Origin of the sequence: Deinococcus planocerae (genome assembly GCF_002869765.1) — a bacterium.
GTDB lineage: Bacteria > Deinococcota > Deinococci > Deinococcales > Deinococcaceae > Deinococcus > Deinococcus planocerae.
Map to the genome: position 1 here is coordinate 1 of NZ_PNOR01000001.1, position 56,545 is coordinate 56,545.

The 56,545-nt window shown below is 68.5% G+C and carries 53 protein-coding genes and 2 pseudogenes; 36 read left to right on the forward strand and 19 right to left on the reverse strand.

Annotation, left to right across the window (positions count from 1 at the left end; genetic code table 11):
* Nucleotides 1-196 precede the first annotated feature (196 nt).
* From A7B18_RS00005 to A7B18_RS00070, 14 genes are all read left to right on the forward strand, one after another.
* Nucleotides 197-1,381 carry a VLRF1 family aeRF1-type release factor gene (locus A7B18_RS00005; protein WP_102124624.1) on the forward strand — a complete coding sequence of 395 codons (1,185 nt, stop codon included), beginning with the start codon at nt 197-199 and terminating at the stop codon, nt 1,379-1,381.
* Between the two features lie 10 nt (nt 1,382-1,391).
* Nucleotides 1,392-1,808: a universal stress protein gene (locus A7B18_RS00010; RefSeq protein ID WP_102124625.1), complete on the forward strand. Its 417-nt coding sequence runs from the start codon at nt 1,392-1,394 to the stop codon at nt 1,806-1,808.
* A gap of 446 nt (nt 1,809-2,254) precedes the next feature.
* Nucleotides 2,255-2,644 carry a response regulator gene (locus tag A7B18_RS21685; RefSeq protein ID WP_180969927.1) on the forward strand — a complete coding sequence of 130 codons (390 nt, stop codon included), beginning with the start codon at nt 2,255-2,257 and terminating at the stop codon, nt 2,642-2,644.
* Nucleotides 2,645-2,696: 52 nt separating this feature from the next.
* On the forward strand, nt 2,697-5,387 hold the full coding sequence (locus tag A7B18_RS00020; protein WP_102124627.1) for a cation-translocating P-type ATPase: 2,691 nt from the start codon (nt 2,697-2,699) through the stop codon (nt 5,385-5,387).
* On the forward strand, nt 5,384-6,754 hold the full coding sequence (locus tag A7B18_RS00025; protein WP_102124628.1) for a ferredoxin reductase family protein: 1,371 nt from the start codon (nt 5,384-5,386) through the stop codon (nt 6,752-6,754). The genes A7B18_RS00020 and A7B18_RS00025 overlap by 4 nt, the downstream gene beginning before the upstream one ends.
* A 109-nt stretch (nt 6,755-6,863) precedes the next feature.
* A complete protein-coding gene (locus A7B18_RS00030) occupies nt 6,864-7,739 on the forward strand; it encodes a universal stress protein (RefSeq protein WP_102124629.1) in 876 nt (291 codons plus the stop codon).
* A 113-nt stretch (nt 7,740-7,852) separates the two neighbouring features.
* Nucleotides 7,853-9,487 carry an L-lactate permease gene (locus A7B18_RS00035; RefSeq protein WP_102124630.1) on the forward strand — a complete coding sequence of 545 codons (1,635 nt, stop codon included), beginning with the start codon at nt 7,853-7,855 and terminating at the stop codon, nt 9,485-9,487.
* Nucleotides 9,484-9,681 carry a hypothetical protein gene (locus tag A7B18_RS00040; protein WP_102124631.1) on the forward strand — a complete coding sequence of 66 codons (198 nt, stop codon included), beginning with the start codon at nt 9,484-9,486 and terminating at the stop codon, nt 9,679-9,681. The genes A7B18_RS00035 and A7B18_RS00040 overlap by 4 nt, the downstream gene beginning before the upstream one ends.
* A complete protein-coding gene (gene ggt / locus A7B18_RS00045) occupies nt 9,678-11,327 on the forward strand; it encodes a gamma-glutamyltransferase (protein ID WP_102124632.1) in 1,650 nt (549 codons plus the stop codon). Before A7B18_RS00040 ends, ggt begins: the two co-directional genes overlap by 4 nt.
* Nucleotides 11,328-11,338: 11 nt before the next feature.
* A complete protein-coding gene (locus tag A7B18_RS00050) occupies nt 11,339-12,160 on the forward strand; it encodes a cysteine hydrolase family protein (protein ID WP_102124633.1) in 822 nt (273 codons plus the stop codon).
* Nucleotides 12,157-13,077 (forward strand): universal stress protein, encoded by a 921-nt coding sequence (locus A7B18_RS00055; RefSeq protein WP_102124634.1) that lies wholly within the window; start codon nt 12,157-12,159, stop codon nt 13,075-13,077. Before A7B18_RS00050 ends, A7B18_RS00055 begins: the two co-directional genes overlap by 4 nt.
* Before the next feature lie 176 nt (nt 13,078-13,253).
* Nucleotides 13,254-14,144, forward strand: a complete 891-nt coding sequence (locus A7B18_RS00060) for a universal stress protein (RefSeq protein ID WP_102124635.1) — start codon at nt 13,254-13,256, stop codon at nt 14,142-14,144.
* The gene (locus A7B18_RS00065) at nt 14,141-14,962 is read left to right on the forward strand and encodes an alpha/beta fold hydrolase (protein WP_146009388.1); all 822 of its coding nucleotides are present in this window, start codon (nt 14,141-14,143) and stop codon (nt 14,960-14,962) included. The genes A7B18_RS00060 and A7B18_RS00065 overlap by 4 nt, the downstream gene beginning before the upstream one ends.
* Nucleotides 14,963-15,184: 222 nt before the next feature.
* Entirely contained in the window at nt 15,185-16,969 is a 1,785-nt protein-coding gene (locus A7B18_RS00070) for a glycoside hydrolase family 15 protein (protein WP_102124637.1), read from the forward strand.
* Nucleotides 16,970-17,007: 38 nt separating this feature from the next.
* Here A7B18_RS00070 and mgtE read toward each other — a convergent pair whose 3' ends face one another.
* A complete protein-coding gene (gene mgtE, locus A7B18_RS00075) occupies nt 17,008-18,351 on the reverse strand; it encodes a magnesium transporter (RefSeq protein ID WP_102124638.1) in 1,344 nt (447 codons plus the stop codon).
* A 110-nt stretch (nt 18,352-18,461) separates the two neighbouring features.
* Between mgtE and A7B18_RS00080 the strand changes: the two genes are divergently transcribed.
* Together A7B18_RS00080 and A7B18_RS00085 are read left to right on the forward strand one after the other, a co-directional pair.
* Entirely contained in the window at nt 18,462-19,013 is a 552-nt protein-coding gene (locus A7B18_RS00080) for a phosphatase domain-containing protein (RefSeq protein ID WP_180969928.1), read from the forward strand.
* Between the two features lie 154 nt (nt 19,014-19,167).
* Nucleotides 19,168-20,265 (forward strand): AOC03_06830 family ribosome hibernation factor, encoded by a 1,098-nt coding sequence (locus tag A7B18_RS00085; RefSeq protein WP_102124640.1) that lies wholly within the window; start codon nt 19,168-19,170, stop codon nt 20,263-20,265.
* Here A7B18_RS00085 and A7B18_RS00090 read toward each other — a convergent pair.
* From A7B18_RS00090 to A7B18_RS00110, 7 genes are all read right to left on the reverse strand, one after another.
* Nucleotides 20,259-21,410 (reverse strand): AI-2E family transporter, encoded by a 1,152-nt coding sequence (locus A7B18_RS00090; RefSeq protein WP_180969929.1) that lies wholly within the window; start codon nt 21,408-21,410, stop codon nt 20,259-20,261. The genes A7B18_RS00085 and A7B18_RS00090 overlap by 7 nt on opposite strands.
* A complete protein-coding gene (locus A7B18_RS21125) occupies nt 21,403-21,711 on the reverse strand; it encodes a hypothetical protein (RefSeq protein WP_146009389.1) in 309 nt (102 codons plus the stop codon). The genes A7B18_RS00090 and A7B18_RS21125 overlap by 8 nt, the downstream gene beginning before the upstream one ends.
* Nucleotides 21,648-22,361, reverse strand: a complete 714-nt coding sequence (locus A7B18_RS23005) for a DUF2254 family protein (protein ID WP_102124642.1) — start codon at nt 22,359-22,361, stop codon at nt 21,648-21,650. The genes A7B18_RS21125 and A7B18_RS23005 overlap by 64 nt, the downstream gene beginning before the upstream one ends.
* Nucleotides 22,291-22,491, reverse strand: a complete 201-nt coding sequence (locus A7B18_RS23010; protein WP_146009390.1) for a DUF2254 family protein — start codon at nt 22,489-22,491, stop codon at nt 22,291-22,293. The genes A7B18_RS23005 and A7B18_RS23010 overlap by 71 nt, the downstream gene beginning before the upstream one ends.
* A gap of 208 nt (nt 22,492-22,699) precedes the next feature.
* On the reverse strand, nt 22,700-24,220 hold the full coding sequence (locus A7B18_RS00100; protein ID WP_180969931.1) for a glycoside hydrolase family 68 protein: 1,521 nt from the start codon (nt 24,218-24,220) through the stop codon (nt 22,700-22,702).
* A gap of 295 nt (nt 24,221-24,515) precedes the next feature.
* A complete protein-coding gene (locus A7B18_RS00105) occupies nt 24,516-25,019 on the reverse strand; it encodes a Na+/H+ antiporter subunit E (protein ID WP_102124644.1) in 504 nt (167 codons plus the stop codon).
* Nucleotides 25,020-25,463: 444 nt separating this feature from the next.
* Nucleotides 25,464-25,919 (reverse strand): nucleotidyl transferase AbiEii/AbiGii toxin family protein, encoded by a 456-nt coding sequence (locus tag A7B18_RS00110; protein ID WP_102124645.1) that lies wholly within the window; start codon nt 25,917-25,919, stop codon nt 25,464-25,466.
* A gap of 96 nt (nt 25,920-26,015) precedes the next feature.
* On the opposite strand from A7B18_RS00110, the gene A7B18_RS00115 reads away from it, so the two are divergent.
* From A7B18_RS00115 to A7B18_RS00130, 4 genes are all read left to right on the forward strand, one after another.
* Nucleotides 26,016-26,549, forward strand: coding sequence for a M48 family metallopeptidase (locus A7B18_RS00115; RefSeq protein WP_245872666.1), 534 nt, complete (start codon nt 26,016-26,018; stop codon nt 26,547-26,549).
* Nucleotides 26,550-27,092: 543 nt separating this feature from the next.
* Nucleotides 27,093-27,905 (forward strand): response regulator transcription factor, encoded by an 813-nt coding sequence (locus A7B18_RS22325; protein WP_102124647.1) that lies wholly within the window; start codon nt 27,093-27,095, stop codon nt 27,903-27,905.
* Nucleotides 27,906-28,371: 466 nt separating this feature from the next.
* On the forward strand, nt 28,372-29,076 hold the full coding sequence (locus tag A7B18_RS22330; RefSeq protein ID WP_281260130.1) for a sensor histidine kinase: 705 nt from the start codon (nt 28,372-28,374) through the stop codon (nt 29,074-29,076).
* Between the two features lie 1,009 nt (nt 29,077-30,085).
* The gene (locus A7B18_RS00130; RefSeq protein WP_102124649.1) at nt 30,086-30,538 is read left to right on the forward strand and encodes a hypothetical protein; all 453 of its coding nucleotides are present in this window, start codon (nt 30,086-30,088) and stop codon (nt 30,536-30,538) included.
* A gap of 118 nt (nt 30,539-30,656) precedes the next feature.
* On the opposite strand, the gene A7B18_RS21135 is transcribed toward A7B18_RS00130, so the two are convergent.
* Together A7B18_RS21135 and A7B18_RS23015 are read right to left on the reverse strand one after the other, a co-directional pair.
* Nucleotides 30,657-31,343: a hypothetical protein gene (locus A7B18_RS21135; protein WP_146009391.1), complete on the reverse strand. Its 687-nt coding sequence runs from the start codon at nt 31,341-31,343 to the stop codon at nt 30,657-30,659.
* An 81-nt stretch (nt 31,344-31,424) separates the two neighbouring features.
* Entirely contained in the window at nt 31,425-31,970 is a 546-nt protein-coding gene (locus A7B18_RS23015) for a transposase family protein (protein ID WP_425430312.1), read from the reverse strand.
* A gap of 680 nt (nt 31,971-32,650) precedes the next feature.
* On the opposite strand from A7B18_RS23015, the gene A7B18_RS21690 reads away from it, so the two are divergent.
* From A7B18_RS21690 to A7B18_RS00175, 11 genes are all read left to right on the forward strand, one after another.
* Nucleotides 32,651-32,824 (forward strand): hypothetical protein, encoded by a 174-nt coding sequence (locus A7B18_RS21690; protein ID WP_180969932.1) that lies wholly within the window; start codon nt 32,651-32,653, stop codon nt 32,822-32,824.
* Between the two features lie 61 nt (nt 32,825-32,885).
* Nucleotides 32,886-33,035: a hypothetical protein gene (locus tag A7B18_RS21695; protein ID WP_180969933.1), complete on the forward strand. Its 150-nt coding sequence runs from the start codon at nt 32,886-32,888 to the stop codon at nt 33,033-33,035.
* Nucleotides 33,036-33,122: 87 nt separating this feature from the next.
* Nucleotides 33,123-34,253 (forward strand): zinc metalloprotease, encoded by a 1,131-nt coding sequence (locus A7B18_RS00135; RefSeq protein WP_102124650.1) that lies wholly within the window; start codon nt 33,123-33,125, stop codon nt 34,251-34,253.
* Complete coding sequence (locus tag A7B18_RS00140; RefSeq protein ID WP_102124651.1) at nt 34,250-35,185, forward strand: HesA/MoeB/ThiF family protein; 936 nt, start codon at nt 34,250-34,252, stop codon at nt 35,183-35,185. The genes A7B18_RS00135 and A7B18_RS00140 overlap by 4 nt, the downstream gene beginning before the upstream one ends.
* Before the next feature lie 12 nt (nt 35,186-35,197).
* Nucleotides 35,198-35,569: a hypothetical protein gene (locus A7B18_RS00145; protein WP_146009392.1), complete on the forward strand. Its 372-nt coding sequence runs from the start codon at nt 35,198-35,200 to the stop codon at nt 35,567-35,569.
* Nucleotides 35,566-36,129: a hypothetical protein gene (locus A7B18_RS00150; RefSeq protein ID WP_102124653.1), complete on the forward strand. Its 564-nt coding sequence runs from the start codon at nt 35,566-35,568 to the stop codon at nt 36,127-36,129. The genes A7B18_RS00145 and A7B18_RS00150 overlap by 4 nt, the downstream gene beginning before the upstream one ends.
* Complete coding sequence (locus tag A7B18_RS00155) at nt 36,126-37,412, forward strand: efflux RND transporter periplasmic adaptor subunit (protein WP_102124654.1); 1,287 nt, start codon at nt 36,126-36,128, stop codon at nt 37,410-37,412. Before A7B18_RS00150 ends, A7B18_RS00155 begins: the two co-directional genes overlap by 4 nt.
* Complete coding sequence (locus A7B18_RS00160) at nt 37,402-38,172, forward strand: ABC transporter ATP-binding protein (protein WP_219722059.1); 771 nt, start codon at nt 37,402-37,404, stop codon at nt 38,170-38,172. Before A7B18_RS00155 ends, A7B18_RS00160 begins: the two co-directional genes overlap by 11 nt.
* Nucleotides 38,169-39,392, forward strand: a complete 1,224-nt coding sequence (locus A7B18_RS00165) for an ABC transporter permease (protein ID WP_102124656.1) — start codon at nt 38,169-38,171, stop codon at nt 39,390-39,392. Before A7B18_RS00160 ends, A7B18_RS00165 begins: the two co-directional genes overlap by 4 nt.
* Nucleotides 39,393-39,478: 86 nt before the next feature.
* Nucleotides 39,479-40,300, forward strand: a complete 822-nt coding sequence (locus tag A7B18_RS00170) for an ATP-binding cassette domain-containing protein (RefSeq protein WP_102124657.1) — start codon at nt 39,479-39,481, stop codon at nt 40,298-40,300.
* Nucleotides 40,301-40,313: 13 nt separating this feature from the next.
* Nucleotides 40,314-41,534 carry an ABC transporter permease subunit gene (locus A7B18_RS00175; protein WP_102124658.1) on the forward strand — a complete coding sequence of 407 codons (1,221 nt, stop codon included), beginning with the start codon at nt 40,314-40,316 and terminating at the stop codon, nt 41,532-41,534.
* Between the two features lie 464 nt (nt 41,535-41,998).
* Here A7B18_RS00175 and A7B18_RS00180 read toward each other — a convergent pair whose 3' ends face one another.
* The 3 genes from A7B18_RS00180 to A7B18_RS00185 all read right to left on the reverse strand — a co-directional run bounded on the left by A7B18_RS00180 (nt 41,999) and on the right by A7B18_RS00185 (nt 44,226).
* The gene (locus tag A7B18_RS00180; protein ID WP_102124659.1) at nt 41,999-43,108 is read right to left on the reverse strand and encodes an alpha/beta hydrolase family protein; all 1,110 of its coding nucleotides are present in this window, start codon (nt 43,106-43,108) and stop codon (nt 41,999-42,001) included.
* Nucleotides 43,109-43,360: 252 nt separating this feature from the next.
* On the reverse strand, nt 43,361-43,645 hold the full coding sequence (locus tag A7B18_RS21140; RefSeq protein WP_146009393.1) for a hypothetical protein: 285 nt from the start codon (nt 43,643-43,645) through the stop codon (nt 43,361-43,363).
* The gene (locus A7B18_RS00185; RefSeq protein WP_102124660.1) at nt 43,642-44,226 is read right to left on the reverse strand and encodes a ParA family protein; all 585 of its coding nucleotides are present in this window, start codon (nt 44,224-44,226) and stop codon (nt 43,642-43,644) included. Before A7B18_RS00185 ends, A7B18_RS21140 begins: the two co-directional genes overlap by 4 nt.
* 149 nt (nt 44,227-44,375) lie before the next feature.
* Here A7B18_RS00185 and A7B18_RS00190 point away from each other — a divergent pair, with 149 nt between their 5' ends.
* On the forward strand, nt 44,376-44,747 hold the full coding sequence (locus A7B18_RS00190) for an HNH endonuclease (RefSeq protein ID WP_102124661.1): 372 nt from the start codon (nt 44,376-44,378) through the stop codon (nt 44,745-44,747).
* Between the two features lie 127 nt (nt 44,748-44,874).
* Here the strand turns inward: A7B18_RS00190 and A7B18_RS21700 are convergent, their stop codons facing one another.
* On the reverse strand, nt 44,875-48,144 hold the full coding sequence (locus tag A7B18_RS21700) for a hypothetical protein (RefSeq protein ID WP_180969934.1): 3,270 nt from the start codon (nt 48,142-48,144) through the stop codon (nt 44,875-44,877).
* A gap of 165 nt (nt 48,145-48,309) precedes the next feature.
* Between A7B18_RS21700 and A7B18_RS00200 the strand changes: the two are divergent.
* Nucleotides 48,310-49,422: pseudogene (locus tag A7B18_RS00200) on the forward strand (IS630 family transposase).
* 112 nt (nt 49,423-49,534) lie between these two features.
* On the opposite strand, the gene A7B18_RS00205 reads toward A7B18_RS00200, so the two are convergent.
* The 3 genes from A7B18_RS00205 to A7B18_RS23020 all read right to left on the reverse strand — a co-directional run bounded on the left by A7B18_RS00205 (nt 49,535) and on the right by A7B18_RS23020 (nt 51,751).
* On the reverse strand, nt 49,535-50,443 hold the full coding sequence (locus A7B18_RS00205) for a nucleotidyl transferase AbiEii/AbiGii toxin family protein (protein WP_102124662.1): 909 nt from the start codon (nt 50,441-50,443) through the stop codon (nt 49,535-49,537).
* Nucleotides 50,427-51,068 (reverse strand): type IV toxin-antitoxin system AbiEi family antitoxin domain-containing protein, encoded by a 642-nt coding sequence (locus A7B18_RS00210; protein WP_102124663.1) that lies wholly within the window; start codon nt 51,066-51,068, stop codon nt 50,427-50,429. The genes A7B18_RS00205 and A7B18_RS00210 overlap by 17 nt, the downstream gene beginning before the upstream one ends.
* A 206-nt stretch (nt 51,069-51,274) precedes the next feature.
* Nucleotides 51,275-51,751 (reverse strand): tyrosine-type recombinase/integrase, encoded by a 477-nt coding sequence (locus A7B18_RS23020; RefSeq protein WP_102124799.1) that lies wholly within the window; start codon nt 51,749-51,751, stop codon nt 51,275-51,277.
* 20 nt (nt 51,752-51,771) lie between these two features.
* Here A7B18_RS23020 and A7B18_RS00220 point away from each other — a divergent pair, with 20 nt between their 5' ends.
* Nucleotides 51,772-52,422: a DUF2442 domain-containing protein gene (locus tag A7B18_RS00220; RefSeq protein WP_180969936.1), complete on the forward strand. Its 651-nt coding sequence runs from the start codon at nt 51,772-51,774 to the stop codon at nt 52,420-52,422.
* Between the two features lie 125 nt (nt 52,423-52,547).
* On the opposite strand, the gene A7B18_RS00225 is transcribed toward A7B18_RS00220, so the two are convergent.
* The gene (locus A7B18_RS00225; protein WP_219722060.1) at nt 52,548-53,219 is read right to left on the reverse strand and encodes a J domain-containing protein; all 672 of its coding nucleotides are present in this window, start codon (nt 53,217-53,219) and stop codon (nt 52,548-52,550) included.
* Entirely contained in the window at nt 53,216-53,515 is a 300-nt protein-coding gene (locus A7B18_RS21705) for a hypothetical protein (RefSeq protein WP_180969937.1), read from the reverse strand. Before A7B18_RS21705 ends, A7B18_RS00225 begins: the two co-directional genes overlap by 4 nt.
* A 102-nt stretch (nt 53,516-53,617) precedes the next feature.
* Between A7B18_RS21705 and A7B18_RS21710 the strand changes: the two are divergent.
* Both A7B18_RS21710 and A7B18_RS00235 read left to right on the forward strand, forming a co-directional pair.
* Nucleotides 53,618-54,076 (forward strand): annotated as a pseudogene (locus tag A7B18_RS21710) (DUF4143 domain-containing protein); the annotation flags it as partial.
* 1,130 nt (nt 54,077-55,206) lie between these two features.
* Nucleotides 55,207-56,538 carry a replication initiator protein A gene (locus A7B18_RS00235; protein ID WP_102124666.1) on the forward strand — a complete coding sequence of 444 codons (1,332 nt, stop codon included), beginning with the start codon at nt 55,207-55,209 and terminating at the stop codon, nt 56,536-56,538.
* Nucleotides 56,539-56,545: the final 7 nt, after the last annotated feature.

Genomic DNA, 56,545 nt, shown 5'->3' on the forward strand with positions numbered 1-56,545 from the left:
GCCCGCAACACCGGGCTGGGCTGGCTGCTCGCCTCGGGGTTGACCCTGCTGTTCTCGCTGCTCGGTGCCCGTGGCGCCGCCACCCACCGCGCCATCGCCGCCCTCCCCGTCGACAACAACCTCCGCTGACACCGACCTGGGCCGGAAACACGGCTCCGGCCAGGTCGCTCCCACACCCATTCACCAAGGAGAACCTATGATCACGGAACACGACCTCGCCCGCATCCGCGCCCTGCCCGGGGACCAGTCCGTCCTCATGGCGGTGGTTCACGTCCATCCCGCCGATCAGGACAACCACGGCGGCGCCCTCACCACCCGGGTCAAGAGTGCCCTGAGCGACCTCGGGGTGCCTCCCACCCTGGCCGGGCGGCTCCTCGACGACGTGGCCCGCGCCCGCGAGTCGCGCGGCAAGAGCGCCGTGTACGTCCTGGGCGAGGAGGTGGAGGAACGCTTCGACGTGCAGCTCGACCTGCCCGAGCGCTTCCACTTCGGGCGCCCCCTGCCGACCCTGGTCGAGAATGCCGCCCACGCCCTGCCCCGGGTCGGGGTCCTGGCCGTGGACCGCGACTGGGCGCGGCTGTTCGTCTTCGAGCAGGGCGAGCTGACCGAGCTGCGCCGCGAGCGCCATACAGAGCTGGACAACGTGGACCGCGACGACCTCACCGCGTCCACCTCCACGGTCCCCGGAGCCCAGGGGGCGGCCCGCGCCCAGGACGGCAGCGGGTTCAGCGCGCAGGGCACCGGCCCGCGCAGCGACAGCGGGGTCGAGTTCTTCCAGCGGCACCTCGACGCCCTGCAACAGCGGTTTTACAACCAGACGGCCCAGGACCTGTCCAAGGAACTGGGGGACCGCGACCTGGGGCATCTGATCCTCGTCGGGCCGGTGGCGCGTCTCGCGGAGTTCCGGGCCGAGATTCCGGCCACGGCCTCCTACGAGGTGATCGGGGAGACGAACGTGGAGGTCGGCACCGGCAGCGCCCCGGACCAGATGCTTCTCGACCGCCTGCCGCCGCTGGTCGAGGAGTTCGATCAGGCTCAGGAGACCCGGCTGATGGAGCAGCTTCAGGAGGGGGGTGTCATGGAGATGGAGCGGGTGCTGGAGATGGTGCAGCAGGGTCGGCTGTACCTGCTCGCCATCCCGGAGGACGGGTCGCAGCTTCACATCTACCGCAGCCACAACCCCGAGGTGCCGTACTTCACGGCCCGCAAGGACGTGACGGAAAGCCCGCTCGACGGTTCTCCGATGGAGCGCGTGACCCTGGAGGAAGTGCTTCCCCAGTTCCAGGCCCTCTCCGGGCTGGAGGTGCGGCGGGTCCCCGGCGAGCACGCGGAAAAGCTCGTCCGCGAGTACGGCGGCCTCGCCGGGCTGGCCCGGTACTGAGGAGGACCCCATGATCAAGTGTGTCCTCGTGCCCACCGACTTCTCCGACCGTGCCGGGCGCGCCGCCGCGTGGGCCCGCGAAACCTTTCCGGACGCCGAGGTGCGGCTCCTGCACGTCGTCGATCCCCTGACCCTGCACGCCCCGTCCGCCGTCGCGCCGGGTGGGGGGTACGCCCTGAGCGGAGATGGGCTGGACCTCCAGCGCGACTTCGAGGTCGAGGTGCGGGAACGCCTGAGGCGCCTCGGTGGCGGCGAACTCGTGGTGGGTCAGCCCGTGGACGAAATTCTGCGGTACGTGCAGGCAGGTCCCTTCGACCTGCTCGTCATTGGCGCCACCGGGCACGGCGACCCGGAGGGCTCGGGCCTGGGCGGGACCGCCGAACGCCTGACGCGGGAATCTCCGGTGCCGGTCGTCGTCGTGCACTGAGCCCGATTCGGCAGGGGGCGCGGTCCTCACCGGCGAAGCACCCTCCTGCCCGACCCATCAGCCGCGAGTCATTTCACTCGCGACGGCTGAAAAGACGGCGGACAGAGGATGCGCGCGTTGCGAACCGTTTGTCATTCTCCGACCGCTGACTGGAAGGAACGGCCATGCAAGATCTTTTTCCACCTCCGCACCTCACCGACGTGACAGGTCTGAGCGTGCAAGCTCTCCCCCCCCTCATTCGTGATCGGCGACCTTCCGGCAGACGCCGCCGAGGTGCGGCGCGGGCCACGCCGGGGGCGCCGGGCACGAGGGACACTGAATTCGGCTCCTTCCCCTGCGACCCGCTGGCCGTCACCGCGCATGACGGGCCACCTCTCCCTTCCGCCTCCCGGGGTGCCCGAACGGACGGTGTGGGGCCCAGTGGCCTCCACAAATCCATCCTGCTGGTGGACGACCAGCCTCTCGACGTGGAACTCGCCCTGCTGGCCCTCTCACAGCGGGACCTCGAGGAGTGTGTGGTCGTCGCGGAAGACGGTCTGGAGGCCATGAACTACCTGCGGCGGGCGGGATCGGCCTGGCCGCGCGTGGTCTTGCTCGACTTGAATATGCCGGGCCTGGGCGGCGACCGGGTGCTGGAGGAGATCCGGGGCAACCCGTCCTGGCAGGACATCCGGGTCGTCATCCTGACGACGAGCAGCGAGGAACGCGACCGGCGTGCGTGCGTGCGTGCGGACCGTTTCCTCGTCAAGCCGCTTACGCACCTGCTTTTCCTGGGGCTGGTGGACGAGCTGATCAATGACGGGCTGCTGCCGCGCCCGGGCGGGGCCTGCTCGTGACGGGCCCCGGCCCCCGGCGCCTCACGTGGGGTCCCCGGACATGACGCGGCCGATGAGCCCGGTCGCCCCCCGAAGCTCCCCCAGGCCCCCTCCCTGGCACGCGGCAGCATCGGAAGACGTGTTCGCGCGTCTGGAAACCGCCCCGGAGGGCCTGGGCGACGCCGAGGCCGCCCGGCGTCTGGAACGCTACGGGCGCAACGCCCTGCCCGCGCGCGAGCCGCCGAGCGTGTGGCGCATCCTGCTGCGCCAGCTTCTTAATCCCCTGATCTATATCCTGATCGCGGCGGCCCTGCTCGCGCTCGCCACCGGGGACCTCACCGACGCCGCGTTCGTCCTCATCGTGATCGGGATCAACGCGGGCCTGGGCACCTATCAGGAATACGGCGCCGAGCGCAACGCCGCCGCCCTGCAAAACCTCGTGCGGGTCCGGGCCCGCGTGCTGCGCGGCGGGCGCGAGCGCGACCTCGACGGCGAGGACCTCGTGCCGGGCGACGTGGTGCGACTGGAAAGCGGCGACCGGGTGCCCGCCGACCTGCGCCTCGTGGGGGTACGCGAACTCGCCGTGGACGAGGCGACCCTCACGGGCGAGTCCGAGGCGGTGCGCAAACACGCGGGGGCACTGGAACCCGACCTGCCCCTTGGGGACCGGCTCAACCTCGCCTTCGCGGGCACGGCGGTGCAGAGCGGGCGCGCAACCGGGGTCGTCGTGGAGACGGGGCTCCGGACCGAACTCGGGCGGATCGCCGAGCACGTCTCGGGCGGGGCAGAGACCAAGCCGCCCCTGCTGGTGCGGATCGACCGATTCGCCCACCAGATCAGCGTGGTCGTCCTCGCGGCGGCGGCGCTCCTGGTCGCCATCGCCGTCGCGCAGGGCACGCCCTTCGCGGAGGTGTTCTACCTCGCGGTGGCCCTCGCCGTGAGCGCGATTCCCGAGGGCCTCCCGGTGGCCCTGACGGTCGTGCTCTCGGTCGCCACGACGCGGATGCTGCGCCGCCAGGTCATCGTCCGGCGCCTCACCGCCGTCGAGAGCCTGGGCAGCAGCACCGTGATCGCCTCCGACAAGACGGGGACACTGACCGTCAACCGGCAGACCGCGCAGACGGTCGTGCTGCCCACGGGCGCCCGCTACACCACGCGCGGCGACGGCGACCTCGGCGCGGAAGACCCCCGGCTGCGGCGGGTGGCCCGCGCCTTCGTGCTTGCCAACGAGGGCCGCCTGGAGCAGGTGGACGGCGAGACCCAGCGCGGTGGGGACGCGGTGGACGTGGCCTTGCTGGAGCTGGGGCGCCACCTCGGCGTGCCCCCGGAGCTGCGCGGGCAAGTCGAGCCCCTGGGCGACATTCCCTACGAGTCCGAGCGCGGGTACGCGGCCACCTTCTACCAGGATGAGCAGGGCCGGGCGCGGGTGGCGGTCAAGGGTGGGGCGGGCCGGGTGCTGCCCTTTTGCGACCGGGCGCTGGGGCAGAAGGGGGAGGACAGGGCCGACGTGGACGCCCTCACCCGGCTGGAGGAGGGCCTGGCGGGCGAGGGCTACCGGGTGCTGGCGATGGCGGACGGGGAAATGCCGGACACGGACGGTCCCTTTGACGAGGCGCACCTTCCCCCACTGTGCCTGCTGGGCTTCGTGGGCCTCATCGACCCGCTGCGGCCCTCCTCGGTGGAGGCGGTTCGCACCGCACGACGGGCCGGGATGCGCGTGGCGATGGTGACTGGGGACCACCCCGCCACCGCCCTTGCCATCGCGCGGGAGGCGGGCATCGCGGACGAGGGGGAACGCCCGGTCACAGGCCGGGACCTGGCAACGCTTGGTGACGCAGAACTGCGGGAGGCCGTGGGGGGCACGAACGTCTTCGCCCGGGTCGAGCCGCTGCAAAAGCTGCGGATCGTGGAGGCCCTCGCCGCGAACGGGCAGTACGTGACCGTGACGGGGGACGGGGTGAACGACGCTCCGGCCCTCAAGCGCGCGCATGTCGGCGTGGCGATGGGGTCGGGCACCGACGTGGCGAAGGAGGCGTCGGACCTGATCGTCACCGACGACAACTTCGCCTCCATCGTGGCGGGGGTCGAGGAGGGGCGCACCGCCTACGCGAACGTCCGCAAGGTCGTGTACTTCCTGGTCTCCAGCGGCGTGGCCGAGGTGCTGCTGTTTCTCACGGCGGTGGCGCTGGGCTTTCCCATTCCGCTGACCGCCGTGCAGATCCTGTGGCTGAACATCGTCACGAACGGCTTCCAGCACATCGGTCTCTCGCTGGAGCCCGGCGAGCGCGGGCAGATGACGCGTCCCCCGCGCCGCCCGGGCGAGGGCATCTTCGACCGCCTGATGGTCTCGCAACTCCTGCTCTCGGGGATGGTGATGGCCGCGCTGGTGTTCGTCACCTTCACGCTGACGTTGCAGGCGGGCGCGAGCGAGTTCGCCGCGCGCAACGTGGCCCTCTTGCTGATGGTGCTGCTCCAGAACTTCCACGCCCTCAACGCCCGCTCGGAAACGGAAAGCACCTTCCGCCTGCCTTTCGCGCGCAGCCGGGTGCTGCTCCTCGCCATCGTGGGCGCGCAGCTCGTGCACCTCGCCGCCACCCAGATCCCTCTGATGCAGCGGGTGTTGGGCCTGGAGCCCGTGCCCTTTGCCCAGTGGCTGCCACTCCTGCTCCTCGCCGCCCTCGTCGTCGTGGCGATGGAGATTTTCAAGTGGTTCTGGCGGCGTGGTGAACGTGGCCGTGCCGCCCCCCAAGGAGACCCCGCATGAGTCAGAGTCAGTTGCCCCGCCGGGCCCAGCCTGCTCGCCAGGGCCCCCTCAGCCGCACCACCATCGGCGTGCTGTGGACGGTGCTGTACGCCCTGATCGCCCTGTCGCCGCTGCTCACCATCCTGATCGGGCCTGAGCCCGTGGGCCGCGACTTCTGGACCGAGTTCAGCGTGGCGCTGGGCTTTGTCGGGATGAGCGTGATGTGCCTGCAATTTCTGATCACCGCCCGCTTCCGGCGCATCACCGCGCCCTACGGCATCGACATGCTGCTTCAGTTCCACCGCCAGATTTCCTTCGTGGCCTTCGCCCTCGTGCTGGCCCACCCCCTGATCCTGTTCGTGACCCGGCCCGAGACGCTGGCCCTGCTCAATCCGGTGGAGGCGCCGTGGCGGGCTCGCTTCGCGGTGCTCTCGGTCCTCGCTCTGGTCGCCCTGGTCGTGACGAGCGTGTGGCGGGTCAACCTCAAGCTCGGGTACGAGACGTGGCGGATCGTGCACGGCCTGCTCTCGGTGCTGGTGATCGGGCTCGCGCTCGCGCACATGGTGGGGGTGGGCCACTACCTCGGCACCCCCTGGAAGGCGGCGCTGTGGACCGCGATGGGGGTGGGCGTGGCGCTGCTGGTGCTGTACGTGCGGGTGCTCAAGCCTTTCCTCCTGCGTACCCGCCCCTACCGGGTCAGCGGCGTGCGCGAGGAACGCGGCGACAGCTACACCCTCAGCCTGACCCCCGAGGGGCACCGCGGGCTGCGCTTCCGCCCCGGGCAGTTCGCCTGGATTCGGGTGGGAGAATCGCCCCTGAGCGTGCGCGAGAACCCCTTCTCCTTCTCCGGCTCCGCCGAGGAGCGCGGGGAGGTCCACTTCACCATCAAGGCCCTCGGGGACTTCACCCGCACGGTGAAGGATGTGCCGGTCGGCACCCGCGCCTACGTGGACGGGCCCTACGGGGTCTTCACGCCGGACTACCTGCACCGCGACCAGGGCTTCGTCCTCATCGCGGGCGGGGTGGGCATCACGCCCATGATCAGCATCCTGCGGACCCTGGCCGACCGGGGGGACGAGCGCCCGGTGTTGCTGCTCTACGCGAGCAAAGCCTGGGACGGGGTGACCTTCCGGGAGGAACTGGACAAACTCCAGTCCCGGCTGAACCTGCGGGTGGTGCACGTCCTGAACGAGGCGCCGGAGGGCTGGACCGGGGAGACGGGCTTCGTGAACCGGGACCTCCTCGAAAAGTATCTCCCCGACGACCGCCGCACCCGCGAGTACTTCCTGTGCGGGCCGCCGCCCATGATGGACGCCGTCACCGAAGTCCTCTCCGACCTCGGCGTGCCCCTGACCCACGTTCACGCCGAGCAGTTCAACCTCGTGTAGGGAGGTCCCATGCGTTACCTGAACATGATCCGCGCCGTGATCGCCATGACGGTCCTTTTTACCCTCGCGTCCGCGCTCTTCGGGCTGCTGCGCGCGGGGGTCCTGTGAGGTGAGCGTCTCGATCCGGCGCGTGCTCGTCATGATGGACTTCTCCCCGGCGGCGCGGCACGCGCACCGCTTCGTGCGGCGGCAGTTTCCGGAGGCGCAGCTCGACCTCCTCCACGTCGTGCCGGTCGGCGCGCTCGCGGAGGCGCCTCCCCGCCCCCCGGCCTACCTGGGCCGCCGCACCGTCACACAGGCAGCGCTCGAACACGAGCGGGTCCGGAAAGCCGCCGCTCACCTCGGGATCCTCGGCGGCGGCCTCCTCGCGGAGGGGAATCCAGCAGAGGTCGCCCTCACGTACGCAGAAAGCGGCACGTACGACCTTCTCGCCCTGGGCACGGCGGCCAGGGGTCGGCTCGGACGCCTGATGTTCGGCTCGGTCGCGGGGCGGGTCGTGCGCGACTCCCCGGTGCCGGTCCTGACCGCGCGCGGGAACGGCCTGCGCCTGCGACGGGTGAGGCGGGTGCTCGTTCCGACTGACTTCTCCCCGCACGCGGCGCGGGCCCTGGAGCTTGTCCGGACGGCGTGGCCGAGCGCCGATGTGCGGCTGCTGCACGCCGTGGACATCGCGTCCCCGGAAATGCTCGCGCCCGGGCCGTCTGCCGCCGCCGGCCTCGGCCCCCTGGGAGAGAGTGAACGGGCCTGGCGGGAGGAAGCGCAGGGCCGCCTCCGGGAACTCGGCGACGGCGAGGTCGTGACTGGGCCGCCCACGCCCTGCATCCTCACGGTGCTGGAGGCCGGGAGCTTCGATCTCGTCGCCCTGGGGACGGCGGGACGGCGCGGCGTGGAGGGCCTGCTTTTCGGTTCCGTCGCGCGCGGGGTGGTGCGCGAGTCGCCTGTCCCGGTGCTGACGGTGCGCGTGCCCGGGGGGGGTTCGGGGTGAAGGGGAGTCCGTCGCTTCCGCGGGCCTCGCCTGGCCCGGAGCCCGCACCCCCCTTCCCAGACGCGGGCGACCGGCCCGAGCCGCTGCTCTGCTGCCTCTGAAAGGAGTCTCCCGTGGACAACCCCCAACTTCCCGTTGACCTGTGGCGCTGGCTGCTCGCGCTCGTCCCTATCGCCGTGCTGCTGCTGCTCCTCGTCTTCGCCCGCTGGAAGGCCGCCGAGGCCGGACCGATCGGCATGTTCGTGGCGGCGCTGATCGCCCTGCTCGCCTTTCAGACGCCGCTCTCCACGCTCGCCGTCGCGGGCGGCAAGGGCGTGTGGGACGCCATCTTCATCCTGTATGTGATCTGGCCCGCCCTGCTGCTGTACCTGGTGTCCAAGCGGGCGGGCGCGTTCGACGCTCTGCGGCAGAGCATCTCGGCCTTTTCCAGAAACGAACTCTTCCTGGTGCTGGCCTTCGGCTGGATCTTCGCGTCCTTTCTCCAGGGCATCGCGGGCTTCGGGGCGCCCATCGCGGTCGTAGCACCCCTGCTCCTCGCGCTGGGCGTGAGGCCGGTGTACGCGGTCGCCATCCCCCTGATCGGGCACGCCTGGGCGAACATGTTCGGCACGCTGGGGGTGAGCTGGCTCGCCACGGGGCGGGTGGTGGACCTCCAGAACCCGGACGCCACCGCCTTCCAGACCGCCCTGCTGCTGTGGATTCCCAACCTGCTCGCGGGCTTCCTGATCGCCTGGCTGTACGGGAAGGGCCCCGCCGTGCGGCACGCCTGGCCGCTCGTCTTGATCGTGAGCCTGATTCAGGGCGGCGGGCAGCTCGCGCTGTCGCAGTGGAACCCGGTGCTGGCGAACTTCATCCCCGCCACGCTCGCCGTCGTGGCCCTGTACCCCCTGTCGCGCTGGAAACGCTACGCGGAGGAGCCCCAGGGAATCGAGGACCGCCCCGCCATGAGCGGCGACCGCGGAGGGCGGGAGGAGCGCGAGCCCCTGATGGGCCTGGGCATGGCCCTCGTGCCGTACATCGTGCTCACCGTCCTGACGGTCGTGGCGCTGGTGATCCCGGCGGTCGAGGCATTCCTGTCGCGGCTGGAGGTCGGCCTGCCCTTTCCGGAGGCAGGGACGGGCCTCGGCGTGACCAACGAGGCGCAGCGGCCCTACTCGCCCTTCGCGCCATTCACCCATCCCGGCACCTTCTTGCTGATCTCGTCCCTGGTCGCGTGGCTGGTCTACCGGGCGCGCGGCTACTACGCGGCGTGGGCGCGGCGCGAGCGGCAGCCGGGCTTCTGGGCGGAGATGCAGGACAACGCCGTGCCCGCCTCGCTGAGCGTCGTGACCTTCCTCGTGGCGAGCCAGATTCTGGCGCACTCCGGCCAGACGCAGGTGCTCGCGCTCGGCATCTCGGAGGTCGCCCCCGCCGCCGTGTACGCCGCGCTCGCGGCGGTAATCGGCATCCTCGGGGCCTTCATGACGTCGAGCAACACCGCCTCGAACATCCTGTTCGCCCCCCTGCACGACACGGTGGCCGCGTCGGAGCCCGGCCTCACCCAGTCCAGCGTGATCGCCGCGCAGAGCGTGGGGGGAGCCACCGGCAACGCCATCGCCCCGGCCAACATCGTGCTGGGTACGGGCACCACCGGCGCGAACGGCAAGGAGGGCGAGGTGCTGCGCAAGACGCTGCCCTTCACCGGCCTCGTCGCGCTGCTCGCGGGCGCCGCCGCCGTCTTCCTGCGCACCCAGGGGGGTGAGGAATGAACCGCACGACCATTCTGCTGCTCGCGCTGCTGCTCCTGCTGCTCGCGTACCCCGCCGCCAGCCTCGGCACTGAGGGCGGCACTCCCTGGCTGACCGGGGCGGCCCTCGCGCTGCTCGCCCTGGGTGGGGTGATTCCGCCGCTCCTGCGCTTCACCGCGCGGGACGACCAAGACGAACAGAAGGAGGACGCATGACTTCCCCGAACGGACCCCGCACCGGGCGCCCCCCCACCCTGGCGAACCGCGGCGTGGTCGCCACCTCCCACCACCTCGCCAGCGCCGCCGGGCTGCGCGCCCTGACGCGCGGCGGCAGCGCCGCGGACGCCGCCATCGCCGCGAACGCCGTGCTGTGCGTCGTCTACCCGCATATGGCGGGGCTCGGCGGGGACGGGTTCTGGCTGATCCACGACCCCCGGCGCGGCGGCGTGCAGGCCCTCAACGCCAGCGGCCCCGCCGCCCGGCTCGCCACCCGCGACTATTACCGCGAGCGCGGGCACCACGACCAGATTCCCGCGCGCGGCCCCCTCGCGGCCCTCACCGTGCCGGGCGCCGTGGACGGCTGGCGGCAGGTCCACGAACGGCACGGGCAGCTCGAATGGCGCGACCTGTTCGGGGACGCCATCCACCTCGCCCGGGAAGGCGCTCCCGTGGGGCGCTCCCTCGCCGACTGGCTGGTGCAGGACCGCGAGTTGCTGCGTGAGCACCGCCGGGCCGGAGAGATCTTCCTCCCGATCGGGCAACCCGCGCGCTCCGGCGAGCGTCTGGTGCAGCCGGACCTCGCCCGGAGCCTGGACCTCCTCGCGTCGGGCGGCGCGGAGGCGTTCTACCGGGGCGAACTCGCCGAGCGCCTCTGTGCCGGGCTGGAGGACTCCCCGCTGCGCCCGGGGGACCTCGCGCAGTTTCAGGCCGAGTGGGTCGAGCCCATCTCCACCACTTACCGGGGCAAGACGGTGTACCAGTTGCCCCCCAACACCCAGGGCTTCGCGGCCCTGCAACTGTTGAACCTGATCGAGGGCTACGACGTGCGGGCCTGGGGCGACGGGACTGCCGACTACTACCACTTCATGGCGGAGGCGGTCAAAGTTGCCTTCGCCGACCGCGACACGTGGCTCAGCGACCCGAACTTCGTGGACATCCCGCTGGAAAAGCTCCTGTCCAGGACCTACGCCGACGAGCGCCGGGCCCTGATCCGTCCCGACCGCGCCCTGGAGATGTCGCAGGTGGAAAGTGGGCACGCCTATCCGCACCCGGCGCCGCGCCGCTCGCCGGAGGGGGACACCTGTTACCTCTGCGCGGTGGACTCTTCGGGGCTGGCCGTCTCGCTGATCCAGTCGGTCTACCACGACTTCGGCAGCCTGGTGGTGGGGGAGGGCACCGGCATCCTGCTGCAAAACCGGGGCTCGTTCTTCTCGCTGGACGACCACCACCCCAACCGACTGGAGCCGGGCAAGCGGACCTTCCACACCCTGATTCCCGCGATGCTCTTTGACGGCGAGACCTTCGAGCTGGCCTTCGGGACGATGGGCGGGGAGGGGCAACCGCAGACGCAGGCGGCGATGCTCACCCGGATGCTCGACTTCGGGTACGACGTGCAGCAGGCCATCGAGGCGCCGAGGTGGCTGATGGGCCGCACCTGGGGCACCGCCAACCAGGACCTCTCCTTGGAGGGCCGCATCTCCGACGGGGTGGCGCGCGAACTCCTGCGGCGCGGGCAGCCGGTGAACGTCCTGACCGACTGGAACGACAACATGGGCCATGCCCAAGCGATCCGCCGCTCCCCGCACGGCTTTCTGGAGGGCGGCGCCGACCCGCGCGGCGACGGAGCCGCGCTGGGGTACTGAGGAGAGACGAGATGAGCAAGCAGAGATTCCGTGAAATCTACGCCCCGACCGAGGACGGCGGGGTGCAGTTCGCCGCCAGCGCCGACCGCTGGCACCTCTATGAGGACTACGTGCATCTGGCGCCGCACCACAGAGAAGGCGAGTTGCTGAGATTCGAGGCCAACCTGATGCCCTTCGTAGACAACCCCGACCGCCAGGCCCTGGTCATCATCGACATGCAGAACGACTTCTGCTCGCCGGGCGGCTGGACCGACGCCTCGGGGCTGGACTACCGGCGCTGCCGACAGGCCATTCCCGGCGTGATCCGCGCTCTGGAGGTCGCCCGGCAGCGCGAGATGTGGGTGATCTGGGTGTACTGGCACAACCGCCCGGACCTGCGCAATCTCGGCGCGCCCACCCTCTACTCCTTCAAGCACAGCCTGGAGCAGCGCGGCATCGGGCAGGAGCTGGAACGCGGCCCCGTGCTGACGGCGGACTCGTGGGGCGCGCGGATGGTAGACGAGCTGCTGCCCCTGATGCGCGAGGACGACATCCACGTCGAGAAAGTCCGCATGAACGGCTTTTTCGGCACGCATCTGGATCAGGTGCTGCGGACCCAGGGGATCGAGACGCTCTTCTTCGCGGGGGTCAACATCGACCAGTGCGTGACTTCCACGATGGAAGAGGCGTATTTCCGCGACTACAACGCGGTGCTGCTCGAAGACGCCTGCGCGACCTCCAGCCCCGACTACTGCTACGACGCGGTGGTCTTCAACGCGCGCAACTGCTGGGGCTTCTCGATGACGACCGAACAGCTCGCGGGCGCGCGGCCCTTCCGGGGAGGTGAAACTTGACCCGGGTCCTGGTGCTGATGGACTTCTCCGCCGCCGCGCTGGGCGCCTTGCGGGTGGCGCGGACCGCCTTTCCGGAGGCCGCGCCCACCGTGCTGCACGTGGTGCCCACGCTGCCGGTGGGCCGCCCGCCCGGGACACCTGCCGCGCCGGACCCGGACGCCGACCCCGAGTGGTACGTGCCGGAGGACGAACAGCTCGCGGCGCTGGGGGGCGGCGAGATTGCGGTGGGGCAGCCCGCCGGAGAGGCCCTGGGGCGGGCGTGGGCGCGCCAGTGCGATGTGATCGCGCTGGGCACTGCCGGGCGGCGCGGCCTCTCGCGGCTGCTGCTGGGGTCGGTCGCCGAACAGGTGATCCGCGAGTCGCCCGTGCCGGTGCTCAGCGTCCATTCCCCCGACGCGCAGGACCACCTGCCGCTGCCGGTGGCCTCGCGGCGGCGCTGGCTGCGGGCCCTGCACGACCTCGCGCAGGAGGAACCCCTGGCCGCCCCCCGCGTGCTGGTGTTGATGGACTTCTCGGATAGTGCCCGGCAGGCCCTCGATTTCGTGCGGACGCACCTGCCGGGGGCGCAGGTCGAGCTGCTGCACGTGGTCGATGCCGCCTCCCCCACGGTTCCTTTCGCGCTGACCGGTGCTCAGGACCCTCCGCTGCGCGGTGTGGACAGCGAGCTTTTGGCCGAGCGCAACGCCCTGTGGGAGCGCGAGGCCCGCGCCCGGCTGGCCGAGTTGGGCGGCGGCGAGGTGGTGCGCGGCGAGCCTGCCCGGACCGCGCTGGACCGGGCCGCGAGCGGCGAGTACGACCTGTTGGCTGTCGGCACCTCGGGCAAGGCGCCGATCTCGCGCCTGATGTTGGGCTCGGTGGCGCTTCGAATCGTCCGCGAGTCGCCCATCCCGGTGCTCACGGCCCGGTCCACCGGGTGAAGCGCCTCACCCCTCATTCTCCCTGGAGGACCCATGATCACCTCTCAAGACCTTGACCGTATCCAGAGGTGGCCCGCCGACGAACCCCCCCGGCTCGCAGGGACCGACGTCGACCGGGGCGCGACCCCCAGCCCCGGCGCGGTGGTCCTTTCCCGACTCCTCCCGGGGGGTGCGGCGTGACCCGGGTCCTCGTGCTGATGGACTTCTCCCCGGCGGCACTTGCCGCCTTGGGGGCCGCCCGCGACACATTCCCGGACGCCACACCGACCGTGCTGCATGTGGTGGCCCCGGACACGGACCCCCATCCCGGAGGGTACGCGCGGGAGCACGGGCAGCTCGGGGCGCTCGGCGGCGGCGTGGTCGCGGTGGGTCGGCCCGCCGAGGAGGCGCTGAGGCGCGCGGGAACGGGCGAGTACGACCTGATCGTGATGGGGACCGCCGGGCGGCGGGGGGTGGGACGGCTGCTGCTGGGGTCGGTCGCCGAGCGACTGCTCCGGGAGTCACCCGTGCCGGTGTTCAGCGTGCGTTCGCCGGAAGGCGCCGACCACCGGCCCCTGGGCGACGGGACGTGGCCGCACGCCGCGCGGGCGGTGCGGGAGGGGGAGCGCCCATCCCTGCGCCGCGTGCTCGTCCTGATGGACTTCTCCCCGAGCGCACACCGGGCCCTGAGCTTCGTCCGCGCCCACCTGCCCGGCACGGAGGTGAAGCTGCTGCACGTGGTCGAGCCGTCCGCACTCGACGCGCCCTTTCCGCTGCCGACCCTGAGTGACCCCCCCCTGCGCGGCGCGAGCGCCCGCCTGCTCGCCGAGCGCAACAGCGTGTGGGAGCGGGAGGCGCGGCGGCGCCTGGACGAACTGGGCGGCGGCGAGGTCGTGGGCGGCAACCCGGCCCAGGTCGCGTTGGACCGCGCGGCGGGGGGCGGGTACGATCTCGTGGCCGTCGGCACCGCCGGGCGCGGCGGGCTCTCGCGGCTGGTCGTCGGGTCGGTCGCGCTGCGGCTCGTGCGCGAGTCCCCGGTCCCGGTGCTGACGGCCCGGGACGTGACGCCCACCGGAGCGGTGCCGTGACCTGTCCGAGACGGCCCAGGGCGTTCGCGCGGCCCGGGAACGAAGGCGCCTGGGCCGCACGGAACCCCGCCCGGTCCGTGTGGACGGAGGTGGGCGGCATCCGCACTCACGCGCTCGTGATGGGCGCGGGGCCACCCCTCGTTCTGGTGCCCGGGCTGGCCTGCGCGCATTTCTATTTTCACGAACTCCAGACCCGTCTGGCCGGGCACTTCCAGGTGTGGGCCTACGACCCGCCCGGGCACGGGTACTCGCGGGCGCCTGCGGGCACCTTCCTGACGCTGGAGAGTCTCGCCGACCACCTCGCGGCGTGGTTGCGGGCGAACGGCCTCCGCGGTGTGCCCCTGCTCGGACACTCGCTCGGCGGGGACGTGCTGCTGCACCTCGCGGCACGCTGGCCTGGAGGCGCGGGCTGCCTGGTGCTGTGCGCGCCGGGTTCCCGGCCCGGAACTCCGGGCGCCCCCGGCCAACTCCTGCGGCTCGTGGCGGAGGGACGTCAGGTGCGCGCCCGCTTCCTCGTTCGCCTGGCGCGGTCGTACCTCCACGCGGGACCGCGCCGGGCGTGGGGCCTGTTGACCCATCTGCGCCAGGCCGACCCGCGCGAGGTGGCTCCCCGGGTGCGCGCGTCCGTCATGATTCTGGAGGGGACGGCAGATGACATCGTCCGCTCGCGGGCCCTGAGGGTGATGCAAGACCACCTGCCCCGCGCCCGCCTCGTGCGGGTGCCGGGGGCCACGCACGCCCTGATCGACGGGCAGGCGGGGAACGTCGCCCGTCTCGTCCGGGCGTTCGTCCGTCAGACCGCCGCTTCCCGGCGCTGAAGTCTTGGAGGTTGACATGTTCCCCACGCTGATCTGCTCGGCGCCGTCCCAGTTCGGCCCTCTCGCGGGGTGGCCGGTTCCCCCCCTCCCCGCGCTGTGGAGGGCCGGACGGAACCCGTCTGGTCCGGTCTCAACTCGGCGCCTTCATTTGAGAATGCCTTTTTTGCCCTCTGCTCGCTCCTCGCGCCGGACGTGGGCGCGCGTGGGCCCGGGACGCCGGGCATGACGGCGCTGCCCCTCGAACACTACGGCGTCATCGGCGACCTGCACACCGCCGCGCTGGTGGGTGCGGACGGCTCGCTGGACTGGCTGTGCTTTCCGCACTTCGACTCGCCCTCGGTCTTCGCGGCCATCCTCGGCCCGGGGGTGGGCGGGCACTTCCGGCTGCGCCCGGAAGCAGAGCTGCCCTCCCGGCAGATGTACCTGCCGGACAGCAACGTGCTGGTGACCCGCTTTCAGGGGGCAGGAGGCTGGGCGGAGGTCACCGACTTCATGCCGCTGCCGGGGCCGGGGCCGCACAGCCCGGCGGTCGTCCGGCGGGTGCGGGTGCTGGGCGGGGAGGTCGCGTGGCATGCCGAGTGCCGCCCGGCCTTCGACTACGCCCGCGCCGCGCACGAGGCCCTGCCGGAGGGGGAGGCCGTGGTCTTCCGCTCCCCCGCCCTGTCGCTGCGGCTGAGCGCGAGCGTGCCGCTAGGGGTGCAGGGCGGCGCGGCCTGCGCCCGCTTCACCCTGCGGGCGGGCGAGGAGGCGCACTTCGTGCTTCAGGATGCGGGAGCACCTGCCCTGAGCGACCTGGGGGAGCTGGAACGAGGGACGCTGCGCTTCTGGCGCGGCTGGCTCGCGCAGTGCACCTACCAGGGTCGCTGGCGCGAGACGGTCCACCGCTCGGCGCTGACCCTCAAGCTGCTGACCTTTCTGCCGACCGGGGCCATCGTGGCCGCGCCCACGACCTCGCTGCCCGAGTGGATCGGGGGTGGGCGCAACTGGGACTACCGCTACACCTGGCTGCGCGACGCGGCCTTCACGGTGTACGCCCTGATGCGGCTGGGCTTTCACGCCGAGGCGAACGCTTTTGTCACCTTTATCGAGGAGCGCTCGCGCGAGACGAGTCCGGACGGCAGCCTGCGGGTGATGTACCGCGTAGGCGGCGGCACCGACATCCCAGAAGAGGAGCTGGGGCACCTGCCGGGCTACCGGGACTCCCGGCCCGTGCGGGTAGGGAACGCGGCCTACACGCAGTTCCAGCTCGACGTGTACGGCGAACTGCTCGACGCGATCTACCTGCACAACAAGCACGGCGAGCCGGTCTCGCAGGACGTGTGGGTGACGGTCACCCGGATGCTCGACTGGCTGCTGGACCACTGGCAGGATGACGACGACGGCATCTGGGAGGTGCGCGGCGGGCAGCGGCCTTTCGTGCTGTCCAAGGTGATGTGCTGGGTGGCCTTTGACCGGGGACTCAGGATCGCCGCCCAGCGCGGCTTGCCTGCCCCGGTGGAACGCTGGCGGGCCGCGCGGGACGCGGTCTACCAGGAGGTGATGGAGCGGGGTCCCGTGGGGGAGGGCGGGGCCTTTGCCCAGTTCTACGGCGCGGACGAACTCGACGGGGCCAACCTGCTGCTCCCGCTGGTCAAGTTCGTGGGACCACGCGACCCCCGGATGCTCGCCACCCTGGACCGCACGCTGGAGAGCCTCGCGGTGGGGCCGCTGGTGTACCGCTACCGCCCCGAGCACGCCGCCAGCGACGGCGTGGGGGGCGAAGAGGGGGCCTTCTTGCCGTGCTCCTTCTGGCTGGCCGAGGGGCTGGCCCGCGCCGGACGGCTCGAGGAGGCCCGCACGCTGTTCGAGGGGGCACTGACCTTCGCCACGCCGCTGGGCCTGCTCTCCGAGGAGGTCGGTCCCGAGGGGCAGGCGCTGGGCAACTTCCCGCAGGCGCTCTCGCACCTCGCGCTGATCTCCGCCGCCGTCCACCTCGACCGGGCGCTGGGTGCGGGGACCCCGGGCTGATCCCGCGCGCCGGAGGGGAAGGGGGCGGGCGGGTGCCCTCAGCGCCCCAGCAGCCAGGTGGCGACGCCGAAATACACCAGCACCCCGCTGATGTCCGCCAGCGACGTGACCAGCGGGCCGCTCGCGGTGGCGGGGTCGAGCCTCAGCCGCTGGAGCAGGAAGGGGAGGCTCAGCCCGATCACGCTGCCCAGGATCACCACGGCGACCATCGTGAGGGCCGCGATCAGGGCGACCTCGGGGCCGCCGCGCCCCAGCCCCACCGCCCAGACGGCCAGGCCCATGGTGGCCCCCAGCAGCGCCGAGATGCCGACCTCGCGCAGCAGCAAGCGGCCCCAGTCCGCCGCCGTCACGTCCCCGGTCGCCAGGGCGCGCACCATCAGGGTGGAGGCCTGCGACCCCGCGTTGCCGCTCGACCCGATCAACAGCGGCAGAAAAAAGACCAGCGCCACCACCTCGGTGATCACGTCCTCGTAGCGGGCGATCACCGCGCCCGACAGCAGGTTCACGAACACCAGGACGACCAGCCAGCCGATGCGGCGGCGGTACAGGTCCAGGGGCCGGGTGGCCCCCACCCCGCCGGGCAGCGGCGTCACGGCCCCCGCAAGCTGGAAGTCCTCGGTGGTCTCGGCACGGGCCACGTCCAGCACGTCATCAAAGGTCACGGCGCCCAGCAGCACCCCGCCTGCGTCCACGACGGGCAGGGCCGGGAGGCCGTGGCGCTCCATCACCCGCACGGCCTCCTCGCGGTCGTCCCCCGCCCGCAGGGCCACGAAGCGCCCGTCCATGATCTCCGCGACCCGCGCCCCCGGCTGCGCGAGCACGAAGCGGGTGAGGCTCAGGGCGTCGAGCAGCTTCCAGGCCCCGTCCACGACGTAGAGGTCCCCCAGGGCCGCCTCCTCGACCCCTGGCCCGCGCTCACGGACGTGCGCCAGGGCCTGCGCCACCGTCCATTCGGGACGCACCGCCAGGTAATGCGGGGTCATCAGGCGGCCCACGCTCTGCGGCGGGTAGCCCAGCAGCTGCCGCGCCTCGGCGAGGTCCTCCGGGGACAGCAGGTTGAGCAGCCGCTGGGTGACCCGCCCCGGCAGCTCCTCGAAGAGGTGGGTGCGGTCGTCGGGTTCAAGGTCCGCGAGCAGCCGCCGCGTCTCCTCGGCGGTGAGGTCACGCACCAGGGCGTCGCGCCCCGGGGACGGCAGCGCCGCGAAGGTGTCGGCGGCGAATTCCGGCGGCAGCAGCCGGAACAGGACTGCCCGCTCGGCAGCGGAGGCGGCCAGCAGCAGGTCCGCCACCTCGGGGGGGGAGGAGCGCAGCAGCTCGGCGAGGACGGCCTCCGCCCCGCGTTCACGCAGCGCGCTCAGCAGGGGTCCCCGGAGGCTGGGCATCCCCGAGAGGCTACCCGAAAGCCTTTCGGGGCAGGGCGAGGCAGGTAGGCCAGCGGGCGTGGCCCCTCCTCTCCTGCTGGCCGCCGAACGCGCCGGGCTGGGCCTCAAACGTGCCGCGTCCCGCCTGCTCCAGCGGGGTCCCGGCGGGGCCGCTCGGCGGACACGGCGACCACAAGCTCGCCCGCATCGAGACGTTGCTGAGCACCTACCCGGAGCTGAACTTCCTGCTGATCGGCGACAGTGGCGAGGAGGACCCCGAGCTGTACGCCCGCGTGGTGCGTGACCACCCCGGGCGGGTGCTGGCCGTCTACATCCGCGACGTGGTGCATACGCCCGGGGTCGACGCCCGGGTGTGCGACCTGCGGCGGGACCTGGAGCGGGCCGGGGTGCCGCTGGTCCTGTCGCCGGACAGCACCAGGCTGGCAAAGACGCCCTGGCCGCCGGGTGGCTCTCGCCTGCGGGTTTCCGGGCCGTGCCCGGGCAGGGAGACCGCTGAGGCTCCCTCCCTACGTGCTCCTTGCGGCCTTCAGCCTCTCCTCATCCAGACAGGAGAACGCGGGCACCGGGGGGATGGCCTCGCCCGTGCCCGGCGCGCCGAACCTGAGCGGGGGGGGAGGTTCAGCGGCCTTCAGGGAGCGTTGGGGGTCGGGCGTTTTCCTTGACCCCCACCCGCCCAGGGGCTACGGTCGGAACGACAACCGCGGTGGCCCGGTCCCCATAGACCGATCTGGAGGAGCCTGTCTGACCTGGGCTCCTCCTTTTTCGTGCCGCCCCGTGACACTCCTTCGTTCCCGACCCACTGCCAGGAGGCCGACCATGCTCACTCTGAACACCGTCAAGCAGTTGCAGGCCATGACCTCACGCCCCAGCGTGACCCTCACGCTGCCGACCCACCGCACCTCGCCCGACAACCAAAAGGACCCCATCCGACTCAAGAACCTGATGACCGAAGCGGTGGGCCGCCTGGAGGGTGAATTCGGCAAGCGTGAGACGCAGGCTCTCGTGGCGCGGATGCAGGACCTGGCCGTGGGCATCGACCACGAGCACAACCTCGACGGGCTGGTCCTGTTTGCCAGCGAGGGCTACGCGGGCGTGTTCAAGGTGCCCTACCGCCTGCCCGAGCGAGTCGCCATCGACGACAACTTCCTGACCCGCGACCTGGTCTTCGCCATGAACCGCACCCCGCTGTACTGGGTACTGCTGCTGAGCGAGGACCCCACCCGCCTGTACCTGGGTCGCAAGACTGACCTCAGCGAGGTGCGCGCGTACGGCTTCCCGATAGTTCACACCGGCCCCGGCGGCAAGACTGCGCTTCAGACGGAGGAAGGGGCCAACAACCCCAGCCGCGAACGGGACCGGGCGCTGGCCGCCTTTATGCGCGATGTGGACGCCGGGCTGGGAGAGGTCGTGAAGGCCGCCCCCTTCCCGGTCGCCCTGGTGGGCGTGAGCCGCAATCTCGCGCCGCTGAACGAGGTCGGCAAGAACCTCGCGCAGGTCGTCGCGCAGGTCGAGGGTGGTCACACCTACCTGAGCGAGCACGAGCTGGGTCAACTCGTCTGGCCGCAGGTTCGTGAGGCGCTGCGTGAACGCCGCCGGAGCATCTTCGGGGACATTGAACGGGCGGTGGGCCAGAACCGCTTCGTGACTGGTCTCAACGAATGCTGGCAGGCCGCGCAGGACGGCCGGGTGGAGACGATGGTGGTCGAGGAGGACCTGCACCATCCTGCGGAGGTCAGCGCGGACGGCCGCTCGCTCACCCTGCTGGAGACGGGCGCGGAGCCGGGCGAGCGGGCCTACGCCGACGCCGTGGACCAGATGATCGAACTCGTGATGGCCCGGGGCGGCCGGGTGGTCTTCGTGGAAGACGGCGAACTCGCCGCGCACAGCGGACTGGTGATGCTCACCCGCTACTGAGGGTCGGCGGGTCGGGACCCAACCTCGGCCCTGGCGTCTCCCGGTGCCTCCCCATCGACCAGGGCCTGCACATCCTCCTCGGGCACGGGTGGGCGCCCCCGCAGGAAAAACGCCTCGTACACGGCCTTGATGACAATCAGGAACGGCACGGTCAGAAAGGCGCCCACCAGCCCGAACACGCTGCCAAAGAGCAGCACGCCGACCGTCACCGACAGCGGGTGCATCTTGGCCGCCCCGCCCAGCAGGAAGGGGGCCAGCACGTAGCTCTCGATCTGCTGCACGACCAGCGAGAACAGGGCCACGTACAGGGCCCTTTGCGGGTCGTCCACCAGCGTAAAGACGATGGGCGGGATGATCGCCACGACCGGCCCGATGTTGGGCACGAGTTCTCCAAGGGCCGCCAGTACCCCGAACAGCAGCCAGTTCTCCACGCCGAGCAGGTACAGGCCGCCCGCCATCACGGTGCCCATGATCAGCATGATGAGCAGGGTGGCGCGGCCCCAGGCACCCATCTGGGTGAGCATCTGGGCCGTGGCCTGGCGCGCGGGGGCGCGCTGGGAGGCAGGAAGGGCCCCCAGCAGTCCCCGCAGGAGCGGTACGGGGTTCGCCAGGACAAACAGCAGCATGATCAGGGTGACCACCCCAGTCACGACACCGCTCAGCAGCGTTCCGGTGAGGCTCAGCAGGGTGCCTGCCGCTCCCGAGACCCACCCGGCGGCCCGCTGCCCCAGGACGGCGAGGGTGTCCTCGCGGGTGATGAATTCCAGGTTGGGGTAGCGTTCGGTCCAGCGCTCCAGCCTTCGTTCGAGTTGCGTCAGGTCGGTGGGGAGCTCCTGAAACAAGGTGGCGGCCTGGGCCACCAGGGGGGGCACGGCCAGCCAGCCCAGCCCCCCCAGGCCCGCCAGGCCCAGCACCACCGTGAGCGCGGCGGCGGGGCCGCGTGGTACACCTCGGCGCTCGAAGAAGCGCACCGCCGGATTCAAGGCCGCTGCCAGCAGCACGGCGAGCGTAACGGCGAGCAGTGGGGCCAGGACCTGCCGGAAAAACGAGAGGACCAGCAGCAGGGCCAGGACCGTCAGGGCGGCGGGCAGCAAGTTGACCACCTGCACGCGGGGGCGTTGAGGCCGGGGGGGCGGTTCAGTCACGGCGCAGGGTCTCTCCGGCAGGTCGAATGGGGGGCGAGGGGGAAAACCTGTGGTCAATCGCGTGATCCGGGCCCCTGGGGCACAGCAGTGGCCGCCTGCCGACTCGGCGATGCACCATCACCGTGCCTGGCATCAGGGTGATGAAGGTGGTGGGCATCGCCGGGGCGCCGTTCCCCTGCCAACGCAGGGGCATCACCACGATGCCCACGGAGGCACCGACGGCGAGTTCGCGCAGGCTCACTTCCCCCACGAACAGCGCCCACACCGCTGCGAGCAGCACGTTGAATGCCAGGTCTTGCATCCGGAGTCCCCTCTTGTGAAGCCACGCGCCGCGCACCGGTCCAGGGCTGTGAGGGCAGGTCTCGGGAGGTCCCCGTACCGGTAGGTCCGGAACGTCATGCGGTCGCCTGCGGGGAGCACGGACCGGACCTGGCGTCGGTGGGCCACCCCCCGGGTGTTCGCTCCAGGAAACCGAGGACAACAGCCTCGCACTCCTGTGGCCGGTCCGGAGTCAGCATATGCCCCACTTGGGCAAGCACCATGAGCCTCTCCTGGGGCCACAGGCGCGCGAACCTCCAGCCCTGCCCGTGGGGCCCAGCGATTTCGCTGACTTCCAGCAGCATGATCGCCGGGTGCTCGGCCCCGTTCTGGCAGAGTGGCGTCGATGAGCCCGACGTCATCCGTGAGCTGGTGCACGGCGAACTCCACCTCCTGCCGGGCGGCGCGCTGGGGGCCGACGATGAGGGCGCGGCACGGGTCTCCCAGGACGCGAGGTGAGATCCTGGCTAGGGGCGCGCCGGGGAAGACGAAGTCGCCCGGGCGCACCGACAGGCGGGTGATGCCGTCGTGGCGCACGGTGAGGCTCGCCAAAGCCCCCGGGTCAAGGGCCGGCAGGTAGCCGCCCCGCCGCGCCCGGACGACCTCGTTCGCGCCGCCGGGTTGCTCTGGCAGGTCTGGATCGAGCGCTGCTCACAGCGACATGCACAATGAAGGTGCCCAGGGCGACCAATTGGCTCCGGTGCCGCATGAAGTGCTGGAGCAACCGGGGTCCTCGCTGGCTGCTCGTCAGCGAGAGGACCACGGCAGGCCACGCAGGGGGGCGTCGAGACTCACGCGCCCGTCCACGTTCACGACCTCCTCAGCCAGCGCGGCAGCGGCCAGGGTCCCCAACGTCGGGATGAACCAGGAGCGGTCACGAACGCTCTCCGGAGAGGACCAGACGTTGCCTCATTCGGCCTCCCGCCCAAACTGGGTACGCCCGCCGAGCTGCCATTCCTCACGCCTCCGGGTCAGCGCCCAGCCGACGAATCCTCGACGATCTGGCCATAGTCGAGCAGGCCCAAGAGGGTGCTCCGGTCGCCTTGCAGGTCGAGGCGGATGGTGCGCGCCAGCGTTCCGCCGAAGACCCGCAACTGCTCCTCCGGCGGCAGGGTGCCGACCACCCCGATGTCCTGGTCGCCGATCCCGGGCGAGTCGATGAAGCTCGTGACCAGCCCCGACTGCAACGTGTCGTAGGAGTACGCCTGGAACGGCTGGCTCGGCGGATTGTTCAGCACCAGGCCTCCCCCGTTGAGCGGCTGGTAGTCGCCGCGGATGCTGTTTCCCACGAAGCCGTACAGCCCCTCGGCGCCCCGCGCGCGCAGATCCCGAACGGGGGCGAACTTGCCGATGTGGCTGCTGAAAAACAGGTAATACCGCCCGTCCCGGAAGACGTAGTGGGGCCGCTCCAGCTCCTGGTTGACGCAGGTGGCGGTGAGCAGCGGGGCGAGCAGGGTCCACGAGTTCAGGTTCTCGCCGTCGGCGACGGCCAGCCCGACCGCGCCGTTGTACCAGGGCGCCTCCGGGGACAGCTCGCCCAGCCCCGCCCGGAAGCCGGGGTCGCCCAGGTCCTCCGGCCCGCAGCGCTGCTGCGACTGGGTGCCGCCCACGTTGGCGGTGAAGAGCATGTACAGCCGCCCGTCCCCGGGATCGCGAAACACCCAGGGGTCCCGGAAGCCGTAGAGCGGCCCCACGTCCGCCTGCGCGAGCGTCTGGTACCGGGTCCCGTCGGCCCGGACGACCACCCGGTGCTGCCACTCGCCGTCGAAGACCACCCGGCCATCCACCACCCGGGCGGTCGGGCCTGAGGCCGTGACGAGGCGCTGCTCGAACGACACCCCGCTCCCGGGGAACCCGCTGCCGCTCTGGGGCAGGAGCCGTCCCTCCCGCAGGGTGGCCGCGTCGAGGTCGGCGGCGTTCGCGCGGGCCGGGGTGGCTTCGAGCGCAGCCTGGGTCTCGCCCCGGTCTCCGGTGGCGGTGTAGAAGACGTAAACCTGGCCGTCCGCGGTCATCACCGCCGAGCCCGCCCAGTTGCGCGAGCCGATCACCGAGCCGCCCGGGAAGACCAGCCCGCCGGGCCGCCAGCTCTTGCCGTCGGTCGAGTACGAGTAGCGCAGCTCGGCGATGTCGTGACGCTTGCCGGGCAGCACCTCGTCGTCCACGCTCAGGTGGATCATCACGTAATACCCCTGGCCGTTCTCGTCCCAAACCTGCGCCAGAGAGTTGTCCGGGTTGCGGATCGGCCAGGAGTCCCAGACGTGCTGGTCCGGCAGGGTGGTGTTCGCCCCGCGCGGCCAGTTCTCGATGACCGGGATGGTCGTCTGCGGGCTCTTGTCGAGTGGAATCCGCAGCGCCTCCTGAAGGGTCCAGCGGTCGGTGTAGGTCCCGGTGGGACTGGTGTCCCCCGGCGGCGACGTGCCGGGCACCGCGCACCCGGTCAGAAGAAGGGCGAGGGTCACGAGGGGCGTCCGCAACAACGGCGTCTGGCTCATGGGTGCTCCTTCCGATTCCGCTCCCCATCGGCGCTCCTGTGCGGGGGCCGAATCTCCCCCAGGGTATGAGGGAAGTGTGACCGTCAGGACTCTCTTGGGCTGGGGCAGGATTACGGCTCGCCTCATCCGTTCGGCGGAAAGGTCCGGGGTGCGGGGAAAACGTCAAGGTGGGCGGCATGGGCCGCCCTGAACTCGGGATGGTCTGAAATTCGCAGGCCACAGCGGACGGAGGCGAGTTCCCTCAGGACAGATGATCTGGCTCCGTGCTGGCGAAACCCTGCCCTCGGGGGTTACCCTACGCTGACGCCCTGGTCAGGCGGTGTGTCGGCAGGTCGAGGACGCGCAGCAGGCGGTCTTCCACCGCTAGGATGGCCTCGTGGGCGGCCCCCACGTTCGGCGTGCCGATGGCGTGCGCGTAGAGGACGCGGCGGTCCGCGCTGAAGCCCATCGCCACGGTGCCCGGCATCAGGGTGATCACGGCGGTGAGCATCGTCAGGGGGCCGTCGCCCCGCACCCGCAGCGGCACCGCCACGATCATGGGGCGCAGCGGGGGACGGGGCCGCAGGGCGAAGAGGGCCACCTGCACGTTCGCCACGGTGAGTTCGCGCAGGAAAAACCCCAGGAAGCCGAGCCCGGCCCCGACCCGGCGCACGTAGCCCCCGGTGCCCAGCGCGCGGGGAAAGAGCGCCAGGAGGGCAAAGCCCAGCCCGGCGCCGACGACGAGTTCGCGCAGGCTCACCTCCCCCGCGAACAGGGCCCACACCACCGCCAGCAGCACGTTGAACGCCAGTCCCTTCATCTGCAAACCCTCTTCACGTGAGAAGCTGCGCACCCTTTCCCACTCGCCTTTCGCGCCACAAATTCCCTGGCACCGCGGACGTCTCCCCGTGGGAGCTCCTGAAGGAAGGCCGTGGAAGTCGGTAGGTCAGGGGACTTCCCCATCTGAGGCGCTGCCGAGGAAGTCGAGGAGGCCGGACTATCTGCAAGGCGGCCTGGGTCTAAACGTTTCATGGCTGGGCCTCCACGGCTGAAGCCGCCCTGCGGGAATGGAAAAGGAGGAGCCTGTCAGCAGACTCCTCCAGTTCGGCGTATGGCCGCCGGGGCCCGTCACATCGACGGGATTGTGAGGTCAGTGTACATGAGGAGGGGGCAGAGAGACGGCGTCATTGGCAACGAGGCCAGGTCTGCCGTTCAGGAGGGGTGCCCTGGGTGCCGGCCATCTCAAAAGCGTCTGAAATTTCGTTCACCCCGGTGAGGACGACGGATTCAACGGGAACGTCTTCCCCGAGGACAGCGCCCGTACCCCGGGACGGTCGTACACCTCTGGCGGCCCGAGCACCCATCCACTGTGGGAACGAGGACCAAGGCCGGCTGAAATCGAACTCCACGCCGCACCTCGCCGAGTCCGCATGACACCATGAACTTCCGGGCCCCCCAGGGTGCCGCGTTCCGGGGGTTGCACCACGAAGCGGAAGTGGTCGTCCAGGTCCGCCTCGGCGGCCTCCTGCAAGGTGTCGAGGAGTTCGGTGTCGCCAGAAGCGTGAAAGTCCAGGTCCTTGGTCGCCCGGGCCCGGCCGCCCAGGCGCAATTCGAGGGCGTACCCGCCCTTGAGCACCCAGGTGTCCCCCACCACGCTGAATAGGCGGGCCAGGAAGCGCTCGTAGGCGAGGCGGCGCTGGAGCCGGGCGAGGGTCTTCACCCATCCCGGCCTGCTCGCGCAGGCGGTCGCCCAGGGCCCGGCGGAAGTCGCGGGCGGTCTTGTACCTCACCGGGCCTCCAGGGCGGCCAGCAGCCGTTGCCGAGCGGCGGGGTCGAGGGCGGGGTCCCGGAGGCGCTCCTCGAGTTCGTCCGGGGCTTCATTGTCTTCAACGCGGGGGTGAAGAAGGCCGCCCGCTACCAGCAGTACTTCGCGGTGAAGGAGGCCGTGCGGGTGACGCGGGGGGAGCTGCTGGTGACGGTGCGGACGCCGGACCGGACGGCACGGGTCCTGAACGCCTGGCTGCGGGGGCGGGCACGGGCGGTCCTGGGCGAACGCCTGACCCGGTGTCTGGAGCAGGCGGCGCCCTTCGGCATCCGTCATGACGGGAGTTTCCAACTCCGCACCATGTGGACCCGCTGGGGAAGCTGCACCCGTGCCGGACGTCTGACCTTCAACCCCCTGCTGATTCAGGCGCCCGGGGACTGCATCGACTACGTCCTGCTGCACGAACTCTGCCACACCGCGGAATTCGGCCACTCGTCGGCGTATTACGCGCTGCTGGGCCGCATGCTTCCGGACTGGAAGTCTCGCCGTTCCCGCCTCAACCGCCTGGTGGAACTGGCGGGATAAGGAAAACCTCGGGTCGCCGCACGACACACGGCCAACGCATTTGCGGCGTGCGGACAGGCCGCTCCGGGCTCCGAGGCGGCCCGCTGGGTGGTGTTGGGGTTCTTCCCTCCTGGGGGTCGGGTGTCGTTCTTGAACCCGACAAGCAACCCATCACGGCCTTCCTGAGCAGGCACCCTCAGGTCGATCTCCTTCCGGCCTTCAAACCCCGAGTGCATCGTTTCAAGAAAGCTGTCTGCCGGATCTACCCCGCCTGCTGGAGCACGCGCGCGGAAGAAGGAGCAGCGGATGGCGTCTTCCGTGTTAAGGCTGCCTCGGGCCCGGCGCCCGTGAAGCAGGCGGGTGAAGGCCCGGAACACGGGCTCGAGGTCGGTGGTTTTACCGGTCATCTTTCCCCAGGCCAACCTGCCTTGGCCGAAGCCGTATGGTCTGGGGCTGCATCCCGAGGGCCAACCGGCCCCGTAAGCAATCCTTAGGAAAGGAGTAGCCACCTCTTCATTTCATAAAGGCTTAAACGGAGTTCATGAGGTCAACCAAGCATAAGTTGTGAGAATTCTGCTGTTGGAGGACGAGACCGACATTCGCCAGACGCTCGCCGCCAGCCTGCGGGAGGCACAGTTTGCGGTGGACGAGGTGGGGCGTGCCAGCGAGGCACGCAACATGGCGGAGATGTACCCCTACGAGGCGTTCGTGGTCGACGTGCGTCTGCCGGACGGGACCTCGGCGGGGTATGAGTTCGTGCGCTGGTTACGAGAGAACGCCATGCACGCACCGGTCCTCCTGCTCACCGCCCGGGACGCCGTCGAGGACCGGATCGCGGGGCTGGACGCCGGGGCGGACGACTACCTCGTGAAGCCCTTTCACGTGGGCGAGGTCCATGCCCGGCTGCGCGCCCTACTTCGCCGAGTTCGCGTGATTCCGACCAGCGCCTTTGTCCGCGGGGAATTGCGCGTGGACTGGACCACCCGAATCGTCTCGGTCGCGGGCTGTCCGGCCAACCTGACTGCCAAGGAGTACGGCATTCTGGAGCTGCTGGTCTCCCATCCCGGGCGCATCTTCACCCGGGAAGAGATCACCGACCGGGTATGGGACGAGAACTTCAGTGCCGCCACCAACATCGTGGACGTGTACGTCAAGAACCTGCGCAAGAAGCTCGGGGACTGGACCGTCGAAACCGTACGTGGCCTGGGCTACCGCTTCCCTCATGAGCCTGCGTGCTCGTCTGATTCTGCTGGCCACCCTGATGCTGGCGGCAGCGGTGGTGCTGGTGGTGACTCTGTCGGGAGTGGCCCTGACCCACCTGGGCCGCCTGGCCGTGCAAGACGAATTGGACCATCAGGCGGTCTTGCTGCTGAATGAGGCCAGCACGTCTATACGTCTGAATCCGGCCCTGGCACGTCTGCTCACGGTCGAGACGGGAGCGGCGGCCGGGCAGATCTATCAGGGCGACCGCCTGGTCTGGTCCGATGGTCCCTACGGAGACCGGGCACCCCAACCGCTCGATGCCCAGTTCTTTGCCGACCCACGGGCGGCGCGGACCTGCACCTGTGGGTCCTGGCATGTGGCGAGCCGCCGCGAGGGAGACTGGACCGTGCAGGTCGGCCGCCCGACGAAAGCACTCGACCTGACGGTGGGGCGGTACCTGGGCACGGCGAGCGGGATCGGCCTGCTGGTCGTGGTCACCTTCGGATTGCTACTGGCGGGCCTGACACGCCGGGCGATGTGGCCGCTGACGGCGCTCGCCGGGCGGATGCGGCACCTGGACACCTCCGCCCCCGTGCCCCACCAGCATGAGTTCGGAGAAGTAGGCGTGCTGGCCCGCGCCATGCACCACAGTCTGACGGAGTTGCGCACCGTGCGGGAACTGGAAGCCCGGTTTCTGGCCGACGCGTCGCACGAGTTGCGCACGCCCGTCACCGCCCTGATGACGGTGCTGGAACACGCCCTGGACCGCCCCCGCTCCCCGCAGGAGCAGCACGAGGCCCTGGAGCGCGCCCTGCGCAACGCGCGCCACCTGCGGCAGCTCACCACCGACCTGCTTACGCTCTCGCGTGCCCGCTTCGCTCCCACGCGCCTGGACCTCGACCTGCTGGTGCTGGCCAACGAGGTCGTCGACCGCCTGATGCCGCTCGCCGTCCAGAAGGACCTGCAAGTCGAGGTCGACGGCACCCCAGCCCCCCTTCAGGGAGACCCCGTGCTGGTGACGCGCCTGATCGAGAATCTGCTCAGCAATGCCGTCAAATTCACCGATGCCGGGGGGGTGCGCGTCTACGTGCACCCCGTGGGCGATGAGGTCGAGGTGACGGTCGAAGACGATGGCGTCGGCATCACCCCCGAACAGGTCACTCAGTTGCAAGAACCCTTCCAGCGTGGGGGAGATCAGCGGCGCGAGGGCTTCGGCCTGGGACTGGCGGTGGTGCGCAGCGTCGCCGAGGCGCACGGTGGCCGGGTCGAACTGGAACGCCGGACGGAGGGCGGGACACGCGCGACCGTGCGCCTCGCGCGCAGACCCCCCAACCTGTTCGGCTGATCGCACAAGCCTCACCGCGGCGTCAGGTCAGCGACAGGACCACCCTCCTCCCGATTCGGCGGTGGATTCAGCTCGGGGTCGTCTGGGAGGCTTACCAAGAAACTGCCGGATCGAACAGGTCAGAGACCGCTCGATCCGGCAACTGCGATAGTATGAAGCTTTGAATCTTGAGGTGGTTCAATTCGAGGTAATATTTAAAACGTGCTCTTGAAAAGAGATGGTTGGATTGGTTATGAACCAGTCATCCGGCCTTGTTCAGGAGGATGGGAAGCGGATCGTAGGGCCCGGGAATGGGATCACAGGCGTACCAGGTGTTCATCGGACAGACGATAGGCCCGGGAAAGGGGCGAAGGGGGGGGACCGTTGCCGCCGTGGCCGACTGTGTAATGAGCACACCTCCTGTCGCCAGTGCCGCCAGCGAGTACATAACTTTTTTGACAACGCTCTTTCTACTCATACCCATCAACTCCTTTCGCTTTCGCTTGGCACATTAGTAGACCGGCTGTATGAACCAGACGTGGAGTCAGATGGAATGAGGATGAAAGCAGAGAACCCGGCGTAGGACCACACGTTTCACTTTTCTTCCATGTTGGCGACCAATATTGAGCCGAGGACATGAGGCACGAAAGAGGTGAACCGTATGACCCCAGCCGCTTTCCTTCCGATTCTGACAACCTCACTCCGCCGGGCTGCCGAGCGGTGACCGACCAGAAGCCGGACCCTCCTGCCCGAACAACTGCGTCCGCGAGGACCCGGCCAGGGTTCCCAGCAGCCTCTGGACGACGTGGGCGTCCGGATCGGCGGGGTGAAGCCGGGGCGGTGGAGGGCCGTGGATGAGCGGGCAGCCGTCGTTGCCCTCCTTGGGGGAAACCGCGCTGCCGGGGCCGCCAAGTCCTTGTTTGCCCGCTTTCCGGGAGAACAGCACGTCCCAGACGGCAGCCACCCATAACGTGCTGGAAGTCAAACCTGGGGCCGCACCTCACCACGACTTGTCTCAAGGGAGAAGGAGATGACTTACACGCCCAACCGTCCCGCTCCACTCACCGTTCGCCGCGGCATAGTTCTGCTCGCCGCAACCGGACTCGTCTTGAATGTCCTGACGGCCCCACTCCCGTTTGAAGGCGCCTCGGCCGTCCTCGCGCTTCTGGGTGACCTGCTCCTGCTGACCGGCGGCCTCGCACTGCTGTTTCCACGGCTGTTGGGCTGGCCCAGCGTCCTGAGCAAACACATCGCGCGGCAGGACACCCGCTTCCTCAAGGCTCAAATTATCTCCTACCGAATTGTATCGGGGCTGATCATCACCGCGGCCTTCCTGCTCTGGAACTTCTCACACGACGATCTGCCGGCGTGGGTGGCCAACCCTCGCCTGAAGCTGATTGGGTTGATTGCGGCGTTGCTGCTGGGGCTGGGTCTGCCAAACGCGGTTGTGCTCTGGCAGCGTGATTCGGCCGCCCGGGCCTGACGATTCTGGCAACCTGACCCGGACGGGATCGACCTCTGTGGCAGGCGGTCTGGACGGAGCTACACAGATACTGGTGACGAAGTCGAATCTGCCTGCGGGGAGCGGCCAGGAACACGCTCTATTGCCCTGGTTGTCCCGCCGGAAGATGGCGATGTCCCAGTATCGAATCGTGTCGTAGCCCCTCATCGGCATCGCCGCCTGGGGTCGGGCGTGAGGCATCCCGTCGGCCCGTCACGCCATGCTGTCGGCGGAGGTCAGCGACATAGTACCGAACCACCGAGGCGCTGCCCGTGAAGCCCTGCGCGCACACCTCCTCCCAGAACCGCCCGGCATGGCGCTGGCCCGCGCCCGGCTGTTCGACCAGGTAGGTTGTTTCATAGACGGCGGTAGCTTGGCCTCGCGGGCGTCGTCCTCGTTCAAGGCAGCGGCCGAGCCGGGCATACTTCTTGACGGTGTTGCGGCTGAGATCGAGCGCGAGGGCGACGCTGCGGGAACTCCGGCCTTGGGCTCGCGGGGCGTGGATGCGGTCAAATGGGGCCTGTTTGTGAGCGCTGAAGTCAGGCCCAGCAGGCGTCGGGTTGATCGCGGGCGAATCGAGTGCTTCTGCACTTGACTCGCCCGCCTCTGGAAGTGGCTCGACGAAGACGGCCTTGAGGTCTTCGCTGTGTCCCGGCAGCCCCGGCAGCATGGCCTCACCCGGGTGCTTCAACAGATGCCAGCGGTCCGCCACCCGCATGGCTTCAGGCGCACCTTGCCAGATGCCGTCGGCGTCCATCCCCGCACGATCCCGGGTCACGATCTGCACGCCCGGGTCGGCGTACAACCAGGCGGCCACCGTCCTCGGCTTCCGGTCGGGCAGCGGGTCGACACCCGCCCCAACTCCTGGTCAACGGGGATGGTGCCGTAGGTCTGCCCCTGGCGGTACGCCCGGTCGTCGGTGCCCAGCACCCGCACCGACGCGCCCGGATGTGGAGACCCACGACGAACGAGTGTCAGCAGCGCCTCGCGACCGACCACCAGCGAGCGCCAGTTCTATGCCACGCAGAGCCTCGGCCAGGCGGGAGGTTCGACGGGCAGAGGGCACGGCCAGGGTCTCGAAACGCTCGGCGAAGATGCGTTGCCAGGGACAGGGGCAACGACGAACGCACAGCCGCCACACGACGCGCCACCCACCCCACGGGAGGTCAGCGAGAGTCCGGGTGGAGGTGCTGCGTGTCCTACCTGCGGGCGTGTCACACTGCGGGCAGTGCGGAGTGGGCGTGGTGTTGTGCACCTTGACGACGATCAGGCCGCTTTCTCGTCGGCGACGATGTGCTCGAGGTGCAACCCGTCGAGGGTGAGCAGGGCGCGTGGGGCGAGGTCCATCCTTTCTCTTCGGCACCAGGCAGAGGGTCGCACCGAGATGGCGCCAGAACCATCTCTTCGGCGCCATCGACCGCAGTCAAGGTTTTGCGCGAACGCCGGCTCAGACGACGTTCATGGCCTGAACGGCTGTTTCCGGGCAGATGTGGTGAGAACGCGGGAAGGGTGGTGGTCCGGCTACCAGTCGGACACCGCTCGGCAGCCCGGCGCAGTGACAGAACTCAGAAGTTGCACCTGAACAACGGAGAGGGACGACATCCTGCCGCGCGACTCCTGGAATCTCCTTTAACCCGGGTCGCCGAGTGGCCGACATGGACGGGGGCTCGAAACACGGCCTCCCGGCACGACCTTTCCTGGGACTTCAAGGGGTCGGCCAGAGACTGAACCCGGCTCCCCTCTGAAACTCTCCACGCGTGCCGCCGGCATTTTTCAGCTCTGGGTAGCCCTTTTCCCCACGAGGCGAGGTGCACTTCCTGAGCAGAACCCACCGGTCGTAGGTTTTCATCTTGTTTCCATCTGGGGAGACTAATTTTTATTCAGAAGTCAAAAGCAGTTAGAAGCTAGACCGTCTTACAGTGTACCACACTGGTTGACGCCAGTGAACTAGAAGATGGGCTTCCTCCTCGCCCTTATTACGAGGGGAATAGTCAGACATTTAACATCTGATGACGCAGCCCGTTTTCGGCGTTCTCTTGCAAGAGGGTTTGCCTTTTTAACATGTTATGCAATGACTTTCAAGGAGGTGAAATTATGATTGCAACCCTGACGGATATGAGGGAAGTGGAGCCCATCGCGATGGTTGATCAGAACGAACTCGAGTTCGATCAACTGCAGGAAATCAACGTGGCTTCTGTGGAAGCTCAGGCCGGCGTGGCCGCCTTCGTCGTCGGCTTCGCAGTGGCGGTGCTCGTCTGCACCTCCTGATCTGGAGAAGTGCCCTGTCAGCACGGCGCCCACACCGTTGGAACGCCCAAAGGAGGACCTCATGGTGACGCCCCTCAACAACCCGCAGGAATACGATCTCGAACTGGTCGAACTCGAGCCCATCGAGACACCCGACGGCTGGGACATCGCGGAACACGTCATCCTTGGTGCCGCCGCCGGCATCGGGCTGGCGATCGCCCTCGGCTGCTGATCCACCGTCCCCTGACCGTGGAGAGATGGGGATGCGGTGTCGTCCCCATCTCTGCGCCGGAGGAACCTTCGCGATGACGTCACGCTCATGACCGACAGCTGGGACCGCCACCTCGTCATCGGCGAGGAGATTACCCCCAACAAAGTGGCCGTGCGGGTCGACGACCGCTTCTTCACGGTCAGCCGCACGGTCGCCACCCAGTTCCAGGCGCTAGTTGACGGCCGCGTTACCACCGAACAGGACGCCACTGTTCAGGCGCTCCACGCACGTTTTTCGCTCGGGCAGGCACGCATCCTCAGCGATAACCTGAGGTCATTTCTCGTCCCGGTCGCGCCGACCCAGCAGCTCTTTCAACAGATCCGACGTGGTTTCGTCAAATTGCCCCTGTACACGCCGGGGGACCATTTCGTGAGACAACTCAGGGGCCGCGTGATCACCCCGCTCAGCACGCTCCTGTTCGCCCTGATGAGTACAGCCACCCTGGTGATTTGCGCGGCCAAAGCCCCTCACCTTCCCATGGCCACGTCCCTCAACCAGTTTCCCCTGCCGACGTTGATCGCCGTGTGGGCACTTCTGACCGTCACGACCTTCATCCACGAATTCGGCCATGCGGTTATCGCGGCCCACTACGGCATCCAACCCCGCAGCATGGGCGTCGCCCTGTTCCTGCTCCAGCCTGCCGGCTACGTCGATGTCAGCAACGGCTGGCTCAGCAGCCGCCACCACCGCATCATGGTGGCCCTGGGCGGCTTCATCTTCCAGATGATTCCTCTGTTCATCGCCAGCGTGGCCTGGCTGGTGACCGACCAGGCCCTCCTCGGCCTCTACTGCCTGTCCAGCATCGGGATCATGGTCCTGAACACGGTTCCGCTGGTCCGCACGGACGGGTACTGGATCCTGGCGAACTTCATCAACGAACCCAACCTCCTCCAGCAGGTCACCAGAGCGGGACTGGGTGTCCTGCGCGCGCCCGGCAGCTACCTCACCCTGGGCGTGAAACCGCAGATTTACGCGGTGACCGGCCTGGCCTCCATCGTCTACACCCTGGGCATGTACCTGCTCGGATTCGGCCTGCTGGTCTCCCGGCTTCCTATGACCGCACAACGTTTCGCACTCCCCGTGAGCGCCGCCGCGCTGCTGATCCACGCGGCTTCCCAGGGCCTGCGCCGCCTTCCCCGCCGGCGTCCGGCCCTGCGCAGGGAAAGAGGGACCCTATGATCGCCAAGCGTTACGTCAACCCCTTCAAGTACCGGGCGCGATACGACAGCAGGCTGATGCTCGGCTCTCCCCACAGCAACGTCAGCCTGCCGTACCGCCGGGAGCTGGAATTCATCATCCGCGACCGAGAGGTCAGCGAACAGACTCTCAACCGGCTGAGCGATCAAGAACGCCATGTGCTGGAGCGAGAAAGGGTCCTGATCGACTGGGTGCCCCGCAACGATCACCTGCTGGACCGGCAACTGGGGTTCTTCTCGCTGTGTGTGGACGAACCCCAGGACGTTCAGCAGCGCCTCTCCAACGCCACCGTGGCCATTCTCGGCCTGGGCGGGTTGGGTTCGCAGGCCGCCTATCTGCTGGCGACCGCCGGCGTCGGCAAGCTCGTCATCGTGGATTACGACGTGATCGAGCGCTCGAACCTGAACCGTCAGGTGCTCTACAACGAGGACAACCTGGGGCAGCTCAAGACGGACGCAGCCGAGGCCGCCTTGAAGCGGCTGAACCCGCACCTGGCCATCGAGAAGCACAACGCGCACCTGCTCTCCAAGAGCGTGATCCAGGACATCGTGCGGGGCGCCGACTTCGTGGTCCGTGCGGTCGATCAGCCGTTCCACGTGGCCTTTGAAGTCGACGACGCCTGCCGGGAGCTCGGCATCCCGCACCTGGGGGGCGGCTTCGCCGAGACCACCTGCGTCGCCGGACCGTTGTGCCTTCCGAACAGCACCCCCCTCCAGGCGACCATCGCCGGACACGACTTCGTGACCCCGGAATACTTCAAGGGTCCCATCATGGGCCCGCTGGCGTTCTGGCTGTCCTCTGTCATCGTCTCGGACGTGCTGCGCTACCTCACGCGCCTGGGCCAGCCGATGCTCGTCGGCCGGATCCTGGTGCTGGACTGGCTGAGCGGCAAGATGTTCGTGCAGGACGCCTGATCGGGGAGCCTGATGAAGCTCACTGCCATGCTGTACCTCGCGGGCACCCTGTGCGGAGCAGCGCTCGCCCTCATGGACGCGCTTCAGGTAAACCGCAACGGGGAAATCCTCGCCTACCTTCTCGTCCTGAGCGCCCTGTGCGCCGTGCCCACCCGCCAGGCCCGCGGATACGTCGTGAACGGGACCACCGGGCTGCTGCTCCATCTGGGGTTCGGCGTAGTCTTCTCGGTCGGCTACATCCTCCACAGCCTCCCGAACGTCTTTGTCAGCGCGGGCACCTGCCTGCTGGGCCTCGCCCTGCTCTGTACCGGCGTGGCTCTGGGCATCGGTGCCGTGAACTGGAGTCTGTGGGCACCGCACTACCAGCATCTGGAGGCCGTATGATCGCCACCACCGCCCCGACCCTGACGCGTTCCGCCGGACGCCCGCCGCTCGCCCTGGTGGTGATCGCCGGGGTGCTGCGCGGCCTCACGGGCGCCGTCGTGTTCTTCAACCTGTTCGAAAAAATGCCGCTGGGCGTGATCCCCTTCGTGTTCGCGCTGTTCGGGGGCATCCTCGGAAATTTCCTGTTCCTCGCGGTGGTGGGGCTGATCTACAGCCTGCTGACGGCCACCGGCACCCGCGCCTACACGCTCTACGCCCGCACCTTCATCATCGCCATTCCGCTGTACCTGCTGATCCTGCCCGCGTTGATCGTGTTGATGCCGCTGCTGCCCGCCGACGCCTCGTTCTCCAGCGTGCAGGGGGCGCAGCACGTCATCGCGGAACTCCGGACCAGCGTCGCCATGCAGGTGTACCGCTACGCGCAACTGACCATGTTCGCCGCACAGGTGATCTACCTCACCCGCCTCTTCCGGCCCTTCGCGCCCGGCGGGCGGGTCTGGATCGCCGCGAGCCTCTGCCTGGCCCTGTACGGCCTGCTGTTTTTCCTCGGCGTCATATGAGCCAACTGGAGATGCGGTCCGGCCTGGACGCCCTGGAAGCGCCCACGACCTCTCCACTGCCGGCACGGGGCGGGCGATCCGGGCGGGTGTGGCTGTGGGCGGCGTTCCTGGTGGTGATAGGTCTCGTCACGGTCACAGCGGTCGAAATGAAACTGCGCGCGCCGCTGCCACAGCGCATCGTGGTGCAGCCCGTCAGACAGGCGACCTTTGCCCAGCAGGTGCAGGGAACCGGGGTGGTCGAATCGCAGCTGATCAGCGTGACCTTCCCCACGCCCGGCCGCGTGAAGGCTGTCTATGTTCACGCCGGTCAGCGGGTCCGGCAGCAGCAGCCGCTGGCCGCCCTGGACAATGCCCTGCTGCCCTCCACCCTGGGCACCGCCCAAAACACCCTCGCCGACAGCGAGGTGCGTCTCCAGGCGGAACAGGCGCGGCATCAGGCGGCCCTGCAAGGTCTGCAATTGCAGGTCCACAAGGCCCTGTCGGACCTCGGCACCGCCCGCAGCCTGTACGCCGTCGGCGCGATTGCGCAGCAGGATCTGGTCACCGCCCAGGACGCGGTGCAGCAGGCGCGGCTGAACATCCAGCAGGAGGATGTGACGAACCGCTCCACCGTCGCGCAGCTGAGGCAGCAGCAGGCCGCCTCGGCTCAGCAATTGCGCGAGGCGCAGGTCGACGCGGCCGACGACCTGTTGCGCTCTCCCGTGGACGGCGTGATCGCCACGGTCGGTCTCACCCCGGGCGTGAACTCTGCCGCCACGCCGGTCGAGATCGTGAAGGACCACACCGCCAAGGTGCGGGTGGACCTGCCCGAGGCGTCCTCGGCGGGCGTCCGGGTGGGGGACGTGGTCCAGCTCGTCCTGTCCACCGATCAACAGGCACTGACCGGCGTGGTGGACCGCGTGGGCGTGGTGGCCACGGTCTCCACCAGCGGCAACGCGGTCGTCCCCGTGTACGTGCGCCTGCCCGGGGGGACGCCGCCCCTGCGCAGCGGCCTGTCGGTGGACGCCTCCATCACCACCCTCACCATCCCGCACGCGCTGACCGTGCCCCTCGAAGCCATCGTCGAGGACGATCCCCAGACCACCGCGACCCTCGGCAGCGCCGCGACCTGGGTCTGGGTGGTGACGCCCGCCTCCACCCTGCAAAAGCGGCGCGTCACCGTGCTCGCGCGCGACGTCAACGACGCCGCCGTGCAGGGCCTGCGGCCCGGGGAACGCATCGCCCGCACGCCCCAGGACGCCTTCCGGGACGGCCTCAGCGTGGCCGAAGACCATGCACCCTGACCGCTGGCTGGGACACGCATGGCCGGGCCCACCGGCCACGGCCCTCCGCCCGGCGGTCGCCCACGCCCTGGGCACGCCGCTTTTGGTGATGCGCGGGGTGAACAAGTGGTATCCCGGCCCCACCGCGCAGCCCGGGGACCGGGTGTGGGTGCTCCGGGACGTGCAGCTCCAGATTCACGCGGGCGAGCATGTGGCCGTCGTGGGTCCCAGCGGCTCCGGCAAATCCACCCTGATGCACCTGCTGGGTCTGCTGGACCGGCCCAGCGACGGCAGCTACCACTTCCGGCAGCACGACGTCGTGCAGATGGACGCCGCCCAGCTCGCGCAGGCCCGCAACGCCCACATCGGCTTCGTCTTCCAGACCTTTTACCTGATGCCCAAACTCACCGTGCTGGAAAACGTGATGCTGCCGCTGCGGCTGCGGGGTGTCCCCCTCGCGGCGCGCCAGGCTACCGCCCGGCGTTACCTGGAGCGGGTCGGCCTGCTGCCCTGGCAGCACCAGCGGCCCGCGCAGTTGTCCGGCGGTCAGAAGCAGCGGGTGGTGGTGGCCCGCGCCCTGACGCAGGAGTCCAGCCTGATCCTCGCCGACGAGCCCACGGGCAACCTGGACCGGCGGACCGGCCAGGGGGTGCTGGACCTGTTCGACGAACTGCGCGCCCAGGGCAAGACCCTGGTGATCGTGACCCATGACCCGGACGTCGCCGAGCGGGCCCAGCGCCGCTTCCTCGTCGAGGATGGGTACGTCGAGGCGGGCTCATGAACGGCCCCGGACTGCCGCCCGCCGACGCGATTCGGATGGCGTGGCAGGCCGTGTGGCAAAACCGCGCCCAGACGCTCCTGTCCGTGCTGGCGATGGGGCTCGGCACCTTTTCCATCGCCCTGATGCTGAACCTCAGCGAGCTGGCCGCGCGCGCCATCAGCAGCCAGTTCACCTCCACCATCGGCAACAGCGTCCTGGTTCAGCAGGACACCACCAACGTCGGCGAGTACAGCGTGAAACTGAACGACGACGACGTGCGCTCGCTGTCGGGGCTGTACGGCGTGACGGCCGTGCCGCGCATCGCCGAGCCGGTCGTGTACCAGACCCCGGGCAACCGCTCCATCCCCGTGACCCTCAACGGCTCGCCCGGCGACCTCCCCCGCCTCGACCGGACCGTCACGGTGCAGTCGGGCCGCTACTTCAGCGCCTTCGAGGCGGCGACCGGCGCGGCCGTGGGGGTGCTGAACGACCAGGCCGTGCGGGACCTGTTCGGCCGCCGCGACCCCCTGGGCAAGACCGTGCTGCTCCACTACCTGAACGGGGTGCGCGTGAACGTGGTCGTCGTGGGCGTCCTGCCGCCCGCGCCGGGCATCTTCCAGGCGCTCGGCAGCCCCCAGGTGCTGGTCCCCAACGCCCTGATCTGGCGGGTGTCGCCCACCACCCGGCGCGGCCAGTACGACGCCATCGAACTGCTCCTGACGCCCGAAGCGGTGGCGGACGACGTGGCCCAGCAGGTGCAGCGGCACCTGGACCTGCGCCACGGCCCCCACCGCTTCCGCGCCCAGTCCCTCAACGTCTTTCTGGAACTGATCGGGTCGGTGCGCAACCTGCTGGAGTTCGTGTTCGGTGCCCTGGGGGTGCTCTCCATCGTGGGCGGCAGCCTGGGCGTCATGAACGTCATGCTCTCGTCGGTCACCGAGCGCATGCAGGAAATCGGCCTCCTGATGGCCCTGGGCGGCACCGCCACCGACATCAACCGGCAGTTTCTGCTGGAGGCGTTCACCCAGTCCGCGCTGGGCAGCGTGCTGGGCGTCCTGAGCGCCAACGTGCTGGTGGCCCTGCTGGTGCTGATCGTCCCGGCCCTCGGTCCCTACCAGATCAACCCGCTCGCCACGGGCGTCTCCATCGGCATCACGCTCGTTTCCGGCCTGTTCTTCGGGGTGATGCCCGCCGCGAAGGCCGCCTCGCTCGACCCCATCACCTGCCTCCGACATGAGTAAGGCCCCGCCCCCACGTCCGGCCACGCTTCCGCAGAACCATCGACCCGTCCCGCTGGATTGCCGGAACCCTCCCAAGGAGAGAGCCCATGACCCTGACCGCCGCACCTTCCCTGTATTCTCCCGTGCTGCCGGGCGCGTCTGTCCACGCGGCGAGCAGCGCCGTCCTGGTGGAGGCGAGCGGCCTCACCAAGCGCTACTCGCGCCGGGTCGTGGCGGTGAGTGACATCAGCTTCCAGGCCCGCGCCGGGGAGATTTTTGGCCTGCTGGGTCCCAACGGGGCGGGCAAGACCACCACGCTGCGGATGCTCGCCACGCTGCTGCCCCCCACCGAGGGCACGGCCCTGGTCAACGGACACGACATCCGCCACGCCTCGGCGGCCGTGCGCCGTGACATCGGGGTGGTCAACGGCGGCATGGGGCTGTACGACCGGCTGACGGGCCGCGAGGTGCTGGAGTACTTCGCGTCCTTTTACGGGCTGGGCCGGGCCGACACGGCGCGCCGCATCACCGAGCTGGCCGACCAGCTTCAGATGGACGAGTTGCTCGACCGCCGCACCCGGCAGTACTCGACCGGGATGAAGCAGAAGATCGTGATTGCCCGCGCCGTCATCCACGAGCCCAGCGTCGTGATCCTGGACGAGGCCACGAACGGGCTCGACATCATGGCGCGCCGGGCCGTCCTCGACTTCGCGCGGGCCTTCCGGCGGGCGGGCAAGACGGTGCTGTACTCCACCCACGTCATGAGCGAGGCCGAGGAACTGTGCGACCGCGCGATCATCATCCACGAGGGCCGCATCAAGGCCGAGGGGACCATCGACTGCCTCAAGGCGCGGGTCAACGCGGCGAGCCTGGAGCAGGCTTTTTTCGACCTGGTGCGCGGCCCCAAGGCCAGCGTGTTCGGTTCGTGACGGGAGCCCCCCCATGCACTGGAATTACATCCTGAGAATCGTCGGCAAGGAACTGCGCTCGTCCCTGCGCGACCGCCGCACCCTGATGGCGAGCGTCTTTTTGCCGCTGGCCATGATTCCCCTGTTCCTGATCGGCTTTCCCCTGCTGATCCAGAACACCGCCCAGAGCACCGCGAACGAGCGCCAGGTCGTCGGCGTCCTGCACCTCGGGCGCCTGCCCGCCGCCCTGCGGTCGGCCCTGACCGCCGATACGGCCCAGGGCAAGGGCGTGCTGCTCGTGCCCACCAACGAGGGACTGGGCGCCGTGCGTGACGGTGACCTCGACGTGGTGATCGATCTGCCCGAAAACCTGCCGGCGGTGGCGGGCGGCGCGAGCGTGCCCATCAGGATCTACGCCAAGCTCTCCAACCAGAAGACGCGGCTCGTCGTGGGGAAGGTGACGGACGCCATCGAGGCCTACAACCGCACGCTGGTGACGGCCCGACTGCGCCAGGCCGGGCTGGGACCACAGACGCTGCAACCGGTGGTCGGGCAGCCGGTGAATGCCGCCACCCTGGCCGAGCAGCGCAGCGGCCCCTTCGCGTTCATGATTCCGTATCTCCTCACCCTGTGGCTGCTGACGGGCGGCCAGGCCCCGGCCATCGACGCGACCGCCGGGGAAAAGGAGCGCGGCACCCTGGAGGCGCTGCTCGTGACCCCCGTCTCACGCCTCGACGTGGTGATCGGCAAATTCATCGGCGTGATGATTTTCGCGGTGACGGCGAGCGTCTTCACCATCCTGGGGCTGGCCGTGGCGAGTGCGGTCGCGCGCCAGGTGCTCGGGCACGGCGAGGTGGCGCAGGCTTTCGGCGTGAACCTGGACCTGGGTCCCCAGGGAATGCTGGCCCTGAGCCTAGGCACCCTGTCGACCGCCGCGCTGCTCGCCAGCGTGCTGCTCGCCCTGGGCATTGTTGCCCGCTCGTTCCGCGAGGCACAGACCTACGTCGCGCCGCTGGCACTTCTGATCGCGGTGCCGGCCATCAGCCTCCAGTTCGCGGACTTTCTGACCCGCGACCCCAGCCTGTACGCGGTGCCGCTGGTCGGTTCGATGTTGGTGATCCTCGACATCGTGCGCGGTGCCTGGCAGGCCCAGGCCGTTGCCCTGGCCGTCCTCGCCAACGTGCTCACCGCCGCCCTGGTGGTCGTCCTCGCCTGGCTGAGCTTTCGCCGTGAGCGCGTGCTCTTCCGGAACTGACCAGGCCCGCTTTGCGGGTTCTTCCACTTCTGCTCGCCCTGAGTGCCGGTTCCCCGGGTGCTCAGGGCGAGGTTTCTCTTCCGGTCACACCGCTCCCAATCCTGAATGCAGCCCAGAGGAACGCGAGCACGACCCCTGCCAGGGCCGATCAGACGGCCACCGTCCGGCTTGGGTGACCCGGAGCTGCGAGGCCGCCTCTCCCCAGGACCCAGGACGCGGCGCCCCCCCCGGCAGAAGCCACTGGCGCCCAGGCAGGCAGAGGGGGCCGTCCTCGAAGCCCTCTCGAAACTTGGGGAGCCCCGATGGAGAACGCTTGAAGGCCAGCCGACATACAGAAAGGGGCATCACGGGCCACCCCCGATGCCCCTTTTCCTGTCTCGCGTCCGGGTGGTGGCGACCAAAGGCGACGGGGACGGTCCATCCTCTCTGGAGGTGGCGTTCCCGTCCCCTGGTGGAAGGTGGTCTCAGCGCGCCTTGATCCAGTTGATGGTGTCTTGCATGGGCTGGGCAGCGATGGGCCGGAAGTCGTCGTCGATCTCGCTCCTGGCCGGACCGAGGGTGTGCCCCAGCCCGGGGTAGACCTTGACGGTGGCCCGCGTGCCCGCCTTCTGGAAGGCCGCCTCGAGCGTCCCGAGGTTCCCCACGGGCGTGCTCGCGTCGTCTTGGCCCTGCAGCACCAGGACCGGCAGCTTGAGGTTGGGCACTTGCGCGGTCACGGTTGGAAGCGCGCGGCCCGGCGCGTAGATACGGAACACTCCTTGTGGGGTGAAGGCGGAGTCCAGCACCGCCTTGAAGCCCGGCACGACTTCGGTATTCACTTCCAGGCGACCATCCTTATCCGTGTCGAGGGCGGAGTTAATGACGAACTTGCCCTGCTGCGCCTGCGTCTGGTCAGCGAAGTACGCGGCGACGCTCTTAGCGACGAGGCCTCCCTGACCAGTGAGCAGTTTGATGAGACCGTCGTTCGTCAGCGTGTCACCTACCACTGAGCGCAGGTAGGGAAGCTGCACGGTGTTGAACTGCGCCTCGAAGAGTTGCCGCCACGGCAGAACCACCGGTCCCTGAAGAATCAGACCAGCCAGTTCGGGGTGACGTGCGGCGAGGGCGGCGGCGACGGTGCTGCCCTCGCTCCAGCCGTAGACGAAGACCCGCCTTGGGTCCACGCGCGGATTCTGTTCCACGGCCTGGAGGGCCGTCTCGGCGTCGCGCAGGAACATGCCCAGGTCGGCCTGGGTGTAGAACTTTTGGGCGTCCACCTGCCGCGGGCCGCTGACGTAGTGCTTGTTGTAGCGCAGCGTCGCGACGCCCCGCGTGGCGAGACCGTCAGCGAGGTCCTTGAAGATACTGGACTTCAGGGTGCCGTCCGCACCATAGACATGAAAGTCCATATCGGCAGGCGTGGAGCCCGGGATGAGCAGCACGGCAGGAAGCTTCCCGGTCGTGCTGCCCGGATACGTCCACTGGGCCTTGCTCTGGAAGTCACCGAAGTTCAGCGTGATGTCCTCGCGCCCCACCTGCTGGGCATGCGCGAGTGAGGCGAGCAGCAGGGCAGACAACACGGGGGCTTTGTTCATGCTCTCAGCCTAGGTACGGAGGTGAACACGACGTGGAATCCTCGCCCCTCCCCCGGTGGAACGGTTCAGAGCGGTCAAGCTCGTCCGGTCGACACCCCATGAGTTTGTGGTAGGCGGCATGGATCTCCTTCATCCGCCGCTCGGCGGTGACCCGGAAATCCTCGCCCAGGCGTCCCACCCGGTCGGGGCGAGATTGCTTGGTCAACACCAGTCTAGACTCTTAGACTTCTATAAAGCTAGAAGCCTATGCACCTAACTCCCGCGACTGAGCCACTCCCGCAAGAGCTCGCGGACGACGGTGCTGACCTCTACCCCCTCCTGCAGGGCCTTGATTCGGACGGCCCGCCGGAGTTCTGGGGGAACCGTCACGTTGAGCTGCACCATCTTCTCCACCGGGTTCTCGATGGCAGGAGGGGGACTGACCTCTCCCCTCCCCTGCTGAGACGCCGGGGGTTCGGAGGGTGGAGTCAGCGCCGTGGCTGGCGGCTCTCCCCCCCGCAGAACTTCTCCCAGCTTGGGCCGCTTGCTTCTGGTCATTCCTGCAACTCCTTCCAGACGGCGGCGTACTCCTCCAAGTCGGTGGGCGTGCCGCCGAAGGCCGCCTTGTATGCTTCGAGCTCGCGGACACGGGCATTCAGGACCGGGAGCCCGGTCAGAGCCTCCTCGGCCTCGCGGGCCAGACGTCGGCGCGGGTTATAGCGGGTCAGCAGCACGGCCACGTCCAGCTCCTCCCGCTGGGCCTGGAGGTCTGCCAGCAGCTCCAGCGTGGGCCGCAAGCGGTCTACCTCCAGCCCTGTGGGAGCGACGGGCACGAGCGCTGTGTCGGCCAGACCACCCGCCCGCAGCAGCAGTTCCCGCGAGTTGGGCGGCGTGTCGATGATGACGACTCCCCCCATCGTCCCGGCGGCCCTGACCTGCCGGGCCAGGCGGTCCGGTTCCCCCTGGATCACCTCGAAGGGCAGCTCGGCGTGGGCCGCCCAGCGGTGGGCACTGTGCTCGCTGTCGGCGTCGATCACCGTCACGGCTTGTCCCTGACTGGCAGCCACGGCGGCCAGGTAGAGCGTCGTGGTGGTCTTCCCGACCCCTCCCTTGAGACTCAGTATGGCGAGCGTTCTCATAGCTACAAATCTAGGCGCTTAGTTTTGTAGATGTCTAACAGTTTCCATTTGTTGGTGGATAGATTTCTATATTTGTAGTAACCTATCTACATAGGGAACAAATACTCTAGAGGTATAGGCAACTAGGTATCCGGGACTAGGTGAAGTGCATGCGGAAGCGCAAACGGTACGTCAAATGTTGGGACCGCGAGACAGGACGGACGGTTCTGTTGCACCGGAGGGTGGCCGAAACGATGCTGGGCCGCGCGCTCCTGCCCGGGGAGATCGTCCATCACCGCGACGGCGACTCCCTCAACAACTCCCGGGACAACCTGCTCGTCCTCCCGAACCAGCGCTACCACGCCCACTTCGAATACCACCTGCGCCGTGAGAAGCGGGGGCAACCCCTCCTGTTTCCCGAACTCCTCCAGGTCATTCGCGAAGACCAGCGGGGCACCCTGTTCGAGGGCATCCTGCCCAGCCGACTTCAACTCCTTCCTGAGCACCCCGCAGGGGGACCACAACCACCAGAAGCAATCTAGAAAGCTAGACATATAGACTACTATCTATGTATCTACTTACCTAGCTAGAATAAGCCGTTCGCCTGACCCCGACCTGTCGCTGCCCCATGCGAACTGACGACAAGGCGTGCGGCCAGGCAGGTCGGCTCTAGCCCCCGGCGAGTTCCTGCTCAGGCAGAACGAACTGCGCGGTGCTCGCCACCAAGACAGACGGGTCCGCCCGGTACTTCCGCAGGCGCTCCAACCGCCCGGGAGTCCAGCCGCCCGCCGCCTCCGCCGCCAGGACCAGGGCCTCAAGGGCCAACCGCGTTGCCTCCTTCGGGCCGCCGGCGAGCGCCTGCTCAAGCACCTCCACCTCCTGCACGTCCGTTCGGCAGCGAGCCGCGCGAATAGCGGTCACACCCGCCATCAACGCCTCCGCGTGCAGTTCGCCCCCCTCAGCCCAGCGCCCCAACCGCTTCCCCAGAGCGTCCCAGTCCAGCGTGGCGGTGGCGAGACCGATCTGTAGCGGCAGGGTCAGGGGGTCTGCCCCCAGCACCACCAGCACGGCCTCTGTGATAGGGACGGCCCGACGCCTGGAACCGGAGGCCGCCGCCTGCAATGCGTGGACGGCAGTACGTAAGGCGCGGCGCCCGGGCAGCAGGCGGGTAAAGGCGTCCCCGATAGCCCCGGCGTCCCGGGCCGAGTAGGAGGCGAAGATCACCCCCGCGGCCGCCGCCGTCTCCTGCCCGTGGGGGGAGGAAAGACTCGCCAGCAGCGTGCCGAGCAACCGGCGCTCCGGATCGGTCACGGGCTGCTGGTGCCGCAGGGTCTCGACCCGGACCACCGGCTCCGGGTGGGTCAGGAGGGCCTGGAGGAGCTCCAGATACCGGTCCCGGCTGTCCCCGGTGAGGTTCCGGCCCGGCAGCCGAACCAAACCGTCGCTCAGCGCCGCGTCCCCAGACCGGGCCCCTGCCAGCAGAACGGGCCAGGTCTCGGGGCGGTTGAGGTGGTTCCATAGCGCCCGCAGCAGGGCCACCCGCACGTCCCGGTGCAGGTCCTGCCCGGCGAAGACCAGCAGGGCCCGGTAAGCCGCCTCACCAGACAGGTCGCCGACGAGGCGCACCACCTCCTTGAGGACGGTCACCCGTCCACGCGGGACCTGAAGCAACAGTTCCAGCGCCTGCGCGGGGGGGAGATCGAGGAGCAGGCGGCGTAGGGTGTAGATGGCGATCCGGGCCCGGTCGTCCTCCAATGCGGCGAGCAGCCCGGGCACGCCCCGCCCCTCGTCCAGGCGACCCAGGGCGCGCAGGGCCGCGTCGCGCAGCGCCAGGGTGGTGTTCCTGACGTCGGCCACAGCGGTGAGACGGCGGAGGGGAAGGTCCTCCGTGGAGATGCTCCCCCGGAGAACCGGGGAGGGCAGGGCGGCCAATCCATTCAGGGCCCGCCAGACGCCCGGGTAATCTCGTTTCTCGTCCCTGCTGAATTCGACCAGGGTCTGGGCGAAGGTCCGCTGCTGAGTCGAGGTCCAGCGGGTGAAGCCCGACGTGAAGGGCAGGACGAAGCGGGTCTGCCCGGTGCTGAAGCGGCCCCTGAACGCCTGGCGTCCCAGGAAGGGCGTGAGCAGGTCCTGGCGGCGGCGGTGCAGGTGCTCGTACACCAAGGGCTGGGTCGCCCAACTGGGGTCCTGGCGCAGCAGGAAGGGCACCAGCGCCGCAAAGCGCGCCTGAGCGTGCTCTCGCAGCAAGCCCAATGCCGCCGCCGAGACCCAGGCGCTCTTGGACGTTTGGACCCGTTCCTCCAGTATCCGCAGCAGGTCTTCAGAGTCGGCCACGTACTTGCCCAGGCCGGTCAGTGCCTGGATCAGCTGGCCTTCCCGCTCTCGCGTCTCCCAGGAACGCAGCACGGGGAGCAGTGCAGCTATGACTGCGGGGGCCGTAGTCCCGGTCAACCGCCGTTCGATCCCCCCGAAACTCACCTGGCCGCGGGCCTGGACGATCCGCGCGAGCCAGGCGGCACTCCACTCCGGGTGGAAGGGCAGAAGGCCCTGCACGAACCCCTCCGCGAGGGCGGCCGTCCCGTGCGAGAGGTCGGCGGCGTTCAGCGCGTCCCCGATCACCTGCTCCACCGCATCAAGGCTCTCCACTCGCCACAGCCCGGGGGGCAACCCCGCCAGGCTCCGCCACATCGCCTGACGCACGGGGTCCTGCTCGTTGCGCCGCGCGGTCATGAGGGCCAGCAGTTCCGCCTGCCGGGAGCGTTCGTACCGGACGCAGAAGGTCAGGCTGGCGAGGGCCTGGGCACGCCGTTCCGCATCCGGTGACCGCAGGGGCCCCTCCAGGACCGCGCGCGCCTCCTCCCACGGGAGAAAGGCCGCGTACCCGAGCCGGAGCAGGACCCGCGTCTGGAGGAAGGGAAGGCGAAGGTGACGCCGGGCCTCCCGGACCCGCAGCTCCGCCGGCAGGTGGTGCACGACGGGCAGGGGCAGGAGTCCTTCTGGCGTCCCGAACATGTCGATGAAAACCGGAGCCAGCCGCGCGCGGAGTTCGGGCTTTAACTTCCCGTAGCGCTGCTCCGCCCCGGGTACCACCCCCGGCCTGCGGCGGAGCAGCGCCTCGATCATCTCCGGCGGGAGACGGCGCAGGCGCGGGGTCAGGTTCAGCAAGGGCGGCGGGGCGTCTTCCGAGTCCAGCACGAGTTGTGCCACGTTCTGGGGTCTGCTGACCGCCAACCTCCAGAGCATCAGATTCGTCAGAGGGGTGGTGCGCCCCAGCTCCCGGACGAGGGCCAGCGCGAGGTCCGGCGCACGCTCCCCCAGACCGGGCAAGACGATATTCACCTGGCGCGTGAGTAGGGCGGAGAACTCCGCGGCCGCCCGCGCCCGCCTCAGGAGTTCCTGCCCGGCCACCTGCGGGTGCCAGCGGGCCGTCCGTTCCCAGCCTGGTCCGGTCGTCCATCCACCGTCGTCCAGCAGCTCGGGGAAGAGCCGCTCGACCAGGGTCGAAGAGGCGTATGGCAGGACGGACCAGGCCTCCTGCCGCCGGCCCTGCTCCAGAAGCCGCTCAATCCAGGTGTCGACGGGGGCGCCGGACCGCCCGGACTTGCGCCAGCGGCCAAGCAGCAGGCGGTGACGGGACGCGGGCAGTTCCTGAAGCAGGGTCAGGAGCTGGTCGTCAGAACAGAGCATCGCGACGAGGCGGGTGGCGAGGCCGTGGACATGCCCGGAGGGATCGAGGGCTGCATGCAGGGCGCGCTCCCCATCCCGGCTCCCGAAACAGGCGAAGGCCGCCAGACGCCGCTCGTACACCGCGCCCCGCGAGAGTCCGTCGAGGAGAGCGTCCCGCTCCCGGGCGGGGAGGCGACCGACCTCGACCATGCGCCTTACCCGGGCGTGGTGAGTCAGGGGTTCGAGTTCAGCGAGCAGGTTGGCAGTGTTCAAGGGAAGGTCCTTGCTGCTCAGGTTAAGGCGAAGAGCACTCTGCCTGCGGCGCAAATCCTCACCTGACCGGAACCACGGTTGGAGGAGTAGGAGGAGCGCGTATGTACATATAGTTCTACATAACTAGTGGATGACCACAGGCGAGGACAGGTCTAAGATGGGGAGATGGGACGGCGCAAACAGTTTGTGGTGAGGCTCAGCGATGAGGAGCGTCGACAACTGACCGAGATGACGTGAAAGGGCGTCATCAGTGCGCGGGTCATGACCCGCGCACGTCTCTTGCTCCTGGCTGATCAACAGTTGAAGGATGACGACGTCGCCGCGCGGCTGGATATCAGTCATCTGACGGTCGCCAGCATTCGGAAGAAATACGCTCAAGGTGGGTTGCAAGCTGCTTTATATGAAAAGAGCCGTCCAAAACCGCTGCCAAACTGGGGCCGAAGGAAACGGCGATCCTCATCGCAGAAACCTGTTCAGAAGGTCCAGATGGGCGAGCCCACTGGACCATGCAACTGTTGGCGGATCGCCTGGTGACATTGGGTGTGGTCGAAAGCATCAGTGATGAGACGATCCGGCGTACCCTGAAAAAACGACCTCAAGCCGTGGCAAGTCCAGAGCTGGTGCACCGCCAAGGGAGGCGCCGACTTCGTCTGGCGGATGGAGGAGGTGCTGGACACCTATGCCCAGCCGTATGACCCGGAGTACCCCGTGGTCTGCTTCGACGAAAAGTCCTCTCAACTGTTGGAGCACGTGACCGAGCCACTTCCACCCGTGCCGGGACACCCGGCACGGGTGGACTACGAGTACAAGCGGTGTGGAACAGCCAATCTCTTCATGGCCTTTGAACCCCGGACTGGGCAGCGAACCGTGACGGTGACCGAACGGCGCGGGAATCAGGACTTCGCTGCGCAGATGCAGGCTCTGCATCTGCGCTACCCCGACGCGAAGCGAATTCGACTGGTGCTGGATCAATTATCCACGCACACTCCATCGGCGCTGTACGAACACCTTCCACCCGGGGAAGCCAACTTTCTCAGACGGCGTTTCGAGTGGGTCTACACACCGAAGCACGCTTCCTGGCTGAACATGGCCGAGATGGAATGGGCAGTTTTAGAACGTCAGTGCTTGAGACGGCGTTTGTCAACATCTGAGGAGCTGAAGAACGAAGTCAAAGCTTGGGAAGCCGACCGAAATACACGCTCTGTCAAAGTGGACTGGCAGTTCAATACCGACAAGGCGCGATCGAAATTAAGCCGCCGCTACCCGTCGCAGAGTTGAACCCAGCCATGCCTGTGGTCATCCACTAGGTCTTTAGCTACCTTGATCAATTCAATCAGAGGAGACGCGCCAGCAGCTCAGCGTGCGTGGAGCAGCTCGGAATGAGGCCGTCTCAGTCGTCATGCCAGCGAGCTTCGGCGAGGCTCCAGGTTCCCTGGCTGCGCCCCTCCAGGAGGAGAGGTCGGTAAAACGCCCTCAGCAGGGTCATCACCGCGTCCAGGGGTGGGGCGGAGAACCGGGTGCGCGCCAGGTACTGCCGCCAGCGTGGGGCCAGAACTTCCGACCGACCAAAAGACTCGTCGAGAATGCGCGGGAGCGCCGCCTGCGGTGTCTCCCGGGCCGCGAAACTGCGGCGCAGGGCGAGCGACATCTCACCCGCCGCGAGAACTTCCCTGGTCAGGACGACGTGCAGGTCGTAGAGGTCCTTCATGCGCGTGGTCGCCTCGCCGATCTCGACCAGGGCCGCGAACTTCTCGGTCACCACCGTCTCCAGGGGGTAGATGGAGACGGGGACACCACGCTCCACCAAGAGGGGTGGGAACGTCCAGGTCACCGGCCCCGGCGTGATGGCGTTGCCGAACGACACGTCGATCTGCACATTGGCGCGCGACGATCCCAGCAGGGCGACCAGGCGCACCGCGACGCCGGGGTAATTCATCGCCTCGTTGATGGGGGAGACCCGTACGCTCTGCGGGTCGAAGATCAAGCTATCGGCGTAAGGGAGGCGGCACACCTCCTCCAGCACCCGCCGCACCTCCTCCGGGGTGTGGGGCAGGCCCCGGGCCGCGAGGTCGAGGTCCTCGGTGGGGCGGGCGGCCTGCCCGTACCGGGCGAAGAGACTCAGGGCGCCCTTGAGCACGAAGTACTCCGCATAGGGGCTGGCGTCGAGTCGGGCGAGCAGCCCCTGCTGGGCGTAGAGCAGCAGCATGGCGTTGGCGGGCAGGTTGGGGTAGTGGGTGCGACCGAGGTGGCGCAGCCGGGCGAGGATACTTACCGGACTGGGGTCAGTGGTCCTGGTCATGCAGCAGCACCTCCAGGTCCCTCGACAGCTCCTTCCACACGCCCTGGTCCTTGCCCATCTGAATCAAGGCCTGCACCTGGACCCCGGGCTGCCCCAGATACTTCTTCAACCCCTCGAGGTAGAGGTCGCGTCCGAACCTCGGGGCGTAGCGCAAGAGGTCAGTTAAGGTCTTCTCCGGGCTGTAGGTGGTCAGTGGCCGCCCGCGGACGTCGAGGGTGGTCAGGCCCGCACGGTAGGCCCTGGGTCCGAAGTAGAAGATCTCCAGCGCGGGGAAGTCCACGACGGGTCGCCGATGACGGGCGGGCACAGCGAACTGCAGGGCGGCTGGCCGGGTCGTCGTCAAACCGTGCAGGTGCAGGGCGCTGACGAGGCAGGGGCGGGCGTAGGGGAAGCGCAGCTGCACCTCCAGCAGATCCTCGGCCTCCGCAGCGACCGCCTCCAGCTTGCCCGTATCCACCAGGCGGTATACCCCCCGCTGGGGCCGCTCGATCACGCCCCGCCGCAACAACCGGGTGAGGGTCATCCCCGGTACACCCGCCTGCACCGCGTCCCGCGAGGTCAGGTACCCGCCGCGTTGGACGAAGAGTTCAAGCACCGTTTCGGCCCCCTCAGCCACCATGTTCATAAGTGTAGGAAGTATAGGCCGATCATCCTACGATTTTGAACAGAACACCTCTCCAAGTTCTTACCCCATAGTCAAGTTGAGTTAACTGAGTTAGTAACTTTTTTTACAATTTGTTCGTATGGAAAAGAGCGCTTCCAGGTGGAAAGCTTTCGCAGCCAGGCAGTTGGCCTCCGCGCGACGGAGGCACTTGAGGTGGATCAGTCCTCTCACGCCTCTTCAAGATATCTTGCAATGTCACCCCCCACATGAGCTATATAGCGCACAGTCGTATTTACATGCTTATGTCCAAGTAGCTTGGATATGTCTAAGATGGGAATCTTTTTAATGTAAAGTCTGGTTGCCACAATGCGTCGGCAATCTCGGGACCTAAAGTTAATGTCTACAGGTAAAATCCCTGTGGCATGCAGGCGCTCCTGAAATTCACACAGCCATTGGTGTAACTCTCCTCCATGAAATCCTGACCTATAACTGTTCGTGCTCTTTTGCAATAAGAGGGGTGCGTCCTGTTGGACCTCATGCTCGCTCTCGGGCACGCCTACCACATGACCGCGGAGGACGTCCGCGGCCTGCTGCACTGGCAATGGCATAGCCCTCACCGTCGCACAGCCGCCCGATGGCCCACACCTTTCGCGGCCATCCAGGCTGGCGACCTGCATCAGGTCGAGTCCACGCTGTATCCGCATCCGCCCTCCGGGAGCTGGGGATGAGGCAGCCGGACAGCGCCTCCCCACCACAATCCAGGCCAGACGTCCCCAAGCCAGGACCGATCACCGAGGTCCTGGTCGAGCCGGGCAGTCACCAGCTGTGGGTGACCCTCGGCGGCGAGCAGACCCACCGCATTGACCTCACCCCCCTGCTGGCCGTCGAGACGTACCGGACCCTGCGTCTGCGCACCCTCTTCGCTCGGGTGCAGGTAAGTACAAACGGCCACCATCTGCTCTGGCCCGGCGGCGCCCGGCTGGACATCGCCTCCAGCCTGCAAGCCGGACCGCTCCCCGTGCGGACCCTTGCCGTCGTTCCTGCCCAGCAGCGGTACCGCCCCCTGCGTCCCCTGCCCATCGAGCCGACAGTCGTCCAGCGTTTGCTCCAGTTGCGCCCCGGCGAACTCGACCAGATCCTGCAACGTACTCCCGCTCCCGCCGAGGTGCTGTTCGCCCGCCTGTACGACCTGGGCGTCTTCCTTACTGGGCACTTCGCCCCCGAACACCTGGCCGCGCTCATGCGGCAGCCCTGGCGCTACGGCGAGCAGCGCTGCCCGGGAGAGCCGCTACTCCACACCATGCTTGGCTGGCTCCAGTGGGGCCGCCCCGACCTGATCGAGCGCCCCTGCATGCTCATCGCCACCGGTGAGTAACCCCTGGCTTGCGTAGGCTCACCAGGACATCTTCTCGGCCCCCCCTGCATCCGCAATCCCGCCCCACGGACCCCACACCCTGCCGACCTGCGAGGGGTCGTTTCCACCACCTGCTTTTAAGCGTTTCAACCCACGAGCTTCTGATACGCCGCATTGATCGCCTTCATTCGACGCTCGGCCAACTGACGGAACTCCGGCCCCAGATGCCCCACCCGGTCCGGGTGATACCTCTTGGCCAGCTCCCGGTACGCCGCCCGGATCTCCTCCGGCGAGGCGTCCGGCGCTACCCCCAGCACCTCGTGCGGTCCTCCCCCGCCATCCGCACCTCCCAGCGTCTCCAGGGCCTCGAGCAGCTCCGTCGCCCCCCCACGCAGACACCACACCTCGCCGATCAGCGAAAAGTCCGTGTCCCGGGCGCGGGGTTGCCACACCACGGGCACCCCCCGAAGCTGGCGCGCCGCGTGCCGCACCTGGTCATGGAGCTCCCGCCACGACTTCACCCGGTCGCCCCTTGGCGCTCCCAGGTCCATCCGGTCCGTCCTGGCCTTCACATCCACCACGTACTTCTCCCCCACCGGTGACACGAGGATGGCGTCCGCGTCGCCCCCCGAGGCCAGCAGCAGGTTCGGGATCATCTCCCACTCGAGTGGCATCAGGTTGTGCAGCTCCTGAACAGCCTCCACCTCGACCTGTCGCCCGAGGTCGGCGGGCGAGGGCTGCTCGAGGTTGCGCCGCATCTCGGACCAACCCTGCAACTGTTCGGCGAGGTCATCCGCCTTGCCGATCACCGTGCTCACCCATGCTCGGCGGTCGTCTCGTAGTCCCCCTGGGCCTGTGGGGGCTTGACCACCCACAGAACGTGCTGGCCGGTACTGACCACCCCGGGATCACGGGCGGCCAGAGCACGCACGGTGTCGGCCGTCACGTCTCGCCAATTCACGTACGGGGTGCCATAGCGCTGCTCCGCCCGCCCCGGCGTCACTCCGACGAAGAAGGTCTGCCCCTCCGGACTCACCAGGACCCGCGCGACGTGGTAAGCCTGCGGGTCCCTGGGCAGATAGACCTTCCAACCCTCACCCAGGCTTCGTGCCAAGCGTCCGAGGTCACCGGTGGCTACCCCGAGGCCCAGGGACGCGCAGCCGCCCGCCGCCGGGCGTTCTTCCGGTCCTACCTCACCACCATCCTCACCCGCGACGTGCAGGAGCTGGCCCGGGTCGAGGGCCTCTCGCAGTTGCCCAACCTGCTCACCCTGCTGGCCGCCCGGTCCTCAGGGCTGCTGAATGTCGCCGACCTCGCCCGGGACAGCGGCCTGCCACAGACCACCCTGAAGCGGTACCTGTCTCTGCTCGGGGCCGTCTTCCTGAGCCTGACCATTCCAGCCTGGGCCAGCAACCAGGGCAAACGGCTCACCAAGAGCCCCAAAATCCAGCTTGTGGACACCGGGCTCACCGCCCACCTGCTGGGACTGGACGTTCCGAGGCTCCGCCGTGAGCGGCACCACCTCGGGCCTCTCCTGGAGGCGTTTGTGACGCTGGAACTGCTCAAGGCCTCGGCCTGGAGTGAGGCGACGCCGACCCTGTATCACTACCGCACTCAGACCGGCCAGGAGGTCGATCTCCTGCTCGAGCACCCCGACGGCCGCCTGGTCGGCGTCGAGGTCAAGGCGACAGCGACGCCGAACGTGGGAGATTTTCAGGGCTTGCGGGCGTTGCAGGCCGACCAGTCGGACCGTTTTCACCGGGGAATCGTGCTGCACCTGGGGCCGCGCGCGGTTCCCTTTGGAGAGCGCCTCCATGCCCTGCCGGTGAGTGCTCTCTGGACCTGGCAGTAATGGACGGGCTGAGGCGGAACGTCACTGCGCCGGTCAGTGCCTGACCAGGGTGGTCCCACATGAGCGCTGCGGGCGGCTACGGCCATCCCTCATCGCGGTGTTCGCCAGGCTCATCCACAGGGGCTCTCACCGGAGTTCAGCCCCCCTCTGTTCTTCAGGTGCCAGATGTCTAGATGTACGGCCGCGCGAAGTCCGATCTGTTGCGTGCCGGGCTGCTGGCCGCCTCAGGGGAGGGGTCGCACCGGGACGGCGCCAGAACCGAATCATTCCGGCGTTGACAGCATTTGCTGTTGGGCTCCCTCAATCCCACCGAATTCGCGCAGTTGACTTGCCCCGGTGGACCGGGAGTCCAGCAGCCCGCGACAAGTGCGCGAACAGCCCGTCCCGGTCTCCCCTCCCCTGCCGATGGCCCCCTTCCTTACAGGCCGGTCCACTGGGACCAGCACTTCCAGGACTTCAGGGCATCTGGGAACAAACGGGCGTGAATGATGAAGTCTCTTTGTTTGATTGTTTACTACTTTGATACGAAACATCATCAGAGGGCGGGGCTGTCGTGTCCAGCACGGCGTTTTACCGGGATTCTCCCCCTTTCGTAACGGGAAAATCCCCCATTCATACCGGTATTTTCCCCCCGTTTCCCCCCATTCATGACGGGGTGCCGGCTCCAGTTCCCCCCATTCATAACGGTCCGTTTCCCCCATTCGTAACGGGTCCATTTCCCCCATTCGTGACGGCTCAGGCCCCTCAAATCCCCCATTGATAACGGGACTTACACCCGGCTTTCCCCCATTCGCAACGGGGTCTGGAGGAAAATGATAGAAACGTCGTTCTGGCGCGGAGAAAAAGGCAAAAGCCCCCATTCGGAACGGGGTGGGGTGCTCGCTCTTCCCCCATTCACAACGGTGTGGCGAAAAACCGTGGTGAGGGCTACACTAAGACGTTCTGGAGGATGCGTGGTCAAGCAGCCCGAGCAGGAGATGATGCTTCGCGAGGACCTCAACGTAGGGCAACTCGGGCTGATCTCGATTCAGCGCAAGATCGCGCCGGACTACACCGCCTGGAAGGTGGCCTTCGAACGGGCTGGGGTTCTGGGAGAGATCGAGTGCAACGGCGCGCAGAAGTATGGTGTGCCCCACGGCATTGACAACGACTCCTACCTGGCGTTGCAGGAGCTCTACATCGAGCACGGTTGCCCGGAAGACGGGCGCTTCGGCTTCACGATGTACCGGCTGCTGCAGATGTGCGGGTTGGACGACAGCGGTGCCAACCGCCGGATGATGCGCGAGAGTCTGGAGCGGCTCAGCGCCACGCAGTACTGGATCAGCGGCGCCTGGCGCAGCCACGAGGACGACGACTGGGTCACCGCCGGGTTCCGGCTGATCGAGAAGCTGGTGTTTACTCGGGCTCGCCGGGACACCGAGGGGGCCAAGCTGATCGCAGTCACCCTTCCGCGAGAACTCACGCGCAATATCCGCAACGGATATTTCAAACCCGTGAGCAGCACCCTGCTGCGCCAGCTCGGGCAGCCGGCGCGCGCCGCGTACCGGGTGCTTGATGCCTTGCGGCACGACCCCGTCCAGCACCAGTCACGCACCGTGAGTTTCCAAATTAACCTGATGGAGCTCGCCCAGCGCTGCGGGATCGCCAGCGACAAACCGGACAAGATTCGCCGTACGCTCGAACCCATCCACGACGACCTTTTGGGGGCCAAGTACTTGCGCGAGGTCTCGATCACCGGGCGGGGAAAAAAACAGGTGGTGAGCTACGTGTTCGGGCAGGCCGTCCCGGAGCCCGATGCCGAACTCGTCGCGCTCCTCGTTGCCATGAGGGTACCCATCGTGGCAGCCAAGAAGGTGGCGCTCGACTATCCGGAGCACGTGCGCGACGGGGTAAGACAGGCGCGGGCGATCGTGGAGCGTGGGTACGCGCCACAGAATTATGTCGGCTTCGTGCTCGACGTGGTGCGCTCGTATGGCAACGGCAAGTACGCGTGGCCTGAGGGCACTCAGGCGCCGGAGGTGGTGGAGGAGGGCCGCCAGCGCGCGCAGGTGCGGGTCAGACAGGACGTGCAGGCGCTGGATGAGGTCGTGCGCGCGCCTTCTGCCGAGGACCTCACGCGGACTCTCGCATTCCTGTTGATGGGTGAGGGGGTGCGCAAAGAGGACCTCGCTCGCCTGCCGGTAGCCACCCTGCAAGACTTGCATGCCCGGTTGCTTGGCCGTCCCCAGGAGGACCGCGCGGAAATCGCTCGGCAGGTCAAGACGCTCCTGAACGCACACCCATAGTCTGCCG

Excerpts from the sequence above, each read along its gene's own strand:
- A7B18_RS00150 (WP_102124653.1), top strand. The coding sequence starts at position 35,566 with ATGATCGCCACCACCGCCCCGACCCTGACGCGTTCCGCCGGACGCCCG.
- A7B18_RS00085 (WP_102124640.1), top strand. The coding sequence starts at position 19,168 with ATGCTCACTCTGAACACCGTCAAGCAGTTGCAGGCCATGACCTCACGC.
- A7B18_RS00155 (WP_102124654.1), top strand. The coding sequence starts at position 36,126 with ATGAGCCAACTGGAGATGCGGTCCGGCCTGGACGCCCTGGAAGCGCCC.
- A7B18_RS00070 (WP_102124637.1), top strand. The coding sequence starts at position 15,185 with ATGACGGCGCTGCCCCTCGAACACTACGGCGTCATCGGCGACCTGCAC.
- A7B18_RS21690 (WP_180969932.1), top strand. The coding sequence starts at position 32,651 with ATGATTGCAACCCTGACGGATATGAGGGAAGTGGAGCCCATCGCGATG.
- A7B18_RS00170 (WP_102124657.1), top strand. The coding sequence starts at position 39,479 with ATGACCCTGACCGCCGCACCTTCCCTGTATTCTCCCGTGCTGCCGGGC.
- A7B18_RS00005 (WP_102124624.1), top strand. The coding sequence starts at position 197 with ATGATCACGGAACACGACCTCGCCCGCATCCGCGCCCTGCCCGGGGAC.
- A7B18_RS00180 (WP_102124659.1), bottom strand. The coding sequence starts at position 43,108 with ATGAACAAAGCCCCCGTGTTGTCTGCCCTGCTGCTCGCCTCACTCGCG.
- ggt (WP_102124632.1), top strand. The coding sequence starts at position 9,678 with ATGACTTCCCCGAACGGACCCCGCACCGGGCGCCCCCCCACCCTGGCG.
- A7B18_RS00185 (WP_102124660.1), bottom strand. The coding sequence starts at position 44,226 with ATGAGAACGCTCGCCATACTGAGTCTCAAGGGAGGGGTCGGGAAGACC.
- A7B18_RS00165 (WP_102124656.1), top strand. The coding sequence starts at position 38,169 with ATGAACGGCCCCGGACTGCCGCCCGCCGACGCGATTCGGATGGCGTGG.
- A7B18_RS00210 (WP_102124663.1), bottom strand. The coding sequence starts at position 51,068 with ATGAACATGGTGGCTGAGGGGGCCGAAACGGTGCTTGAACTCTTCGTC.
- A7B18_RS21695 (WP_180969933.1), top strand. The coding sequence starts at position 32,886 with ATGGTGACGCCCCTCAACAACCCGCAGGAATACGATCTCGAACTGGTC.
- A7B18_RS00220 (WP_180969936.1), top strand. The coding sequence starts at position 51,772 with ATGAGGCAGCCGGACAGCGCCTCCCCACCACAATCCAGGCCAGACGTC.
- A7B18_RS00040 (WP_102124631.1), top strand. The coding sequence starts at position 9,484 with ATGAACCGCACGACCATTCTGCTGCTCGCGCTGCTGCTCCTGCTGCTC.
- A7B18_RS00190 (WP_102124661.1), top strand. The coding sequence starts at position 44,376 with ATGCGGAAGCGCAAACGGTACGTCAAATGTTGGGACCGCGAGACAGGA.
- A7B18_RS00130 (WP_102124649.1), top strand. The coding sequence starts at position 30,086 with ATGACTTACACGCCCAACCGTCCCGCTCCACTCACCGTTCGCCGCGGC.
- A7B18_RS00050 (WP_102124633.1), top strand. The coding sequence starts at position 11,339 with ATGAGCAAGCAGAGATTCCGTGAAATCTACGCCCCGACCGAGGACGGC.
- A7B18_RS00100 (WP_180969931.1), bottom strand. The coding sequence starts at position 24,220 with ATGAGCCAGACGCCGTTGTTGCGGACGCCCCTCGTGACCCTCGCCCTT.
- A7B18_RS00010 (WP_102124625.1), top strand. The coding sequence starts at position 1,392 with ATGATCAAGTGTGTCCTCGTGCCCACCGACTTCTCCGACCGTGCCGGG.
- A7B18_RS22330 (WP_281260130.1), top strand. The coding sequence starts at position 28,372 with ATGCACCACAGTCTGACGGAGTTGCGCACCGTGCGGGAACTGGAAGCC.
- A7B18_RS00020 (WP_102124627.1), top strand. The coding sequence starts at position 2,697 with ATGAGCCCGGTCGCCCCCCGAAGCTCCCCCAGGCCCCCTCCCTGGCAC.
- A7B18_RS00135 (WP_102124650.1), top strand. The coding sequence starts at position 33,123 with ATGACCGACAGCTGGGACCGCCACCTCGTCATCGGCGAGGAGATTACC.
- A7B18_RS23015 (WP_425430312.1), bottom strand. The coding sequence starts at position 31,970 with ATGGCGCCGAAGAGATGGTTCTGGCGCCATCTCGGTGCGACCCTCTGC.
- A7B18_RS00105 (WP_102124644.1), bottom strand. The coding sequence starts at position 25,019 with ATGAAGGGACTGGCGTTCAACGTGCTGCTGGCGGTGGTGTGGGCCCTG.
- A7B18_RS00175 (WP_102124658.1), top strand. The coding sequence starts at position 40,314 with ATGCACTGGAATTACATCCTGAGAATCGTCGGCAAGGAACTGCGCTCG.
- A7B18_RS00205 (WP_102124662.1), bottom strand. The coding sequence starts at position 50,443 with ATGACCAGGACCACTGACCCCAGTCCGGTAAGTATCCTCGCCCGGCTG.
- A7B18_RS00140 (WP_102124651.1), top strand. The coding sequence starts at position 34,250 with ATGATCGCCAAGCGTTACGTCAACCCCTTCAAGTACCGGGCGCGATAC.
- A7B18_RS23020 (WP_102124799.1), bottom strand. The coding sequence starts at position 51,751 with ATGCGGATACAGCGTGGACTCGACCTGATGCAGGTCGCCAGCCTGGAT.
- A7B18_RS21125 (WP_146009389.1), bottom strand. The coding sequence starts at position 21,711 with ATGCAAGACCTGGCATTCAACGTGCTGCTCGCAGCGGTGTGGGCGCTG.
- A7B18_RS21140 (WP_146009393.1), bottom strand. The coding sequence starts at position 43,645 with ATGACCAGAAGCAAGCGGCCCAAGCTGGGAGAAGTTCTGCGGGGGGGA.
- mgtE (WP_102124638.1), bottom strand. The coding sequence starts at position 18,351 with ATGCCCAGCCTCCGGGGACCCCTGCTGAGCGCGCTGCGTGAACGCGGG.
- A7B18_RS00160 (WP_219722059.1), top strand. The coding sequence starts at position 37,402 with ATGCACCCTGACCGCTGGCTGGGACACGCATGGCCGGGCCCACCGGCC.
- A7B18_RS00025 (WP_102124628.1), top strand. The coding sequence starts at position 5,384 with ATGAGTCAGAGTCAGTTGCCCCGCCGGGCCCAGCCTGCTCGCCAGGGC.
- A7B18_RS00145 (WP_146009392.1), top strand. The coding sequence starts at position 35,198 with ATGAAGCTCACTGCCATGCTGTACCTCGCGGGCACCCTGTGCGGAGCA.